The organism is Devosia crocina, assembly GCF_900116545.1.
Taxonomy (GTDB): Bacteria; Pseudomonadota; Alphaproteobacteria; order Rhizobiales; family Devosiaceae; genus Devosia; species Devosia crocina.
This window is the reverse complement of sequence record NZ_FPCK01000001.1, coordinates 798,062-855,732: the sequence shown is the minus strand read 5'-3', so window position 1 is coordinate 855,732 and position 57,671 is coordinate 798,062. Positions and strand designations below refer to the sequence as shown.

The following is a 57,671-nucleotide window of genomic DNA, read 5'->3' as shown; positions in this document are numbered from 1 at the left end:
CCTCACCGGCCCCAGCTATCTCGGTTATGCACAATGGGCCATTTCCGACGCGCTGCCGCCTGTGGCAGCCATGGCTACAAAGGTGACCACCTCCAACTTCCGCCCGGTGGTGTTCCCTTCCGGCGCCTTCCATCTCAATCTCTGGCTCTCCTGGGTCCAGGTGATCGAAGGACTTAGGAAGCGGCCGCTCGCCACTGCGGCCCGCATGTTTTCCGGAGATATCGAACGCAGAACGGACCGCGCGGCTGCCATCCTGCCGCTGATCGAAGCGGACAAGGCTGCCGTCGGTCACAAGATCCCATTCTGGCGCTACTGGTTCGAGCACTCGATCGGCAATGACGCCTTCTGGACTGATCTCGACCACAGCCATCGCCTGTCCGAAAGCACACCGCCGGTGCACTTCATCTCCGGCTGGTATGACTTCATGCTCGATCCGCTGCTCGCGGACTACAGTCGTCTCGTTGCCTTGGGCCACACGCCCTATCTGACGATCGGCACCTGGTTTCACGTCGCCGAGGAACTGCAGCGCGACAATCTTCGCGAGACCTTGATCTGGATGCGCGCCAAACTGATGGGCGATAGTTCAGGCCTGCGCCAGAGGCCAGTGCGTCTCCACATTTCTGGCCGCGATGAATGGCATGAGTTCGATCACTATCCGCCTGGCCCCCCGGCGCCGCAGATCCTGCGGATTACGGGTCCGGGAACTCTGGGACAGAGTGGCTCAAGCACGGGCAGCGATATCTACCGCTATGACCCGGCCGACCCGACGCCTAACCTGGGCGGCGCCATCTTTGCCTTCACTGGAGCCGGAGCAGTGGATCAGGCCCCGCTCGAGAGCCGCACGGACACCCTGACCTATACTGGCCCCGTGCTGACCGCGGACCTCACCATCATCGGGCAGCCAAGCGTGTCGATTGCTGCGCGAGCCGCCCTGCCCCACGCCGACTTCTTTGCCCGCCTCAGCGACGTCGGGCCGGACGGGGTGTCACGCAATATTTGCGATGGCTTCATCCGCCTTACGCCGGAGACCCCGCGTCGGACCGACGGATCCTGGCACCTGACCCTTCCACTGCACGCTACCGCACACAGCTTCCGCCCCGGCCACCGCCTGCGTCTCCTGATTGCCTCCGGTGCCCATCCTCGCTACGCGCGCAACATGGGTACTGACGAACACATCAGCATCGCGACCGTGATGCGCAGCAATGACATCGAAGTTCTTCACGAGGGGACGGCGCTCACCCTCCCCACCTTCGATCTGGACTAGTTCCGAGGCGGCACTATTTCGCGTCGCGGGCCTTGACCTTGCGGCGTGCGGCATGGAGCAGCGGCTCGGTATATCCGCTCGGCTGATCTGCACCCTTGAGCGCGAGATCGAGCGCGGCCTGAAACGCCACCGACTGGTAGTTTTCAGCCATTGGCCGATAAACGGGATCGTTCTTGTTCTGCTCATCGACGACGACGGCCATGCGCTCGAACACTGAGGTCACCTCGTCCCGGCTGACAAGGCCATGGCGGATCCAATTGGCTACCGCCTGCGCCGAAATCCGGCAGGTAGCGCGATCTTCCATCAGGCCGACATTGTTGATGTCGGGCACCTTCGAGCAGCCCACCCCTTGCTGCACCCAGCGCACCACATAGCCCAGAATGCCCTGCGCGTTGTTTTCCAGTTCGCGGGTGATTTCCTCGCGGCTGAGCGAGAAAGGCGCCTGAATGGGCATGGAAAAGAGTTCGGAAAGCGCCGGCACCGGCTGATTGTGCCGGCGCGCCTGTGCTTCGAACACGTCGACCTGATGATAGTGCAAGGCGTGCAGCACGGCCGCAGTCGGCGAAGGAACCCAGGCCGTGTTGGCCCCGGCATTGGGATGGCCGATCTTGGCTTCGAGCATGGCGGCCATATCGTCGGGACGCGCCCACATTCCCTTGCCGATCTGTGCCTTGCCCGAGAAGCCGCAGGCGAGCCCGATCAGCACGTTGCGATCCTCATAGGAGGCAATCCAGCGCTCCGCTTTGATTTCATCCTTGCGCAGCACCGCGCCGGCTTCCATCGAGGTGTGGATTTCGTCCCCAGTCCGGTCGAGAAAGCCGGTATTGATAAAGAACACCCGCTCCCGCGCTTCATAGATCGCAGCCTTGAGATTGGCCGAGGTGCGGCGCTCCTCATCCATGATGCCGATCTTGATGGTCTTGGGTGCGAGACCCAGGAAACGCTCCACCGCATCGAAAACGGTGCAGGCGAAAGCGACTTCCTCGGGTCCGTGCATCTTGGGCTTGACCACATAGATCGAGGCCCACTTCGAATTCATGCCGCGATCGTGCATGGCGCAAAGCGCTGTGACGGCGGCATCCATCAGCCCTTCGCCCACCGGCTTGCCATCGAGCATAACGGCATCGGTGGTCATCAGGTGTCCCACATTGCGCACCAGCAGCAGCGAACGCCCCTTGAGCACCAGCGGCTCGCCATTGGCATCCTTGTAGACCCGGTCTGCCTTGAGCTTGCGGGTGATCGTCTGCCCGCCCTTTTCGAACGTGTCCTCGAGCGTGCCGGTCATCAGGCCGAGCCAGTTGCGATAAACGCCGACCTTGTCCTCGGCGTCGACCGCCGCAACCGAGTCTTCACAATCCTGGATCGTGGTCAGCGCCGCTTCGACCACAACATCGGCCAGCCCGGCCTTATGCGCTGCGCCGATTGTGCTCTTGGGATCGATCACCAGAATGACATGAAGCCCGTTATGGCGCAGAACGATCTCGCCGCTCTCCTCCGTGCCGCCATAGCCGGCGAAAGCTGCGGGATCGCGGAGTCCGGTACGCCCTGCAGGCGTATCCACCTGCAGATGGCGGGTGCTTCCGTCCTTGACCACATGGTAGCCCGTCACATCGGCATGGCTGCCGCTGGCGAGCGGAAAACTGGCATCGAGAAATTCGGCAGCCCGCCGCACCACTGCAGCACCGCGGCTGGCGTTGTAGCCTTGGCCTGGCGTCAGATCGCCATCGCGCGCGATCGCATCCGTGCCATAAAGCGCATCGTAGAGGCTGCCCCAGCGCGCATTGGCGGCGTTGAGCGCGTAGCGCGCGTTGGAAACCGGCACCACCAGCTGCGGCCCGCAAAGGCTTGCAATCTCGGGGTCGAGATATTCGGTTTCGATGGTGAAATCGCCCGGCTCGGGAACGAGGTAGCCGATATCCCTGAGGAAGAACTCGTAGCCCTGCGCATTATTGGCGACGGGCCCATATTTGTGGTGCCACTCGTCGATCTGGCTTTGCAGCATGTCTCGCTTGGCGAGCAGTTTGGCATTGGTCGGTGCATGCTCTCGCACGAGCTCTGCAAAGCCATTCCAGAACTGATCGGCGCTGACACTGAGGCCGGGGAGCGCTTCCTTTTCGACGAAATCCACCAGCAGCGGATGTACGGAAAGACCGGATTTCGTCACATAGTTGCTCATACGAGGAAGCCTCAGCAGATAACACTTTCGCGACAGCATTAGGCCATCGCGCCCTGCGTCACAACCCGCCTAAAGTGGACTTCGCCCTTGCGCCAGCCACATAGACCTCGGCTATGGCGCGATCATCCCCCAGCGTTTGCAGCAGGAACAATTCCTCGACCAGTGTTTCCACGGTTGCCATCCGCATCCGCATGGTCGGGGTGGCCTGCGCATCGAGCACGATCAGATCGGCCGCCCGGCCCGGCGCAACGCTGCCGATCGTGTCGGCAAGTCCAAGCGCCTCCGCATTTCCGCGTGTTGCCAGGTGAAACGAGGCCAGCGGATTGAACCGCTGCCCGCGCAGCTGCAGGATCTTGTAACCCTCGTCCATGGTGCGCAGCATGGAAAAGCTGGTGCCGCCGCCGATATCGGTAGCAAGGCCGATGCGAACGCCGCGTTCAAGAAGCCGCTCGCGATCGAAAAGTCCCGAACCCAGAAACAGGTTGGAGGTGGGGCAGAACACCGCCACCGCACCCGATGCCGCCAGCGCTTCCGTTTCGCGGTGGTTGAGGTGGATCGAGTGGCCAAGTAGCGTCCGCGGCGTCAGCAGATCGTACATCTCGTAAATGCCGGTATAGTCCACGGCGTCCGGATAAAGCTCCATCGAAAACGAGATTTCCCGGTCGTTCTCGCTTAGATGGGTTTGGATGTGGCAGTCGTCATGCTCAAGCACCAGCGCCTGCGCCATCCCCATCTGCTCGGGGGTCGAGGTGATCGCAAAGCGCGGCGAGATCGCGTAGAGCCCCCGGCCCCGTTTATGCCAGCGGGCGATCAGTGCCTTGGTGTCATCATAGCTCGATTGAGCCGTGTCCAGCAGGCCCTCCGGCGCATTGCGGTCCATCATCACCTTGCCGCCCACCATCAGCATGTTGCGCCGCTGCGCCTCGGCAAAGAATGCATCGACCGAGCGCGGGTGGCTCGAGCAATAGGCGACTGCAGTCGTCGTGCCGTGCCGGATCAGTGCATCGTAGAAATCCACCGCTACCGCATCGGCATGCCCCTGCTGGGCAAATTTCTGCTCCTCGATGAAGGTGTAGTTGTTGAGCCATTCGAGCAGCGATCCGGCATAGGCGGCCATGATCTGGCTTTGCACGTAATGCAGGTGAAGATCGATGAAACCGGCCATGATCAGGTTTGGCCGATGATCGATGATCACGGCGCCACTGGATTCCGCCTCGGCAAACGCGCCCACCCAAACAATGGCGCCATCCTCGATCAACACGGCGGCATCCTCGATATAGAGGTAGCTGTCGCTGTCCTCGATCGAGTTCGGCGCGCGGTGGAAACTCAGCACCCGCCCCCGGAGCACCGTGCGGCTCATGAGCCCGATCCTTCGCGGAACCATTCGACGAGAAGTGCCCGTTCTTCGGCGGTCATCTCGGTGACGTTTCCGGGCGGCATGGCATGGGCATAGCCAGCTTGCATCACCACATCCCGGGCGTGATTGGCGATGGCGACATCATTGTCGAGGATGACGTTTTTCGGTGGCTGATAAACGCCGGGCCAAACCGGCTCGGCTGTGTGGCACATGGCGCAACGGGTCTGCACGGCAAGGCTCGCTGACGCAAAGTGTTCGGTCGCCATGAAGCGCTCGCCTGACGCGCTGGCGAGGAGTTCCGCGCCGTCTTGTCCCATTTTCGGTGCGGAAGAGAGCCAGGCGATCATGATGAAAATGATCACCGCCACAGCCCAGGTCCAATGCGGATTGCCTTTTCGGGCATGGCGGGTGTTGAAATAGTGCCGAATAACGACGCCCACGAGAAAGATCAGCGAGGCGATGATCCAGTTCCACTGGGTGGCAAAGGCCAGCGGATAATGGGACGAGAGCATGAAGAAGATGACGGGCAGCGTCAGGTAGTTGTTGTGCAAGGAGCGCTGCTTGGCGATCCGGCCATATTTGGCATCGGGCACCTTGCCCGCCTTGAGATCGGCCACCACGATCTTCTGGTTGGGAATGATGATCATGGCCACATTCGCCGCCATGATAGTCGCGGTGAACGCACCCATATGCAGCATGGCGGCGCGGCCGGTGAAAAGCTGGGTATAGCCCCAGCTCGCCGCTACCAGAATGGCGAATAAGACCAGCATCAGCCCCGTCGTCGATTGCCCGATTGGCGACTTGCAAAGCGTATCGTAGAGCACCCAGCCCAGCACGATAGAGCCGACGGACAAGAGGATGGCGGTCCAGCTCGGAATGTCGAGCACGTTTCGATCGACGAGGTATAGATCGGCACCGACATAATAGATCAGCGCCAGCAGCATCGCGCCGCTCATCCAGGTCCAATAGCTTTCCCATTTAAACCATGTCAGGTGCTCGGGCAGAAATTCCGGCGCCACCAAATATTTGTTGATGTGGTAAAACCCGCCCCCATGCACCTGCCATTCCTCGCCATGCGCAAGCGGTGGCAAGCTCGGCGTCTTTCTCAGGCCAAGATCGAGCGCGATGAAGTAGAAGGACGAACCGATCCAGGCGATCGCCGTGATCACGTGCAACCAGCGCACGGCAAACATCAGCCATTCGTAGAAGATCGCTAGATCGGGCATTGCAATGGTTCCTTCCCGTCAGAGGTGAGCCCCCTCACCCGTATCGCCCTTGGGGCGATCCACCCACTCCCCAAGAGGGAGAGGAACAGTCGCGCGCCCCCTTGTTCTTCTCCCCTCAGGCAGAAGGTGCGCAAAGCGCCAGATGGAGGGGAAACCGGACTATCGAAAAAGGGGCGGGCGCGAGCCCGCCCCTTCGATCTCGATCAGAGCAAGGTCATCAGGCCGGCGGAATGACGCCTTCGACATACCAGTCCATGCTGAGCAGCTCGGCATCGGTCAGCGTCACGCCGGCGGCGACGCGCTCGGTGCCGGTATGGTCGTTGATCGGTCCTGTGAAGATGTGCATGGAACCGTCGATTTGGCCGTTCTTGACCGCTTCGGCTGCCGCAATCACGTCTTCCGGCACCTTGGGACCATAAGGCCCGATCTCGACTTCGCCTTCCTTGAGGCCGGGCCACACATCCTTGCTCTCCCAGGTGCCATCGATCACGGCCTGAGCAGCCAGCACATAGTGCGGACCCCAATTGTCGATGATGGAGGTGAGCTGGGCATTGGGCGCAAAGGCCGACATGTCGGCACCCTGGCCGAAGCCGCCAACGGCACCGCGCTCCTCGACCACCTGCAGGGCAGCCGGACCATCGGTGTGCTGGGCTACGATATCGATGCCCTGGTCGATCATGGCGCGGGCAGCGTCGGCTTCGCGTGCCGGGTCGTTCCAGGTCGAGATGTAAACCGGGGTGATGGTGAAATCCGGGTTCACCTTACGCGCGGCCAGCACGAAGGCATTCACGCCCATGACGACTTCCGGGATCGGGAACGAGCCGATATAGCCCGCCTTGCCGGTCTGGCTGAGATGGCCGGCGACAGTGCCGCACACGGCGCGGCCCTCATAAAAGCGCGCATTGTAGGTGCCGACGTTCTCGGACCGCTGATAGCCGGTCGCGTGTTCGAACCGTACGTCAGGGAACTGCTGTGCAACCTTGATCACGTAGTCACCATAGCCGAAGCTGGTGGCGAAGATCAGCTTGTGGCCTGATTGGGCCAGCTCGCGCAGCACGCGTTCGCAGTCCGGACCTTCCGGCACGTTTTCAACGATGGTCGGCTCAGCAACGGCATCGCCGAGTTCGGCCTTCATGTACTTGGCGCCCTCGGAATGGCCGAAGTTCCAGCCATTGTCATTGACGGTGCCGATCAGCACGAAGCCGACTTTGAGCGGTTCTTCCTGGGCAAAAGCCTTGGAGCCAAAGAGCGGAATGGCTGCTGCGGCGGCAGCCCCGGCCTTGAGCATTGTGCGGCGGTTTAGGGTCATTGTTCTCTCCTGAGTGACTTTCGTTGCTTGAGACGGTCTTTGGTGCCGGCTCAATTGCTGGGCAGAAACGGCTTGCCGAGGCAGGCCGGTGCATTGTTGGAAGCGTCGCGCCGGATGGAAATCAGCACCAGCACGACAACGGTTGCGATATAGGGCATGGCAGCCCAGAGCTCGGCGGGAATGGCGCTCAGCGGACCGCCGCCTGCCTTGGCATAGAGCTCCATGGTCATCACGAGCCCGAACAGATATGCCCCCGCGAGCAGCCGGAAAGGCCGCCAGGATGCAAAAACCACCAGCGCCACTGCGATCCAGCCACGGCCCGCCGTCATCCGTTCGGCCCATTGCGGCGTCAGCAGCAAGGGGAAACAGGCGCCAGCAATGCCGGCCATTGCGCCACCAAAGGCGACGGCGGCATAGCGCACCCCGATCACCGAATAGCCGATTGAATGGGCTGAAAGATCGTTCTCTCCCACCGCACGCAGGATAAGCCCGGCGCGCGACTTCTTGAGAAACCACCAGACTGCAAAAACAAGCGCAAAGGAAAAGTAGACAAGCGCGGAATAACCGAACAGCACGCGCCAGATCGGGTGCAGCGCCAGTTCCGCTGGAAAGAGCGGCCCCAGCAACGTCACCGGCCGTGCGGAATAACCCTGCCCCGCCAGCGCGGACAAGCCTGTGCCAAAGATGGTGAGTGCGAGCCCCGTCGCCGTTTGATTGGCCGAAAGGCTCAGGGTTAGAAAGCCGAAGATCATCGAGGCCGCGACGCCGGCTGCCGCTGCCAGCAGAATGGCAAGGTAATGGTTGCCGGTAAGAAACACGACGAGGAACGCCGTAATCGCGCCGACCAGCATCATGCCCTCGACGCCGAGGTTGAGCACGCCCGATCGCTCGACAACGAGTTCGCCCAAGGCCGCGATCAGGATCGGGGTCGAAGCGCCGACCACGGTGACGATGATCGCGATGATCAGTTCCGGGCTCATGAGCGCGCCTCTGCGGTTTGCGGCACGACGCGCCTGATGCGATAGCGCACGAGAATATCGCCCGCGAGCAGGAAGAACAGCATCATGGCCTGGAACACGCCGGTCGCGGCATTGGACAGCCCGATCGAGGTTTGCGCGACTTCACCACCCACAAAGGTGATCGCGATCACAATGCCCCCGAAGATCACCCCAAGGGGATTCAGCCGGCCAAGGAAGGCGACGATGATGGCAGTAAAGCCGTAATTGGTCGGGAATCCTGGCACCATCCGCTGGAACGGTCCGGATACTTCGAGCGCGCCCGCGAGCCCTGCAAGGGCACCGGAGACCAGCAATGCCAGCCAGATCGTCTTGTTTTCCGAAAAGCCGCCGTAACGCGCCGCGTGCGGGGCCGCGCCCACCACCTTCATCTGATAACCGAACACCGAACGGCTCATGACGAACCAGGCGACCAGCGCCACGACGATGGCGATCGGCACCCCGGCATGAACGATGGTGCCTGGAAAGATATTGGGCAACAGCGCATCGGCGGAAAAGCGCCGTGTCTGCGGAAATCCCATCCCCATTGGGTCTTTCCAGGGCGCACGCACGAGATAGTAGATCAGCTGCACCGACACATAGGTCAGCATCAGCGAGGTCAGAATTTCGTTGACGTTCAAACGGGTTCGGAGCAGTGCCGGAATCGATGCGTAAAGCGCGCCGCCGGCAATCCCCGCCACAACCATCAGCGGCAGGATCCACCAGCCGCTCATGCCATAGGTCAGCAGAGCGATCCAGGTGGCCGCGAGCCCGCCCATCACATATTGCCCCTCGGCACCGATGTTCCAGACATTGGCACGGTAAGCGATGGAGAGGCCGACACCGATTATGATCAGCGGCGCGGCTTTCACCCCAAGGTCCTGCCATTTATAGGCATTGGTCAGGGGCGTGAAGAAGATCTCCCGCACCGCGCCGATCCCGTCGAACCCGATCAGCGAGAAGATGATCGCGCCCACAACCATGGTCAGCAACACGGCGACCACTGGCGTGGCATAGAGCATGGCTTTGGAAGGCTCACGGCGCTTTTCGAGCCTGAATTGCATCATGCGGCCTCCGTCGCCCCGTGCACGCCGCCCATCAAGAGGCCGATCTCTTCCACGCTGAAATCCTTCACCGGGCGGGCCTGGCTCAGCCGCCCCATATTGATCACCGCAAGCGTGTCGCTGAGCGCGCGCAGTTCATCGAGATCCTGGCTGATCACGACGATCGCCGATCCGGCCGAAGCAAGATCCACCAGCGCCTGGTGAATGGCCGCCGCCGCGCCCGCGTCCACGCCCCAGGTCGGCTGGCTGACCACCAGCACCGAAGGCTTTTGGAGGATTTCGCGACCCATGATGTATTTCTGGAGGTTCCCGCCCGAAAGCGACCCTGCGGTCGAGGCTGGTCCCAGCGCCTTGACGGCGAAATCGGCGATCACCTTGCCGGTATAGGTTTTTGCCGCGCCCGAATTGATCAGGCCCATCACCACCATGCCCAGCCGATCCCGCGCCGTCAGCACGGAATTGTCGCTGAGCGAAAAGTCGCCCACGGCAGCATGACCGTTGCGCTCTTCGGGCACTGCGCAGAGACCGCGCTTGCGCCGCTCGGTCGTATTCATGGTGCCGATCCCCAGCCCATCTATGGTGATGGCCTCGCGATCATCGCCCAGGATCTCGCCCGAAAGCGCATCGAGCAGTGCGTTCTGTCCATTGCCGGCAACGCCGGCAATCCCGAGGATTTCTCCGGCCCGGACCGTAAAGCTTGCCCCATCCACCGGCACATCGAAATGCCCGGTCTTTTGCGTCCGCAAGCGGTTGACCACGAGCTTTGGCGGGCCAAAGGTCCTGCCCTCCGCCTTGACGATATCCCGAAGCCCTGTGCCGATCATCTTTTCGGCCATCGAGCGGCTGGTTTCCTGCTTGGGGTCGCAGGTATCGACGAGCTTGCCGCCGCGCAGAATGGTCGCGGTGTCGCACAGCGCTTTGATCTCGTGCAACTTGTGCGAGATATAGAGGATCGAGCACCCCTCCGCGGCGAGCTTGCGGAGGACGGTGAACAACTGATCCACCTCTTGCGGCGTCAGCACCGAAGTGGGCTCGTCCATGATCAGCAATTGCGGATCGAGCAAGAGCGCGCGCACGATCTCGATACGTTGCCGCTCACCCACCGAAAGTGTCGCCACCGTCCGGTGCGGATCGAGCAACAGGCCATAGGTCTGCATCACCTCGCGGATGCGGCTCTCGAGCGCGCGCGAGGGGATCTTGGCGTCCATGCCGAGCGCGATATTTTCTAGCACAGTCAGCGCATCGAACAGCGAAAAATGCTGGAACACCATGCCGATCCCCAGCCGCCGGGCAGCCTTGGGATTGGGGACGGTGACACTCTGCCCATTCCAGCGGATCTCGCCGGCGTCGGGCTGCATGATCCCGTAGATCATCTTGACGAGGGTGGACTTGCCGGCGCCGTTTTCGCCAAGGAGCGCATGGATTTCGCCGGGCTTGACCGCGAAAGACACCCCATCGTTGGCCAGAACGCCGGGAAACTGCTTGGTGATGCCGGTGAGTTCAAGCCGATTGGGCATGTCAAAGTCCACGTGCCACCCTTTCCTGCGAAAGGATGGACTTTCGCCCGTCAGATGCTTCCCGGCTGTTAATCTGGACCATAATTTCCGCCGCCGCCAGTGCCGCGATAACGGATGGCCGTTTATCCCCAAGCCCTTGCGCCCCGATCGGCAAAACCAATCGCTCCAGCGCTGCCCTGTCCCCACCCTGCTCCAGGAACCAGCTGGCGAATTTTGCGCGCTTGGTCCGCGATCCGACCATGCCGGTATAGGCGCAGTCCGTGCGCGCCAGCGCCTCGCTGGCAATCAGGAAGTCGAGCGCATGATCATGGGTCATGATCGCGAAGGCGCTGCCGGGCGGGGCGGTGCGTACCACCGCTTCGGGCATGGCCACACGGCGATGGGAAATGCCGCCATCGAGCAGATCCAGCTCTTCCTGCCGCGTATCGATCACCTCGACGCGCACGGGCAACAAGGAAAGGATCTTGGCCAGAACGCGCCCGACATGTCCGGCACCGAACACATAGACATGCGGAGCCGCTTCCTCCTCGGCCATGGCAAGCGTCGTGACCTCGCCCCGGGCAGCCACATCGGCGTATCGCAGCCGAACCGTCACGCGACCGCCGCAGCACTGGCCGATCTCTGGTCCCAGGGGCACATCCATCGCCTCTTCCGCTCGCCCGCTAGCGATAAGGCGACGGGCATGGTCGATGACCATATATTCGAGCGCCCCGCCCCCGATCGTCCCCCAGATTTCGTCTGGTGCCACCAGCATCAACGCGCCCTCCTCCCGCGGGGAGGAGCCGCGCACCGACGTCAAAGTGCAGACGATCACGTCAGCATTGGCTGCAAGAAAGGTTTCAAGCATCTGAGAAGTCTTCACGCTGACCTCCCCTCACCCAACCCGCCCCTCAGAAGGGGCAAGGGGGCCAGGCCGGTCGCGGCCTCTGAAACAAGGCAGATGGTCAAGCTGTCCCCGCATCCCTCTACGGAGCGGATCACTGTGAGAGGCGCTGGCACAAAGACCTGCAAGATCACCCCCGCGCCTCCCGCTTCAATCGCTCGATCCCCAACAGCACCCGTTCAGGCGTCACCGGCATATCGAGCCGCGGCGCCTCGGCGTAATCCATGACGCTGGCAACGGCCATGCCGAGAGCCTCTGGCACGCTCATGGCAAGCATGAACGGCGGTTCGCCCACTGCCTTGGACCGGCCGATCACCGCCTCACGGTTGACAGACCATTCAGCCAGCTTGACGTTGAAAACCGGCGGCACATCGCTGGCGAGCGGGATCTTGTAGGTTGAGGGCGCGTGGGTGCGCAATTGTCCCTTTTCGTCCCACACCAGTTCTTCCGTCGTCAGCCAACCCATGCCCTGAATGAAAGCACCTTCCACCTGCCCCAGATCGATGGCAGGATTGAGCGACTTGCCTACATCGTGAAGGATATCGACGCGATCGACTGTATATTCACCGGTCAGCGTATCGATGGTCACTTCGCTCACCGAAGCCCCATAGGCAAAATAGTAGAACGGGTGCCCCCGCCCCGTCGCCCGATCCCAATGGATCTTCGGCGTCTTGTAAAAGCCTGCCGCCGAAAGCTGTACCCGGTTCATAAAGGCCGACATGGCAAGCTCGGCAAAAGGCACGAACTTGGCGCCGGCCTGGAGCCCGCCCGCGACCCATTCGCATTCGGCCTCGCTGACGTCGTGCAGCCTTGCCGCATGCGCGAGCATCCGCTCCTTGATCTGCCTGCATGCATCCAGCGCCGCCGCGCCGTTTAGATCGGTGCCCGAAGAGGCTGCCGTGGCCGAAGTATTGGGCACTTTCCCGGTCGAAGTCGCCATGATCTTGACGGTGTCGAGATTGACCCCGAACGCGTCCGCCACCACCTGCGCCACCTTGATATAGAGCCCCTGCCCCATCTCGGTGCCACCATGTGAGAGGTGGATCGAGCCATCCTTGTAGACATGCACGAGCGCGCCCGCCTGATTGTACCAGGTGGCCGTAAAGGAGATCCCGAACTTGACCGGAGTCAGCGCGATACCCTTCTTGAGAACAGCGCTTGTCCGATTAAAATCGAGAATGACCTTGCGCCGGGCCTGATAGTCCGACGCGCTTTCGAGTTCGTCCACCACCCGGTGGATGATATTGTCCTCGATCACCTGATGGTAGGGCGTCACATTCTCGGTGTCTGTGCCGTAGAAATTGGCCTTGCGGATCTCGAGCGGATCCTTGCCCAGCGCGTAGGCGATCTCCTCGATCCAGCGCTCCGCCGCCATCATTCCCTGCGGCCCACCGAACCCGCGGAATGCGGTATTCGATACCGTGTTGGTGTAAAGCGGCTCGGAGCGGGCCCGCACGGCAGGATACCAATAGGCGTTGTCGCAGTGAAACAGCGCGCGATCCGTCACCGGCCCGGACAGATCGGAGGAATAACCGGCCCGGGCGCCATAAACCGCATCGACCGCCTGGATCTTGCCGGTCTCGTCATAGCCGACATCGTAATCGACCACGAAATCGTGCCGTTTGCCGGTGGCGGTCATGTCGTCGTCGCGATCGGGGCGGATCTTGCAGGCCCGGTTCCACTTCTTGGCTCCGAGCGCGGCGATCACAGCAAAAAGATTGCCCTGCGTTTCCTTGCCGCCAAAGCCCCCACCCATGCGCCGCACATTGATGGTCACCGCGTTCTGGCGAATGCCGAGCGCCTGCGCCACGATCAACTGCACCTCGGTCGGATGCTGGGTCGAGGAGTGGATCACCACATCCTCGTCTTCTCCGGGGATTGCGAGCGCGATCTGGCCTTCGAGATAAAAGTGGTCCTGCCCTCCAATCGTGATCGCGCCCTTGACCCGGCGCGGAGCCGCGGAAAGTCCGGCGTCCACATCGCCGCGCTCGAGCTTAAGCGGCGGCGTCACGAGTTTGCCGCCCGCTGCCTGCGCAGAACGCACATCGGTGAAAAAAGGCAGATCCCGATATTCGATCCGGGCAAGGTGGGCGGCCCTTCGTGCCTGATCACGCGTTTCAGCAATCACCGCAAAAACCGGCTGCCCCCAAAAATGAATCACGCCATCGGCAAAGACGGGCTCGTCGTGCTTGTGCGCGGAGCTGATATCGAGCTCGCCGGGCACATCGTCATTGGTCAATACGCCGATGACCCCCGGTGCAGCCAGCACCTGCGCAAAATCCATACCCACGATCTCGGCATGCGGCCTGCTCGAAAGCCCGAGATAGGCATGCATGGTGCCGACCGGCTCGACAATATCGTCGATATATTCGGCCGTCCCGGTTACATGCTTCGGGCCGCTATCGTGGCGCGTTGGCTTGTGCATCACCGAAAGGTCGATGGGCGCTTGATGCTTGTTCATCACGCTAGCTCCCTTTTGAGCCGCTGGCCCTCTCCTGCCGTTTCAAGGAAGAACCGCTTGAGCAGATTCTGCGCTGCCAGCAGGCGATACTGGGCCGAAGCGCGCATATCGGTGATCGGCTGGTAATCCGCGGCGAAAGCGGGCAGCACGGCCTCGACCGTGTCCATCGTCCATGGCTTGCCGACCAGCGCCGTCTCGACCGCCCGTGCGCGCTTGGGCGTTGCCGCCATGCCGCCAAAAGCGATGCGCGCCATGCCGACCTTGCCCCCGTCGTTGACGAACACCCGAAACGCTCCGCAAAGGGCGGAAATATCTTCCTCGCGGCGCTTGGAGACCTTGTAGGTCGCAAACTTCTCCCCTGCAGGCAGCAGCGGGATGGTCACGCTCTCGACGAATTCGCCGGGCTGCCGGTCCTGCTGCCCATAGGCGAGGAAATAGTCTTCGAGCTTGATCTCGCGCCGGTGTTCCCCGCGCCGCAGATGCAGCTTGGCGCCGAGGGCAATAAAGGGCGGCGGCGTGTCACCGATGGGCGATCCATTGGCGATATTGCCCCCGATCGTGCCCATATTGCGGATCTGCTCACCGGCAAACCGGTTCCAGAGCTCGCCCAGCTGCGGGAAATTGGCTGCGATAACCGGCAGCGCCTCCGAATAGGTAACGCCGGCATAAAAGCGTACTTCGCTGTCGTTTTCGGCAATGCGCTTCAGCTCCTGCAGGTGGCCGGTAAAGATCACCGGCCCGATGGGGCGCATGAACTTGGTGACCCACAGCCCCACATCGGTGGAACCGGCAACGATCCGCGCCGATGGCAGTGCCTCATAAAGTTCTGCGAAATCATCGAGAGTGGCGGGAATGATGATCTGCTGGTTGCCCTCGCCGATCACCACGCGCCGGCCGTCGTTGATCGCCTTGATCTTGTCCTTGACCGCGATACGCTCGGCCCAGAGCGGATCACCCTGCGGCTGTCCGTAGCTCGAAATTGCCTGCCCTGCCCGGATGATCGGTGCATAGCCGGTGCACCGGCAGAGATTGCCCTGCAGCGCCTTTTCGATTGCCGCGCGCGACGGGTCGGGCTCCCGCATCCAGAGCCCATAAAGGCTCATCACGAAGCCGGGCGTACAAAATCCGCATTGCGAACCATGGTGATCGACCATGGCCTGCTGCACCGGATGCAACGCGCCATTCTCGCCACGCAGATGCTCGATGGTCACCACGTGTGTTCCGTGAAGGCTGCCCACGAACCGGATGCAGGCCGTCACCGAGTCATAGATGATCTCCTCGCCCGATACCCGCCCGACCAGCACGGTACAGGCCCCGCAATCGCCCTCCGCGCACCCTTCCTTGGAGCCGCGCAACCGCCGCTCGAGCCGCAGCCAGTCCAACAGCGTCAGGTCCGGCGCCACATCGGTGAGGGTGATCTCCTCGCCGTTGAGGAGAAAGCGGATGGCATTCGAAACGTCAACCATCCTCAGCTCCCCCGATAGGTCGAATAGGAGAACGGGCTCACCAGCAAGGGCACATGGTAGTGCTTGTCTTCCGAGATGGTGAAACGGATCGGCACGACGTCGAGAAACGGCGTTTCGATCTCGACCCCGATCCGCTCGAAATACTGCCCCACATGGAAGCGGATTTCGAACTCACCCTGCTGAAACTGATCGTCCGCCAGAAGCGGCTGGTCCACGCGTCCGTCGGCATTGGTATAGCTGTCGAGCAGGTGGTGGGTGTGGTCGCCATGCACGAAGTGGAGCTCGAGCCGCATGCCGCGCGCCGGCTTGCCCGCCATCGTGTCCAGAACGTGTGTCGTCAGGCGGCCTTCTGCCATTGTGCTGCTCCAGTCATACTCCCCGACAGGAGAGTCTATCCCAACCCGCGCCCGGCGCAATGCTCAATTTTTACCAACTGGTCCATTTTTGTGCATCTTGTTTCCGATCCCGGCCCCGCTAAACTTTGCCGCGAACCGAAGAGTGAGATGCTGATGAACCGCTACCCCCGCGATATGCACGGCTATGGCCGCAGAGTGCCCGATGCAAACTGGCCCGGCGGCGCTCATGTCGCGGTGCAATTCGTGCTCAACTACGAAGAGGGTGGGGAAAACAACATCCTTCATGGCGATGCCGCGTCCGAAGCCTTCCTGGTCGACGTGCTCGGCGCCGCCCCCTGGCCCGGCCAGCGTCACGCCAATGTGGAGTCGATGTACGAATACGGTGCGCGCGCCGGGTTCTGGCGCCTCCATCGCCTCTTCACCGAGACCAATCTGCCGGTCACCGTCTACGGCGTCGCCACCGCCTTGATGCGCGCACCCGAGCAGCTCGCCGCCATGCAGGAGGCGGGCTGGGAGATTGCGTCTCACGGGTTGAAATGGGTTCAGCACAAGGACATGCCGCCCGAAGAAGAGCGCCGGCAGATCGCCGAAGCGATTCGCCTTCATACGCTCGCCACCGGCTCCCGGCCGGAAGGATGGTATACAGGCCGCTCCTCGCTCAACACCGTCGAGCTCGTGGCTGACTTCGGCGGCTTCGCTTATATCTCGGACACCTATGACGATGACCTGCCCTATTGGAAGCTGATCCACGGCAAGCCGCAGCTGATCATCCCGTACTCGCTTTCGACCAATGACATGCGCTTCGTCACCGGGCCCGGCTTCGACAATGGCGAGGAATACTTCCAGTTTCTCAAGGACACCTTCGATTGCCTCTATGCCGAGGGCGTGGCGGGACGTGCCAAGATGATGTCCCTTGGGCTTCATTGCCGCCTCGTGGGCCAGCCTGGCCGCTTCCAAGGCCTCAAGAAGTTCGTGGATTACATCAACAAATTCGACAAGGTCTGGGTGCCGACCCGCCTTGAGATCGCCCGCCATTGGGCCGAGCACCATCCCTATGCCGCTCCAACCCTTGTGCCGAGCCAGATGGAGAAAGCTCAATTCGTCGAGCGGTTCGGTTCGATTTTCGAGCATTCCCATTGGATTGCCGAGCGCGCCTGGGAAAGCGAGCTCGGGCCGGCCAGCGACACGGCAATCGGCCTTCACTTCGCCTTGCGCACCCAGTTCCGCGCCGCCACCCCTGAAGAGCGCCTCGCGGTTTTGCGCGCCCACCCTGACCTGGCCGGAAGGCTGGCTGCCGCAAAGCGCCTGACGGCGGATTCCACCGCCGAACAGGCCTCTGCCGGGCTGGACGCGTTGACTGATGAGGAGCGCGAAAAGTTCTCCGCCCTCAACACGCTCTATATGCAGAAATTCGGCTTCCCCTTCATCATCGCGGTTCGCGACAATACCAAGGCCAGCATCCTCGAAGCGTTCGAAAAGCGGGTTGCCAATTCGGCGGCCGAAGAGTTCGCAACTGCCGCAGCCCAGGTCGAGCGGATAGCCCTCCTCCGCCTCGAGGCTCTATTGGGATAAGGCTCTAGCCGTCGAGCTCGATCGTGCCTTCGCCCGCCTCGCCCATCCGGTCGAGGCCGAACAGCACGATCAGCACCGCCAGCCAGGGCAGGTGATGCTGCAGCCAGTGGGGACTTGCCCCTTCGAAACTGAGGAACAGCTTGCTCATGGCATCCAGTATCTCGCTTCAATGGTTGAAAATCGGTAACCCTAATCAAATCTAACCGGATCAACCCCGCACCGGTTGCGACCTTTTGCGCGGAAACCCAGGCGCGGCACACGCGTTCGCCCTCGACACCCCAAGCAAAAGGATCTGTGCAGCATGCTCTATGTCGATATTCCGACCCACAAGGACCTGACCGCCCTTCGTGCCGTGCGCGATGAAGCCAGTGTTTCGATCTATCTCGAGACCACGCCCCTCACCCAGGAAATCGAAAAGAGCCGCATCAGTTTCGGCAATCTCGGCAAGGAAGCCATCGCCCAGCTCGAAGAAGCCGGCATCGACAAGCGCCGTCTGGCGAGCCTGCGTGAAGCCTTGGACGACCTCGCTGACGACGAAGATTTCTGGCGCCATCAGGCCCATAGCCTTGCGATCTTTGCTACGCCCGACAGCATCCGCACCTTCCGCCTCGCCAACCGCCTGACCGAAATGGTGGAGGTCGCGGACCGTTTTCACCTCAAGCCGCTCCTGCGCGCGGTCACCTTCCGCAATGCCGCCCATGTACTCGCGATCTCGGAAAACGCCGTGCGTCTCGTCGAAGTGGCAGCTGACCTTCCTCCGACCGAGGTCAAGGTGCAGGACTTCCCAGATAGCGCGGCTGACGCGGTGGGCAAATCCACCATCAATGACCGTTCGCACGCGCGTCGTATCCACGGCTCGGAGGGCGAGAAGGTGCAACTTGCCAAATATATCCGCCGTGTCGATGCGGCCCTCCGGCCGGTGCTCAATGGCAGCGACCTGCCCATCATCCTGGCTGCAACGGAACCGGTCGCTTCGCTGGTCCGCTCGATCAGCGGCTTCGACTATGAGCCCGAGATCATCGCCGGCAGCCCCGACCGCCTCACCGAGAGCGAACTGGCGGAAGCCGCGCGACCTGTGCTCGACACCCGCTATGCGCGCAAGATCGATAGCTTCCGCCAGCTTTTCGAAACCCGCTCTGGCCAAAACCGCGCCATTACCGATCTCTCCGATGCCGCCCGCGCCGCCACGTTTGGCGCTATCGAGACCCTTCTCGTCGATATGGACAATGTCGTGACAGGCACGGTCGACGAGGAAACCGGGGCGGTCCAATTCTCCGAAGGCGCCGACGCCGCTCACTATGGCATCGTCGACGAGATCGCCGGCCGGGCGCTCGATAGCGGCGCAACTGTTCTCGCAGTGCGCCGGCAGGATCTGCCGCGCGATGCGGATATGGCGGCGGTCCTGCGTTACGCTATCTAGCCAAACGCCACGAGTTCTCGCTAAGCATGGGTGGCAGCGCGTTGCTGCCGCCCATCGACACGAATGCGAGACATGGCCCCTCACTACGCTTCCCCAATAGCCGGCCTACCGGGCCAAATGGCGCTCCATACCGGACGCGCCACCTTCAACGAGGCCTATGCCCTCATTCCGCGCGGCGTCATGCGCGATATCGTCACCTCATATCTGCCGCATTGGCGCGAAACTCGGCTTTGGGTCATTGCCCGTCCCATGTCCGGCTTCGCAGAGACCTTCTCCCAATACATCGTCGAAGTCGCCCCCGGTGGTGGCAGCGAGCGGCCTGAACCCAATCCCGCCGCCGAAGGCGTCATCTTCGTCGTCGAGGGGCAGGTTGATCTGACAATCGAGGGTCAAGCTCATGTCCTGGAACGGGGCGGTTACGCGTTCCTGCCGCCCGGCACCGCCTGGACCCTCGCCAATGCCGGCAATGCCCCTGCCCGCTTCCATTGGGTACGCAAGCGCTACGAGGCCGCCGAAGGCATCGACCAGCCGCCTGCTTTCGTCACCAACGAGCAGAACGAGCCCATCCGGTGGATGCCGGGCACCAACGACACCTGGGGCACGACGCGCTTTGTTGAGCCGAGTGACCTCCGCCACGACATGCATGTCAACATCGTCACTCTCGAACCCGGCGCCGTCATTCCGTTCGAAGAAACCCACGTCATGGAGCATGGGCTTTATGTTCTCGAGGGCAAGGCCGTTTATCGTCTCAACCGCGATTGGGTCGAAGTGGAAGCGGGCGACTTCATGTGGCTGCGCGCCTTCTGCCCTCAGGCGTGCTATGCCGGGCCCGAGCGGTTCCGTTACCTGCTCTACAAGGACGTCAACCGCCACGCCAAACTCCCGTTCTGAACCATGCCTCAGCGCCCTGTCTTCATCGAGCCGCTCACCCCTAATGCCTTTGCCCCCTTCGGCCAGGTGATCCAGACCGTGGGGTCCCATCACTACCCCATCAATGCCGACATGACCGAGCGCTTCCACGATCTCGCCCGGATTGAACTGGAAGGCGATGCCGCGCGCCCGATGATCTCGATCTTCCGCGGCCAACCCTACGCCCTTCCGCTCATTCTCGGCCTTGTCGAGCGCCACCCGCTTGGCAGCCAGGCTTTTTTTCCGCTCACCCCGGATGCGCATTGGCTGGTGATCGTGGCCGAAGACGAGAACGGCACGCCTGCCCGCCTCCGGGCGTTCCTCCCGGGCCCTGGTCAGGGTGTCAATATCGCCCGAAACACCTGGCATGGCGTGCTCACCGTGCTTGAGCGCGAAACCGAATTTCTGGTTATCGACCGGGGCGGAGAGGGCAACAATCTCGAGGAATATCTCTTCGATCCGCCACAGCTTGTAACGCATCGGGAACGTGGCGCTTAACCGCTTCGTCCCATTCGCCTCGCAACTTCCCGCGCCCTTTGCTAGGCTAGCTCGCATGAGGGAGGGACTGCCATGCTCAAGCCTGTCCTTGCATTGGCTTTGCTGCTGCTTGTCATGATCGCACCGGCTCAGGCTGCGCATCTGACGGTCACCGGCGAGGTCTTCTATCGCGAGCGCATCGCCTTGCCGCAGGGCGCCACACTCTATGTCGGCCTCGTCACGATGCCTTCGGGCAATCCCGTCGTCGGCGCGGGCGCCGCCATCCCTATCAGGGGTCAGGTGCCGCTGCAGTTTTCACTCAACATCAGAAGCGACACGGCAACAGAAGCCGGCCCCCTCGGCGTCGTTGCCGAAATACGCTCCGGGCAGACCGTTCTTTTCCGCAGTTCGGCCGCCGTGCCGGTCGACCTTCTCGCCCCAGGCCCGGTCTCCATCCTCGTCACTCGTCAAAAGCTGCAAGAGCCTGTTCCTGAGCCGCCCACCCTTGACCCGCGCCTCATCGGCACCGTCTGGACCGTCACCAGCATCGCCGGCAGCCCAGCCCAGAGCGACACCCCGATGACCCTCGAGATCGCGCCCGATCTGCGCGCTGATGGATCTGCCGGCTGCAACAGCTATTTCACGCAAGCAAGCCTTGACGACACCGCCTTGCGCTTCGGTCTTGCAGCCGCGACCCGCAAAGCCTGCACGCCGCGTCTCATGGCCCAAGAAACCGCGTTCTTTGCTGCCCTTGCCGCTACCGCCGGCTACGAGATCAGCGGCAACAGCCTGCGCCTGCTCGATGCGGCGGGGATCCCGCTGATCGGCCTCGTTGCATCCGGAGAGTAACCCAGGTGGATAAAGCCGACTTCGTTTCGCGCCTCCTCGATGTCATAGAGCACGACATCATACCCATCACCGCTCGCGGCGTCGCTGCAGGCAACAAGCTGTTCGGCGCGGCCATTCTGCGCAAGTCCGACCTTTCGGTTGTAGTCGCCGAAACCAACAACGAAACCGAAAACCCGCTCTGGCACGGCGAGATGCACGCCATAAAGCGCTTCTTCGAACTGCCGGCCGATCAGCGCCCCCTTTCGAAGGACTGCGTCTTTGTCACCTCGCACGAGCCATGTTCGCTCTGCCTGTCCGGCATCACATGGTCGGGCTTCGACAATTTCTATTATCTCTTCAGCTATGAGGACAGCCGCGACAGTTTCGGCATCCCTTACGACATCCAGATTCTGCAACAGGTCTACGCCGTTCCGGACCCCGATCGCGCCGCGGTGTCGCCGGAAAGGCCGCTCTATAATCGCGACAACGCTTTCTTCAGAAGTCGCAGCGTCGATGAACTGATCGCCGGTCTAGACCGGGCGCACCGGGAAACGCTTCTGGCGCGGGTCGATGATCTGCGCGCCGCCTATGCCGATCTTTCGGCCATCTATCAGCGCGACAAGGGCAGAAAAGGCATCCCGCTCGCCTGAACCTTGCGCAACGAGCGCAACGGACGCCGCGCTGTCGGGTTCTGCGCCGGTGGTACTGCCTGGACCCTGGGCACAGGCTGAGCCATCCTCCAGAGATCGGCACCCAACCCGCTCACGCGGTCTTCGCCCTTATTCATTGCTCAGAACCACTGACGAAGAGTCCGCCACAGGCATCTCCGCAAAAGATGCGGCAAGCGTGATGAAGCTCAGCGCAGCAACGAAAAGAGCGCTGAGCATGATTTGCGACTGGGCTGGCTTGGACAGGATCGGACGCATTTTATTCTTGTATTCCCTCAGTTTATTCGTCCCGACGCCTCAGATCGGGGTCCATTGTGCAACGCAGAAAATCGCGGATGGCTCCCGCTTTTGTGCCTTCACGAACGTGTGATGATCTGATCTCCCACATTCCAGCCACGTGCATGGCAGGCATGTGGCGCGAACCTTTTGCTCTTGCTGGCGTTAGAGCACCTGACCCCCTGAGCGCATTGGGTAAATGTGGCCACCACATTTCCGTCCAGAAAGCGCAAGCATTTCGAATTCTGCCGGTCGCCATTGGAGCGATCAGGGTAAACAGATGGAGCTGCCATGACACAAACGCTTCTTGAAAGCGGGGCAGAGCTGCCTTTGCTGGCCATTTTCACCGATTTCGACGGCACGCTCGTCGATATCGCGGAAACGCCTGACGCTGTGCATGTCTCGACCGAACTCACCGATCAGATCAACCGCGCCACCCGCGATTTCGATCACGCCTTTGCCGTGATCACAGGCCGCGAGATTTCCGATATTGACCGTTTCCTCTCGCCCTTGCAGCTCCCGATCGCCGGCGCCCATGGCTCGCAACGCCGCCGCGCCGACGGCTCCATGGAAATGCTCGATGACGCATTGGTCTCGGGTGCCGAGGATATCGTCCGCGCCATCGAGCCTCTTGCCATGGCCCATCCCGAGCTGCTGATCGAACCCAAGACCGGCGCCGTCGCTCTTCATTATCGCCAGGCGCCCGAACTGGCCGACCCGTGCCTGCGCGCCATGGAAGAAGCGCTGCACGATCATCCCGAATTCGCCCTGGTCAAAGGCAAGATGGTGCTCGAAGCCCGCCCCACCGGCTTCGACAAAGGCGCAGCCCTGCGCGCCTTTATGCAGGAAGAGCCCTTTGCTGGCCGCACCCCCATCTTCATTGGCGATGATCGCACCGATGAGGATGCCTTCCGTGCCGCTCAGGAACTCGGCGGGGTCGGTATCAAACTCGGACCCGGCGAAACTGCCGCCCGCTTGCGCATTGCAGATGTGGCTTCCGTCCATGCCCTTCTGCGTGGCCTCGGAGACATCACCCACCGCGACGAGCCGCTCCTGGCCGAAACGACTGCTCACTGACCCCCTGGGGTCCGGACGACACGCTTATGGCCAGGACGCTTCCCGCGCCCCGGCGTACTGAAAACTACTTTGGGGGAACGAGCATGAGCCGCATTGTCATTGTATCGAACAGAACGCCAGGCAAGGGCCCAGCCGCTGGCGGTTTGGCCGTCGCCCTGCGCAAGGTACTGGGCAATCGGGAAGGTTTCTGGTTTGGCTGGTCGGGCAAGTTGACCGAACAGCCCCAAGCCGAAGCGCGCATCGAGGACATCGATGGCCTCACCGTGGCTCAGGTGGATCTGACGCGCGAAGACCACCACGCCTATTATGCCGGCTTTTCCAATTCCATCCTCTGGCCCAGCTTCCACCTGCGGCTCGATCTCGCCACCATCGAAAGCTACTGGTACGAAGGCTATCGTCGCGTCAACGCGCAGTTCGCCAAGGCTCTGATGCCGCTCCTGCGCCCCGACGACATCATCTGGGTGCATGATTATCACCTGATCCCGCTCGCCAGCGAATTGCGAAATCTGGGCGCCCGCAACCGCATCGGGTTTTACCTTCACATTCCCTTCCCCACAGCCGATGCGCTTTATGCCATCCCCCACCATGCCGAACTGATGCGCGATGTCTCGCGCTACGATCTCGTCGGCTTCCAGGCGCAGCGCGACGTGGCTGCCTTCACCGACTTTGCCCAGCACCAGGCTCCGTCCACCTTCGGCGCCCGCGCTATCGAGGCGATCGACTTCAGCCGCACCGATGTTGCAGCCTTCCCCATCGGTTCGGACCCCGAGGCCTTTTCCCGTCTCGCGGCAAGCCCTGCCGCCAAGAAGATGATCCACCGCATGCGCCGCAGCCTGGGCGATCAGGCCCTTATCCTGGGTGTCGACCGGCTCGATTATTCCAAGGGCCTGCCCCAGCGCGTCGAAGCCTACGAAAAGCTCCTCGCCAACAATCCCCGTCTGCGCCGCAACGTTCATCTCCTCCAGGTCGCCCCGCCCTCGCGCGACACGATCAAGGAATACCAGGAAACCAGCGACACGCTCGACGCCATCTGCGGCCGCGTTATGGGGCATTTTTCCGAACCCGACTGGTCACCCTTGACCTATGTGAAGCGCGCCTACGGCCAGCCGAGCCTTGCCGGCCTTTACCGCATGGCCCGCGTCGGGCTCGTAACGCCGCTCCGAGATGGCATGAATCTCGTGGCACACGAATATGTCGCCTCACAGGATCCCGCCGACCCCGGCGTTCTTGTGCTGTCCCGTTTCGCCGGTGCCGCCGAGATCTTCCCCGAAGCCTTGCTGGTCAACCCCTTCGATACCGACGAAACCTCGGAAGCGCTGCGCATGGCGCTCGATATGCCGCTGGAGGAACGCAAGGAGCGTTGGCAGGGCCTGATGGCCGCCGCCCGGACCCACAATGTCGACGATTGGGCACTCCGCTTCTTGGATCGCCTCGCCCCCGGCACGGCCGACGCCGGCTCCCACAGCCGCGACATCATCTATCTGGATTCAGTGGCTTAAGCGGACAGCGACCCGCCTGATGATGCGGCCTGCCACACTTCGCAGGAGCCACCGGCAGATACTTCCCCTGCAGAGCCTAAGGTTGAGTGAGTCTCCGGCCGCGAGCTTTGCCTGAAGAGTGTAGGCGTCTGGCGCACCGAGACGTCTCAGCTCGCGGCACCCCACCCCAAATAAAAAGGGCGGCCCCTTGGGACCGCCCTTTGTTCTGATCAGCTTTCGCCACGGCGGTTGCGTGCAGCGGACTTTTTCGCCGCCGTCGTCCAGCGCGGCTTGGCCTTTAGACCATCCGCGCGCGGGGGTTTTACAGACCGCGCCGGCGCCAACGGATTGCGGGGATCGCGTGCCGGACCAGCAGCAACTTCCCGCGGCGAGTTGGCCTCGCGGGGCCCACCGCCCTTTGTGCGCTCGCCACCTGGACGCGGCGTATTGAACTTGCGCGGATCCTTCTTCGGGTTGCGCGCGGTTCGTGCGCCACCGGGCGCGCCTGCGGTGTGCCGCGGTGGGCGCGGTGCCGAAGCCGTCGCTTCCTCGACCATGTTGAGATCACCCGAAAGCGGCAGCGTGCGGCGGATCAGCTTTTCCACGTCGCGCAGCTTAGGGCGTTCCGTGCCATCGCACAGCGTGATGGCGACGCCCGAAGCACCATTGCGGCCCGTACGGCCGATCCGGTGCACGTAATTCTCGGGATCGTCCGGCAGGTCATAGTTGACCACATGGGTGATCCCGGCAACGTCGATGCCGCGTGCCGCGATATCGGTCGCCACGAGGATGCGCACCTGTCCACTGGCAAAGCCCTTGAGCGCAGCCTGCCGCGCATTCTGGCTCTTGTTGCCGTGGATCGCGGCCGCTTCATGCCCATCGATGGCTAGGTTCTTTGCGACCCGGTCCGCCCCATGCTTGGTTCGCGCGAACACGATCACGCGCTCCATGCCTTCCTTTTCGTCGGCAAGCAAACCATTGAGCACGCCGCGCTTGGCCTTGGACCCCGAAAGGATCACCCGCTGGTCAATCTTGACTACGGTTGAGCCCTGAACGGCAGCTTCGACCTTCACCGGCTCCTTAAGAAGACCTTTGGCCAGGTCTTCGACTTCCGGCGCCATAGTGGCTGAAAAAAGCATGGTCTGGCGCCTGAGGCCAATGGCCTTAGCGATGGCCTTGACCGGCGCGATGAAGCCCATGTCGAGCATGCGGTCGGCTTCATCGAGCACCAGCCAGCGCGTCTCGTTGAGACGGATCTTGTTGTCGTCCAGCAGGTCCTTGAGACGGCCAGGCGTTGCGACAACGACGTCGACACCCTTGGCGATCTTCTGCACCTGATGATAGCGCGACACGCCGCCCAGAACGAGCACGGTATCGAGCTTCATCTTGGAGCCGGCGAATTTGCGCATGTTTTCTTCGATCTGCACGGCCAGTTCGCGCGTCGGCGCCAGGATCAGCGCACGCGTCGTCATCGGCCGCGGACGCCCGGTCAGCTGGGCGATGCCGGCGAGGATCGGAAGGCCAAAGGCAGCCGTCTTGCCCGAGCCGGTCTGGGCAATACCCATCATGTCCCGGCCTTCGAGCAGCTTGGGAATAGCCTGGGTCTGAATTTTGGTTGGGGTCTCAAAGCCCCCAGTCTTGAGGCTATCGGTCAGGGTTTCGGGCAATCCGAGACTGGAAAAATCGGTCAAATCCGGTTCTTTCTTGATGCGCGAATGCGCGCGTGGCGCCCAGCCAAAAGGGCGGACGCCGAAACAAAAGGGGCAATCGGGCGATGCAATATCGCGCGGGTGCTGGCTCAAACCCGGAGCACATCGGCTATCCGGGGTGACTTCGCCGCTCACCGCAAAAGTAAGAAGAGAAGCCCGTTAGCGGCACAGTTCGCCGCAACGCTAGGGCTCATATGGGCGAGATTGCCGGGAAACGCAAGTGTGGCAGGTGCATGGCTCATAAGCACGCGTCAACAGCCACCCACCTCCCTCCCCATTCTTAAGGGTGGAGGTTCGGTGGGGGTGCACGTAGCCTGCGGCCACATTAGATGCCCCCATACCAGTCATACCCGTTATCCGGCCAATATCCGCCCCTGCCTCGCCCAAACGGCGTCAGGTCATCCACCAGCTCGATGGTGTGGAGATATTTCGGCTGCTTGTAGCCGAGCGCCCGCTCGATCCGCAGCCGCACCGGCGCGCCATTGCTGACCGGCAGCACCTGGTCGTTGAGCCCGTAAGCCAGAAGGGTTTGCGGATGGTAGGCATCCACCAGATCCGAGCTCTCATAATAGAAAATGTCGCCCGAAAGCGTGCGCTGTATGTTGTCGAAGCAGTGATAGACGCAATAGCGCGCTTCCGGCTTCACGCCTGCCGCATCGAGCACCGGCCCCAGCGGTGTGCCGGTCCACTTGGCAATGCAGCTCCAGCCCTCCACGCAATCGTGCCGGGTAATCTGCGTGCGCGCAGGCATGTTGCGCAACTCTTCGAGCGAAAACGAGACTTCCCGCTCCACCATGCCTTTGATGGTGAGCCGGTAAGGAGCAAAATCCTGCATCCGGAGAAAGCTGTATTCGGCCGTAGTCGGCTCAGTCGATCCATTGGGCTTCATGCCCTGCCGGATCTCGCTTTCCGAATATTCCCGCGCCAGTACCTGATCCCCGATCAGTGCCCTTTGGGCATGATAGGTCAGAACATTGGCTTGTTCCATCGCCTGCCGGACGGGGTTGCCGCGCTGGCCCAAGAAGTCGAACTGGTTGCAGCCAGAAAGCGCAACGCTCGAGCCCAGAGCCGCCGAGCCGAGAAGCAGCCGCCGCCGATTGAGTATGATCTGGCTCATGGCCGGTCCCCCTGCTCTGCCGCGGTGCCCGGGCTAGTCCGATACCAGCCGGTGATCATCGAGCGCAGCTCGTTAAGCGGTCCGGCCAGCACCACCATGATCACATGAACAATGAAAAACAGCACCAGAAGCACCATGACGGCAAAGTGGATCGTCCGCGCCGTCTGCCGCCCGCCGAACAGGTCCAGCAGCCACGGCGCAGTTGCGTTCATCCCCGGGCTCATGGTCAGTCCGGTTAGTACGATGAGCGGAAACAGGACGAAAAACACAGTGAAATAGCTCAGCTTCTGCAGCGGAGAGTAGCGCCGCCGGTGCTGAAACCGAAACCGCGCATGGTCAGCCATATCGGCTGGCAAACCGGCAATATCCTGCCCCTTCGGTATGATATCCCGCCGCAAATGCCCGTTGATGACGCTTGCTAGGAACCAGATGAACAATGCGGCAACAAAGATCCATCCAAAAAAGAAGTGGACCACGCGCCCGGTCGCCAGATCGCGAAACGACGGAATGGTCACTGCTCCCGGAAAACCCGTATATTGCGGCGCCTCGGCCGAGCCGCTCATCCCCAGAACCCCGGTCGTATCGAAGGTCTGCCCGAAGACCGTTGTCTGTCCCCGTGGCCCCTCAGGGGTATTGACTGCCCCGATCCGCAGCACCGCGTTATCGAACTCGAAGCCGGATTGTTGCCCGATATAAAGCGCGGGATGCGCGTTGAAAATCTGCAATCCCGAAAGCAACAGGAAGAACAGGCAGATCGCCCAGGTCCAGTGCGTCAGCCGTGTCCAGATGGATTGTCGGTAGACGAGCGGTCCTTTGCTTTTCTGTTCCAAACCTTCACCATTGTGCGTCATGGTCGTACCTCTGGCTCAGATACGATCCTATCGCGCCTCCGGTTTCAACTCACCTCGCTGTCATGTCGCGGCAACAAAAAGTGCCGCAGCGAGCAGCTGCGGCGCTTGTCGTTCAGTTCGCCCGGTCAGTTGGCGAGGGCTGCCTGATAACGGCTCGAGACCTCGTCCCAGTTCACCACATCCCACCAGCTGCTCAGATACTCGGCGCGGCGGTTGTTGTAGGTCAGGTAATAGGCATGCTCCCAAACGTCGTTGCCGATCACCGGCGTCCCCTGCACCTCGGCGAGGTCCATCAGCGGGTTATCCTGGTTTGGCGTCGTAGTGATTTCGAGCTCGCCGGCATCGTTGACGATCAGCCAGACCCAACCCGAACCGAACTGAGCCGCACCGGCCGCTTCGAACTCGGCCTTGAATTCGTCCATGGAGCCGTAAACGGCATCGATCGCGGCAACCAGATCTTCGCTCGGTTCACCCGCCTGATCCTGAGGGCCGATGATTTCCCAGAAGAAAGTATGATTCCAGTGTCCGCCCGCGCTGTTGCGCACGGTGGTGGTCTGCGTGCTGGCCGAAGCAACGATCTCTTCTACCGACAGGTCGGTGTCGAGCGTGCCGTCTTCTACCGCCTTGTTGAGATTGTCGATGAAGGTCTGGTGGTGCTTGGTGTGATGGAGTTCCATCGTCTGGGCGTCGATCACCGGCTCGAGCGCGTCATAGGCGTAGCCCAGCTCGGGCAGCTCGAACGGCATGTCCTGCGCGATGGCGGGCATGGAGAAAGCGGCGACGGCCATGGCAGCGAGGCTGGGCGCAAAGATCTTCATTGGGTTGCTCCTTGAAAGGTCAAGGCACAACCCGGCCCGCAGGAACCAGTTCCGAAATCGAGCCCCCTCCCCGATGACGTTTTCGTATGGGTGAGAGCCTCTTGAACGCCGCAACAGCGGCGCTTACTCGCCCCTCGCCGCCCAGTTCATGCCGCGGCGCATGATGGTGGCCATGTTTGGGTTCTCGAATTCCTTGGCCTGATGGCCGAGGGTCATATGAAACACCTTGCCCTGCCCGTGGCGCCGCTTCCAGACGACGGGCATCACCACGCCCTCGATCCAGTCCGCATGTTCCCCGCTGAAGGTCGTGGTCGCAAGGACCTCGTTGGAAGGGTCGACATGCATGTAATACTGCTCGGACGTATAGGGGAACGAGGCAGGAATACCGGCCATGATCGGGTCCTCGCCCTTCGTCACCTCGACCGTGTAGTCGATGATATTGCCCGGATGCGCCACCCATTGGCCGCCCACCATGAACTGGTAGTCCACCGCCTCGCGGAATGCATCGCTCATGCCGCCATGGTGCCCGGCCAAGCCAACGCCCCCCTGCACCGCCTTGGTCAGGTTTTCTGCCTCTTCCTTGGCGATCTTGCTCATGGTGTAGACCGGCACGATCAGCGACAGGTCGTGAATGGATGGATCCGCGAAGACGCTGGTCTCGGTCGCGGTTCGCACCGAGAAGCCATCCTCGTGCAGCCAGCGACGATAGATCGTCGCGCATTCTTCCGGATCATGGCCTTCCCATCCGCCATAAACGATCAAAGCACTGCGCATTTGGGATCCCCCGCAAATCAAACGGCGGCGAGAATACCTGACTCATCCGGTATTGAAACCCCGAAAGGCAAGATCGTTACCCCTCGGCCCGAGGTCGCTCTCCCGAAGAGAAAGTCGAGCAAATGAGCCACTTTCCACTGTCACAATTAGCTGATTAACTCCCTTGCAATGCCTCGGCGAAGCGATAGCGGTTCCGGGAGAACCGGCTTCGAGGCAGGCTTTTGCTGCAAGCCAGAAGGGACAACAGGGATGAAGAAACTTTTGCTGGGCGCCACCGCGCTCACGCTCTGCGCCGGTTTTTCGACCGCCGCCCAGGCCGAGTTCACGCTCAACATCCTTCACATCAACGATTTCCATTCCCGTTTCGGCCCGATCACCGGTTCCGATTCCAATTGCGATCCGGAGACCGACGCAGCCGGGGAATGTTTTGGCGGCATTGCGCGCCTTGCAACCGCCATCGAAAGCAAGCGCGCCGAGCTCGAGGGTCAGAACGTCGTTCTCGTCGATGCCGGTGACCAGTTCCAGGGCTCCTTGTTCTACACCCAGTATCGCAGCGAGATCATTTCCGAGTTCGCCAACAAGCTCGGCATCGACGTGATGGCCGTGGGCAATCACGAATTCGACGATGGCCCGGAAGAGCTTGCCAAGTTCATCGACGCCATCGAGTTCCCCATCATCTCGGGCAACACCAATATCACCAACGAGCCCCTGCTCGCCGGCAAGTTCGAGGGCACCCATGTGCTCGAGATCGGCGGCGAAAAAATCGGTTTCGTTTCCGCTTTGGCCGAAGACACCGACGAAACCTCCTCCCCCGGTGAAAACGTAGAGTTCGAAGACACGATCACGAGCCTGCGCACGCAGGTCAATGCCTTGACTGCCGCTGGTGTCAACAAGATCATCGCCCTCACCCATGTCGGCTACACGGTCGATCTCGAGATCGCAGCCAACGTGCCGGGGATCGACGTGATCGTGGGCGGCCATTCGCACACGCTTCTCTCCAACACCGATGAAGCTGCTGCCGGGCCCTACCCTACGCTGGTCAACAATCCCGATGGCGTGGAAGTCCCGGTTGTCACCGCCGGTGCTTATGCCAAATATCTGGGTGATCTGGTTGTCACCTGGGACGACGAAGGCAATGTGATCTCGGCCGAGGGCGCCCCGATCCTGATCGATGCATCCGTCGAACCCGACGCCGAATATGCCGAGCGCCTGGCCGAGCTCGAAGCCCCGCTCCAGGATCTGATGGCCGAAGTCATCGGCACCACCACCGAACCGCTCGAAGGCAGCCGCGAAGTCTGCCGCGTCGAGGAATGCACCATGGGCAACCTGCTTGCCGACGCAATTCTTGATCGCGTGGCCGATCAGGGCGCCGATATCGCCTTCCAGAACGGCGGCGGCATCCGCGCCTCGATCGACGCCGGCGACATCACCATGGGCGAAATCCTCACCGTCCTCCCCTTCTCCAACACACTCGCCACCGTCGATATTTCAGGCGCCGACGTGATCGAGGCGCTTGAAAACGGCGTCAGCGATATCGAGAACGGCGCAGGCCGCTTTGCTCAGGTCGCCGGCCTCAAATACGCCTATACCCTTGCCAACCCCGCCGGCCAGCGCGTCAGCGACGTCATGGTGCGTGGTGAGGGCGATGAATGGGTGCCGATCGACGAGGAAGCCACCTATACCATCGTCACCAACAATTACGTCCGCGGCGGCGGCGACGGTTACGGCACCTTTGCCGAAGGCGACAATCCCTATGATTTCGGCCCGCCGCTCGAGCAGGTCGTTGCCGACTACATCGCCAAGCTTGGCGGTGAATATACCCCCTATCTCGATGGCCGCATCACCATCAAGTAAGGCTGCAAAACGAGGAGGGCGCCCCGCGGGGCGCCCTTTTTCAAGCCCGCCGCCGAGCGAGCTGACCCCAGATCAAGAGGATGATCACCGCTCCAACGATCGAGGCGATGAAGCCGGCGCCGTCGCCCGGCCCATACCAGCCGATCTGCTGGCCCAGCCAGGTCGCCAGCACCGAGCCGACGATGCCCAATATGGTGGTTAGGATGAAGCCCGACGGCTTGTTGTCGCCCGGCGTGACCCATTTGGCGATAAGACCGGCGAAAAAGCCGATGATGATGGCCCACAAAATACCCATTTGACGCTCCAAGGTTTACCGGACTCAATAAGTCCGAGGCCCGCCCGGGGGTTGCATGACCCTGGCTTTGCGGGTCCGACATCGCCGCGATCGGCCGAGGAGAAACGCTCATGTGCCGGAACATCAAGCCCCTGTTCAATTTTGAGCCGCCTGCTAGCAAAAACGAAATGCACGATGCAGCCCTGCAATTCGTCCGCAAGATTTCGGGCTTCAACAAGCCGTCCCAGGCCAATGAAAGCGCCTTCTACGACGCAGTCGAGGAGATCGAACGCGCCGTGCGCAAGCTGCTGACGACGCTCGATACCAAGGCCCCGCCGCGCGACCGCGACGCTGTCGCGGCAAAAGCCCGCGAGCGCTCGCGCGAACGCTTCGGCTAAGAAAAAGGCCCGCCGAAGCGGGCCTTGGATCACACTTTATGCTCGTACTTGTCGCGATCGGTCACGGTCGCAATGTCGAGCACCTTCTGGATATTGGTCGCGTGGCGGAAGCTCGGCTCCAGATTGCGCCCTGTCCGCACCGCTTCGACGAAGCGCATGTAATTTGTCGGCACTGGATCCACTGCGACCTCGGTCCACACGCCGGTTTCAATGTCATCGCCAAGACAGGTGAAGAGCTTGGACCAGTCATGCCGGTGCTGCACTTCCACCGATCCATGATCGCCGTAAACGCGCAGGCGCAGCTCGTTGAAATGGCCGGTCGCCCAGCGCGTCGCGTGGATCACGCCCAGCGCGCCGTTTTCCAGCTGCGCCGTCATGGCGAAGCTGTCATTGGCGTCGAGGTCATATTCGCCGATCTTGTTGCCTTCCGCCTTATCGAAGGTTTCCAGCCGGCAGAACACCTTCGAAAAATCGCTCCCCGCGCCATAGGCGGCAAAATCGAGGATATGCACGCCGATATCGCCGAGCACTCCATTGGAGCCGTGCTTCTTGCTCAGGCGCCACAGCCACTGGCTTTCGGTGCGCCAGTCGCCCCAGGCCTTGGACACCAGCCAGCTCTGGAGATAGCTGGCTTCGAAATGCTTGACCTTGCCGATCTGGCCCGACTGCACGATGTCACGCGCCTTCTGCAGCTGCGCCACGTTGCGATAAGTCAGGTTCACCATGTTGACGAGGCCGAGCCGCTCGGCGGTCTCGGTCATCTCCATGGCCTTGGTATGGTCGGTCGCCAGCGGCTTTTCGCAGAACACGTGCTTGCCCGCATTCAGCGCCGCCATGGTGGTGGGATGGTGGATGCTGTCGGGCGTCACATTTGCGATCGCATCGAACTCGCCCCAGGCAAGGGCGGCATCGAGCGAGCCGAAGCCTCGTTGAATCCCATGCGTGCTGTTGAACGCCTCGACGCGCGCCGGATCGACATCGACGCCCCCGACCAGCTCCACGCCTTCGATCTCGGCGAAATTCTTGGCATGCGTATTGGCCATGCCGCCGGTACCCAGTATGAGGATACGCATATTTTATTCCTTGAACTGTCCCTGCGGACCATTCGAACTGAGGCTCGCTCCTGCAGTAGACCTCGTCCTGAGCCTGTCGAAGGATGGGGTCGTGCCACGTCGCTGGCACCACGCCCCTTGGCCTCGCACCGAGCAAGAACCAAGGGGCGGTGCGGGAGAGTATCTTACTTCTTCACTTCGCCTGCGTGATCGGCAGCGCTCAACTTGGCGCCCCGCTCCTCGATCTTTTCGATCGCTTCGCTGACGGGGGTGTTCGGGGCCTTCATCAGATGCGCATGACGCGTGCCGTCATAGGCCCAGTTCACGGCATTGCGCAGCACCTTGCCCACGTTCTCGTCGTGATAGGTGGGGTAGGTTTCGTGGCCGGGACGGAAGTAGAAGATATTGCCGGCGCCGCGCCGATAGGTCAGCCCCGAGCGGAACACTTCGCCGCCCTGGAACCAGGAAACGAACACCGTTTCGAGTGGTTCGGGCACGGTGAAGGGCTCGCCATACATTTCTTCGTATTCGAGTTCGAAATAGGCTGGCAGGCCCTTGGCGATTGGATGCCCCGGGTTAACGACCCAAAGGCGCTCACGTTCGCCCGCTTCACGCCAATGCAGGTTCGCCGGCGCGCCCATCAGACCCTTGAAGACCTTGGAATGGTGTCCCGAATGGAGCACGATCAGGCCCATGCCCTGCCAGACATGTTCCATGACGCGCTTGACCACGGCGTCGTCCACCTTGTCGTGGGCGGCATGGCCCCACCAGAGAAGCACGTCCGTCTCGGCCAGCACCGCATCGGTCAGCCCATGCTCGGGCTCCTGCAGCGTCGTCGTCTTGATTTCGAGATTGCTGTCTTGGCTCAAGAGCTTGGCAATCTGGTTGTGCATGCCATTGGGATAGTTGTCCGCAACGACCTTGTTCTTCTGCTCGTGGACGTTCTCGCCCCAGACGAGGGTACGGATAGCCATGAATAGTCTCCTAGCTTGATGGCGATGCGGGGAGGCGCTCGTCATCCGGTTTTATCCGTGTCATTCCCGCGCAAGCGGTGGACCGACCCTTTGCTCGAGGGAAGATCCCCGCCCCGCGGGAATGAAACTGTGAATCCCAAAGGTGACGATGCTTTGGCCGCCACCCGATTTTGTCAGCGGATCGGTTTGCCCGCCTCGTTGAACCGATGAATGCGGTCTTCCTGCGGCGAAACCCGCACCAGAGAACCGCTTTGATAATTGGTCGTGCCATCGTGACGCACCACCACCGGCTCTTCCTGCCCCATGTCGAGATAGACATAGGAGTCGGCACCGAGGTTTTCGGTGTGAATCACCTTGCCCTCCCAGATGCCGTCGGGCTTGATGTCCATGTGCTCGCCGCGTATGCCCACCGTCGAACAGCTGAAGGCGCTTGCCTTCTCGCCGGCAACGAAGTTCATCTTCGGGCTGCCGATGAAGCCGGCAACGAAAATGCTGTCCGGCCGCTCGTAGAGTTCCATGGGCGTGCCGACCTGTTCGACCAGCCCATCGCGCAGAACGCAGATCCGGTCGGCCAGCGTCATGGCCTCGACCTGGTCATGCGTCACATAGATCATGGTGACGTCGTTCATCTCCTCGTGCAGCTTGGCGATCTCGATACGGGTCGCAACGCGCAGGGCGGCGTCCAGGTTCGACAGGGGTTCGTCAAACAGGAAAACCTTGGGATCCCTTGTGATCGCGCGGCCGATGGCGACGCGCTGGCGCTGCCCGCCCGAAAGCTGCTTGGGCAGACGGTCGAGATATTGCCGGATCTGGAGCATGTCCGCCGCCTTTTCGACGCGCTGGCGGATCGCCTCCTTGGAGTGGCCCTTTTCGAGCTTGAGCCCGAATGCCATGTTTTCATAGACCGTCATATGCGGATAAAGCGCATAGGACTGGAACACCATGGCAATGCCGCGTTTGGATGGGGTCAGCGCATTGACCACCTTGCCGTCGAACAGCATCTCGCCCGAGGTGATGTCTTCGAGACCCGAGATCAGGCGCAAAAGGGTGGATTTGCCGCAGCCCGAAGGCCCGACAAACACCATGAACTCACCCTTCTTGACCTCGAGATCGACGCCTTTGATCACATTGACGACGCCGAAGGATTTCTTGACGTTGCGAAGTTCGATTGCTGCCATTTGAAAACTCCTTCAGACCGCCGGGACAGTCAGGATGAGACGGGAATTGCCACTCGCGAGAACCGGACCTGAGCCCACAAGGACCGGAAACGCAGCGGATTGTGTTTTGCAGGCCATCTTCGGATGATTACGCATCGGTCTAGCCCTTGACCCCGCCGGCGGTCAGCCCGCTGACGATCTTGCGTTGGAAGATGAGAACCAGTGCCACGAGCGGCACGGTGACGATGACCGAGGCAGCCATGATGATGCCCCAGGGGATTTCATATTGCGATCCGCCCGAAAGCAGCGCGATGGCCACCGGCACGGTGCGGGTTTGGTTGGAAACGGTGAAGGTCAGCGCAAACAGGAACTCGTTCCACGCCGCGATAAAGGCGAGCAGCCCCGTCGTCACCAGCGCCGGCCACATCAGCGGCATGAACACCTGAGTGATGATCACCCATGGGGTCGCGCCGTCAACGATCGCGGCCTCCTCGATCTCGACCGGCAGGTCGCGCATGAAGGTCGTCAGCACCCAGACGGTAAAGGGCAGCGTGAAGATCGTATAGGCAAAGATCAGCGCCCAGGGCGTGTTGTAGATGCCGAGGAACCGGATGACCTCGAAGAGCCCTGCCAGCACCGCGATCTGCGGAAACATCGATACGGCGAGGATCGTCATCAGCAACAGTCCCCTGCCCCGGAACCGCACGCGGCTCAGGGCAAACGAGGCGGTCACCGCCAGAAACAGCGCCAGCGCCACAGTGACACTGGCCACGAACACCGAATTGAGCAGATTGCGCGGGAAGGCGCCCTGCGAGAAAACCGACTGGTAATTGGCAAGGCTGAACGAGGTCGGCCAATAGTTGATGCGGAAGAGATCGGTCCCCGCTTTGAAGCTCGTCAGGATCGCATAGTAGAACGGAAACACCGCGATGACGACGATGGCAATGACGAGGGCGTAAAACAGCACGCCCTTGGTGAGTTTCCAAAGATCGAAGCTGCCGGTCATCAGCGGTCTCCCCCATCGAAATTGACCTTGCCCAGCCAGATATAGAGGATGGTGAAGATCGCGATCAAAAGGAACAGCAGCGTCGACTGCGCCGACCCTTCGGCGAAATTGTTGAACTGGAAGAGATTCTCCTGGCTGATCACCGACATCGTCTTGGTCGCGGCCGAATTGGGCGTCAGCACATAGATCAGGTCGAAGATGCGCAGGGCATCGAGCACGCGGAAGATGATCGCCACCATCAGCGCCGGCCGCACCAGCGGCAGCGTGATACGGAAGAATTGCTTGACCGGATGCACCCCGTCGATCTCGGCCGCTTCATAGATATCCTTGGGGATCATCTGCAGCCCCGCCAGGATCAGCAGCGCCATGAACGGCGTCGTTTTCCAGATATCGACCACCAGCACGGCGAGCATCGCGGTGTCGGGCGAAGCCGTCCAGGCCACGGGCGCGTTGAGCAGCCCAAGGCGCATGCCGAGATCGTTGAGAATGCCGAACTGGTCGTTCAGCATCCAGCTCCACATGCGGGCCGAAACGATGGTGGGAATGGCCCAGGGAATGAGAATGGCAGCGCGCACGATGCCGCGGCCCTTGAATTCCGCGTTCAGCACCAGTGCCACGATCATGCCCAGGATCGTTTCCCAGAGCACCGACCAAAAGGCAAACCGCACCGTGTTCCACACCGCGTTCCACCAGGCCGGATCCGCCAGCACGCCGCGATAGATCGTGCGCCCGCTTTCGAGCACGCGGATCTGCAGGTAATTGCCGAAGCCGATCCACTCGGCGCCGTAAAGGTCGTTGAGCGTGGCATCGGTGAAGGAGAAATAGATCGAACGGGCCAGCGGCCACCCGGCCACCACCGCCAGCGCGATCATCATCGGCAGGAGAAACAATCGCGCCGCGCGCACGCGCTGCTGCATCAGTTCCGATTTTTGCCGCGGCTGCGCTGCGGCTGTTGGCGCACCGATCGCTTCGCTTGTCATGCGCTACCCCCCTTCAAAGCAAAAGATGCGGGCCCTTGGGGCCCGCATCGCGATGTGGTGCTTACTGCAGCAGGTCGTCGAGATCGATCTCGAGCACTTCCAGGTTTTCTGCAGCCGAGCCATTGCCCGAAAGCGTGTTATGCACGGCGCTCCAGAACAGCGAGGAAACCTCGTTGTAGTTCTCCTGCGTCGGGGCAGAAGGACGCGGCACCGCATTCTGGAAAATCTCTTCCCACGCGGCCATGAACGGGGAAGCGGCGAGCACTTCTTCGTCCTGGTAGAGCGACTGCACGGTAGGCAGGTTGGCCTGCTCGATGGCGCGGCGCTTCTGCGATTCAGCTGAGCTGAGGAAGAGCGCGAGTTCGATGGCCGCTTCCTGGTTCTGCGAATATTGCGACACGGCAAAGTTCCAGCCGCCGAGCGTTGCCGAAGACTTGGCGCCTTCGCCTTCACCGGCCGGCAGCGGAGCAACGTCGAAATTGCCCTTGACGGCAGCATCGTCGCCATTGCTCAGCGCATAGGCATAGGGCCAGTTGCGCATGAACACGGCATTGCCGAGCTGCCACACGCCGCGCGCTTCTTCTTCGCCATAGGCCAGCACACCCTGCGGAGCGATCGTGCCGACCCAGCTGGCAGCTTCTTCCAGCGCAGCAACGGCCTGCTCATTGTTGATCGAGATCGTGCCATCGGCTTCGATGATCTGGCCGCCGCCAAAGGAATTGACCCATTCCAGGGCGTTGCAGGTCAGGCCTTCATAGGCATTGCCCTGGAACACATAGCCCCAGATCTCGGTATTGCCCTCGGCGCGCTCGGCTTCCATGATTTCCTGCGCGGTCTGGCGCAGCTCGGTCCAGGTTGTGGGAACTTCCTTGCCGTGCTTTTCCAGCAGGTCCTTGCGGTAGTAGAGCGCCGGCGCATCGGTGAAGGCCGGCACGGCCACGAGCTTGTCGCCCACGGTCTGGGACTCGATCACCGATGGGAAGTGCTGGTCCGCCACTTCGGCGAAGGCTTCCTTGAGATCGACGAATTGGTCGGCCAGCTGCGGCGCCCAGATCACGTCGGTCTGGTAGACGTCGATATCGGCATTCCCGGCCGCCAGCCACAAGCGATACTGGCCGAACTGGTCACTGGTGGACGACGGCATCGGCACGATGGTGACGACGTGTCCGGTCTCTTCCTGGAAGATATCGAGCTCGGACTGCAGGAACTGCAGGCCCGTACCAGTATCGCCCGAAACGATCGACAGCTCGGCTGCCTGAGCAGCGCCGGCGACCAGGGTTACGCTCGCCATCATCGCGACGAGCATCTTGTTCAGTGTCATTGGAAATCCTCCCGATGGAACCCATGATCAGGAAGGCATGAAGACGCACCGGAGCGACAAAGCGCCCAGCCCGCAAGGCCTCCCTCAAAACGCTGCATTGGCGATCCATGCCGCCGAATTTCAAAGCGCTTTGGCAGAAAAGGAAACAGAGCGGCGAAAAACTGTCAAGCAGCGCTATTGCCCGATTTTCACCATTTTTGCCGGAACCAAAATTTAGTTGGGCAGTTTCAGGAGGTTAAATCATGAGCTCGTACGTCGAAGCAGCAGAATGCTCAGCTAACCCTGATGTACGCACCTCAAACTTTGCCGTGCTTTGAAGCCCTCTTGCATCGAAAATTGAAATCGCTTTCAATAAGCTTTGGAGGAGTTGGTGCAAGCCACTGGTCGATGGTCCGCACCTGCCCTGTTGGCGAAACGAGACGGCGGCCGGTATAGGCCCCATTCCCTCCATAGAAGGGGTGTTGCAGCCATCCGGGCCACGAGTCGGCATGAAACTGAAAGAACTCGCCGAGCATCTCGGCTTGTCACAAACCACCGTCAGCCGCGCGCTGAACGGCTATCCTGAAGTCAAGGAAGCAACGCGCCTGCGCGTAGCACAGGCGGCGGATGAACTCGGCTATCGCCCCAATGCCAGCGCCCTGCGCCTGGCGACCGGCCGTGCAGGCGCCGTTGGTCTCGTCCTTCGGGGTGCTGACGAGCTTGGTCCGCACATGTCCGAATTTCTGTCGGGCCTGGGGGGTCGCATGGCGACGCAGGATATCGACATCGTGGTGACGACCGTCGCCAGCCAGCAGGAGGAACTGGCCGCCTATCGTCGTCTGGCCGCCAGCCGCCGCGTTGACGCCATGATCCTCCATTCCCCCTCGCTTCATGACGAGCGGGCCGAATTGCTGATGGACCTGCGCATCCCTTTCGTGCTGCATGGCCGCACCAACAGTGCCCGGCCCTTTGCCTGGCTCGATATCGACAATACCGGTGCCGTCGAGCGCGCTACGAGCCACCTGCTCGATCTCGGTCACCGCCGCATCGCCCTGCTTAATGGCGCCAAGGGCCGCACCTTTGCCGAGCATCGCGAGCTTGGCTATATGGCTGCGCTTTCTGCCCGCGGCGTACCTTTTGATCCCGCTCTTATCGGCAATTCCGTCTTCACCGACGAAGTCGCCTTCCGGCTGGCCCAATCCATGCTCGAACTGCGGCCCCGGCCCACCGCATTCCTTGCCGGCTCGATGATGACCGCACTCGGCGTTTTCCGCGCCATTCGCCAGGCTGGCATGACTCTGGGCGTCGATGTCTCCATGATCGCGCACGACGACGTCTTCCCCTATCTCAACGCCGACAACATGTACCCCACTATGTCCACCACCCGCTCCTCTATTCGCCAGGCGGGCTCCCGCATGGCCGAATTATTGATGCAGGTGCTGGGCGGCAAGCCGGCCGCCGATGTGCATGAGCTATGGCCCGTCGAGCTTGTGCTGCGCGAAAGTTCGGGCCCGGCCCCGCTTTTCTGAAACAGCAAAAACCAGAGTTTGACCATCTGGACGAGACTGTCACAATTGGGCAATCTCCACCTGCGGCTGGGAGGACGCAGAGGGTTGGGCAACAGGGTGCGACAGGCTGTGAGACCGCGGTAAAGTGCCCTCATCCGGGCGACTTGGCCGCATCACGCAACCGTCATTGCACTGTCATCTCACCGCTCTACTCCCTCGCCCGGTTCGCGGCGGCTTCCCATTGGGCAGCCCGCGACTGCTCATTCAGGGAGACCACAATGACGTTCAAGTCTGCGCTCACCGCCTCTGTTTCGCTTCTCACCGTGCTCAGCCTCACCGCGCCCTCTTTTGCTCAGGCCGACCTCGACGCGCTTTACGAAGCCGCCAAGGCTGAAGGCCAGCTCACCACCATTGCCCTGCCCCATAATTGGTGCGGCTATGGCGAAGTGATCGCCGGCTTCAAGGCCAAGTATCCGGGTATCACGGTCAATGAACTCAACCCTGATGCCGGCTCGGCCGACGAGCTCGAAGCCGTCCGCGCCAATCAGGGCAATACCGGCCCCCAGGCTCCTGACGTTCTCGATATCGGCCTGGCTTTCGGTCCCCAGGCCAAGGAAGAAGGCCTGCTTCAGCCCTATAAAGTCTCTACTTGGGACGAAATTCCCGACGATGCCAAGGATGCCGAAGGCTATTGGTATGGCGACTACTATGGCGTGATAGCCTTCCTTGTGAACAAGGATCTCGTCTCCACCATGCCGGCCGACTGGTCGGATCTGACCGACAGCGAATACGCCAATGGCGTCGCTCTTGCCGGTGACCCGCGCGCCTCCGCCCAGGCCATCCAGTCCGTTTATGCCGCAGGCCTTGCCCAGACCGGCACCGACGAAGGCGCAGCCCAGGCCGGTCTCGACTTCTTCAAGGCCGTCAACGATGCCGGCAATTTCGTTCCGGTGATCGGCAAGGCCGCTTCCGTCGCCCAGGGCACCACCCCCATTCTTGTTGCCTGGGACTACAATCTGCTCGCCTGGCGCGACAGCTTCGAGGGCAATCCTGAAGCCGAGATCGTCGTCCCCAATAGCGGCGTCGTCGCCGGCGTTTACGTTCAGGCCATCTCGGCCTATGCGCCCCACCCGAACGCGGCCAAGCTGTGGATGGAATATCTCTATTCCGACGAAGGGCAGCTCGGCTGGCTCAAGGGTTATTGCCATCCGATCCGCTTCAACGCCATGTCAGAAGCCGGTCTGATCCCGCAGGACATGCTCGACGCGCTTCCGCCCGCCGAAGCCTATGCCAACGCCGTGTTCCCCACCATCGAACAGCAGAACGCCGCCAAGGAAGTCATCACCGCCGGATGGGATTCCACCGTCGGCGCCAACGTTCAGTAGGTATCGGCACCAACCTCCGCCGCCCTGTGTGGCGGAGGTTACTTCATCTATCCCGCCGACCGTGCCCGGCTTTGCGGGCAATCCATGCGGCGCGCACTGGACCACCGGCACAAGCTTGGTGGTGACGATTGTTGAGCGATCGGGATTCTGACGCGACGATGACCAACGCACTAGCCACCGCCCTAAAACCCAGCCGGCGCCTGTCGCTCGAATGGCTCGGCGTCGCGCCTTTCGTCATCTTCGCGGTGATGTTTCTGATCCTGCCCACGCTCTATCTCATCGGCACCGCCTTTATCGGCCGCGACGGGCAATTGACGCTCGAAAATATCGGCGGCCTCTTCACCGGCCAGATCCTGGCCGCCTACTGGATCTCGATCCGGATCTCCGGGGCTTCAGCCATTCTGGGCGCACTGATCGGCCTCGCCATCGCCCTTGCCATCATCCGCGGCCGTCTGCCTGCCCCGCTGCGCTCCGCCGTCATGACCTTTTCTGGCGTCGCGTCCAATTTTGCAGGCGTGCCGCTCGCCTTTGCCTTCATCTCGACCCTTGGGCGTCTCGGCCTCGTCACCATCATCCTCAAGACCCTCTTCGACATCGATATTTATCGCGCCGGCTTCAATATCCTCTCCTTCTGGGGCCTGACGCTGACCTACCTCTATTTCCAGATCCCGCTCATGGTGCTGCTGATCGCCCCTGCGGTCGACGGGCTCAAGAAAGAGTGGAGCGAAGCCGCCCAGACGCTTGGCGCCTCCACCTGGCAGTTCTGGCGCTATGTCGGCCTGCCGATCATCTGGCCCAGTTTCCTCGGCACGCTGAGCCTGCTCTTTGCCAATGCCTTCGGTGCCATCGCCACGGCCTATGCGCTGACCGGCTCCTCGCTCAACATCGTTCCGATCCTGCTCTATGCCCAGATCCGCGGCGATGCCCTGCAAAATCCCGGCCTCGGCGCCGCCCTCGCCTTGGGCATGATCGCCATCACCGCCTTTGCCAACATCGTCTATCTCGTCATTTCCGCCCGCGCCGAAAGGTGGATGCGATGAAACAGTCCAAGTTCTGGGCCTGGGTGATCTTCGGCCTGGGGGCCGCCTATTTCATCGTCCCGCTCGTCGCCACCTTCGAGTTCTCGCTCAAGATGCGGCGCGGCCATTATAGCTTCGACAGCTATGCCTCGGTATTCTCCGACCCCGCCTTTCAGGCGACCTTCGGCTATTCCACCCTTGTGGGTCTCTTCGCCATTCTCGTGGGCGTGCTGATTGTCGTGCCGGCCGTCTATTTCGTCCGCCTGCGCCTGCCGCATCTGCGACCGCTGATGGAATTCGTCACGCTGCTGCCGCTCATCATCCCGGCCATCGTGCTCGTTTATGGCTATATCCGGCTCTACAATTCCTCCTCGCTGCTGCCCTTCACCGGCTCGGCCCTGGGCACCGATATCCTTCTTGTCTTCGGCTATGTGACCCTGGCCCTGCCCTATATGTATCGCGCCGTCGACACCGGCATGCGCACCATCGATATCAAGACCCTTACCGAGGCGGCCCAGATCATGGGCGCTTCGACCGCAACGATCATCGCGCGCATCATCCTGCCCAATATCCTCGTCGCCGTGCTGTCGGGCGCCTTTCTCACCTTCGCCATCGTCATCGGCGAATTCACCATTGCCAGCCTGCTCAACCGGCCGGCCTTCGGCCCCTACCTGCAAAATGTCGGGGCCAACCGGGCCTACGAGCCTTCGGCACTCGCCATCATTTCCTTCATCATCACCTGGGGCGCCATGGGCATGATCAATGTGCTCGGCCGCTTCGCCCCCCGTACCTCCGCCCGCACAGATTGACCATGACCGAAGACCAATTCCTCCGCGTCGATGCCCTGACCAAGTCCTTCGGCACCAATCAGGTCGTCAAGGGCGTCAGCTTCGGCTTCGGCAAGGGCGAGTTCATCTCGCTTCTGGGTCCCTCCGGCTGCGGCAAGACCACCATCCTGCGCATGATTGCCGGCTTCGAAACGCCTACAACCGGCACCATCCGCGTCGCCGGGGAGGACATCACCCACTTGCGCCCCAATCAGCGCAAGCTCGGCATGGTTTTCCAGGCCTATGCCCTTTTCCCCAATCTCACGGTGGGCGACAATATCGGCTTCGGCCTTAAGGTCGCCGGCATGGGACGCGAAGAGCGCCGCGCCCGCGTCGAGGAAATGCTGCGGCTCATCGGCCTTCCCGGCTTCGAAAAGCGCTACCCTTACGAAATGTCCGGCGGCCAGCAGCAACGCGTCGCCCTGGCTCGCGCCATCGCACCCAAGCCGCGCCTTCTTCTGCTCGACGAACCCCTTTCCGCGCTTGATGCCAAGATCCGCGTTTCCCTGCGCGGGGAAATCCGGGCCATCCAGCAGGATCTGGGCATCACCACCGTCTTCGTCACGCACGATCAGGAAGAGGCCATGTCCATTTCCGATCGCATCGTCGTCATGAATGCGGGCCATATCGAGCAGATGGGCTCGGCCCACGAGATCTACAATCGTCCGCAAACCCGCTTTGTCGCGACCTTCGTGGGTCAGCTCAACACCCTGCCTGCAGCAACCTTCGGCCCTGACCGCGCCATTCGCCCTGAACTCGTTTCGCTCGCTCCGCGCCCGGAAACCGACATGACCCTGACCGGCACCGTTGCAGATGTGGGCTTTTTGGGCTCCGTGCTCCGCCTCCGGGTCGATGTCGAAGGCGCCCCGATCAGCATCGACACGTTCAACGGCCACGCCCCCCCGCCCCAGCGCGGCGACACCGTCACGCTGCACCTCGCCCGCAAGGACGTGCTGGCGCTCGGCGCCTGACCAGAGCCGCCGCTCCGTCACAATTTTACCCTTTGACCCCTGCCGCCCCGCGGCTCATTCTCCCCGCACCGCACCAAAGGGAGTCGCACCATGGAAAGTCCATTCGTTCCCACCGATTGGCTTGCTGCCCGTCTCGGCGACCCCGATCTGGTTGTGGTCGATGCCAGCTGGCACATGCCCAATGCCGCCCGCAACGCCCAGGCCGAATATCTGGCGGGCCACATTCCCGGCGCGGTATTCTTCGACATCGACGGGGTGGCCGACACCAGCTCCGATCTGCCGCACATGCTGCCCAGCACGACCGATTTCGCCCGCATGGTCGGCGCGCTCGGCATCAGCGAAAGTCAGACCATCGTCATCTATGACGAACTGGGTCTTTTCAGCGCCCCGCGCGTCTGGTGGACGTTTAAGACCTTCGGAGCCGAGGACGTCCGGATCCTTGAGGGCGGCGGTCCCAAATGGCGCAGCGAACGCCGCCCGCTCGAAGCTGGTCTCGTGAGCCGTCCCCGCGCCCGTTTCGAGGCGACATACCGGCCCGAAACAATCGTCGATTTCAACGCCGTCAGCGCCCGCAGCAAGGACGAAACAAGCCAGATCCTAGATGCCCGCCCCGCGCCGCGTTTTCATGCCGAAGCGCCAGAGCCCCGAAAGGGCCTCCGCTCCGGCCATATCCCCAATTCGCGCAACGTGCCGGTGAGCCTGCTCACCGAAAACGGCCAACTCAAGTCTGCCGAAACGCTCAAGGCCTTGTTCGCCGAGCGCGGAGTGGACCTCGATCGGCCCATCGTCACCTCCTGTGGCTCGGGCGTCACCGCCTCGACCCTGGCTCTTGCGCTCAAGCAGGCCGGCGCCCGCGATGTCGCGGTATATGACGGCTCCTGGGCTGAATGGGGCGCCCGTCCCGACGCCGAAGTGGAAAGCTGAGGCCCCTTCCACACTCACTTTCGCGCCATCTTACGGGAATGTAACGTGAAGCCGGAGCCGAAGCTGTTAGGTTCCCTCCGATTTCAAATGAAGATATCGGGATTGACCATTGATCCGGCAGATCATCGCCTCCTTCGTCGTGCTCCTGGCCGCAGGCTTTGCCTGGCTATATTTTGCGCCCGGCGCACCGCAGGTTCTGACCGATGCCGGCATCGTTCTTCCCTTTGGCCCTCAGGCTGAGACTCAAGCCGCGGGCAGCGAGCAAGTCAGAGGCAATCAGCCGGGCGGCCCGCGTCCCGGCGGTCCCGGCGCCCGCACCACCAATGTGATCACGACGGGCGTCACCACCGCCCGCATCAACGACGCACTCTCCGCCATCGGTGAAGGCACGCCGGTGCGTTCGGTCACTGTAGCGGCGACCTCCGGCGGCGAACTTGCCGAGGTGCTGGTGCGTCCCGGCGACGTCGTTGATCGCGGCGCCGTCATTGCCCGCTTCGATGGTGAAAGCGAGCAGATTGCCTATGACCGTGCCGTTCTCGCTGTTGAAGATGCGCGCGCCGCTCTCGCCCGCACCCAGGGGCTGGCGAGCACCAATGTCGTGGCCGGAACTGCCCTTACCGCCGCCGAACTTGCCGCCGCCAATGCCGAGCTCGAACTTCGCAATGCCGAGGTCGCCCTCACCCGTCGCACCATCACGAGCCCGATCGATGGCACGATCGGCCTGATCCGCGTCACCCCCGGCAACTATGTTGCGGCCCAAACCACCGTCACCTCGATCGATGACACATCCTCCATCCTGATCGATTTCTGGGTTCCCGAGCGCTATGCCGGCCAGCTCGTGCCGGGCATGCCGGTCTCGGTCGATGCCGTCGCTCTTCCCGGGCGCACCTTTAGCGGCGACATTTCGGCCATCGACACGCGCATAGATCCCGCCAGCCGCACGCTCCAAGTCCAGGCCGAAATTCCTAATCCCGACCGCCTCCTCCGCGCTGGCATGAGCTTCACTGTCTCGGTTGATTTCCCTGGCGAAGAATATCCCGCCGTCAATCCCCTCGCCATTCTCTGGTCGGCAGAAGGGTCCTATGTCTGGAAGTATCTCGACGGCAAGGCCACACGCGTCATGGCCCAGATCGTCCAGCGCAACAGCGACGGCGTTCTCGTTCGCGCCGACCTTGCACCCGGCGACGCCATCATCACCGAAGGCATCCTGCAACTGAGCGAAGGCGCCGCCGTCACCCTGCTTGAGGGCCCCGATGGCGGAACGCCAACTGAAACCGTTGCGAAAAACCCATGACAGGTCCGGGCATGACCCTCGCTCGTCCAGTTCTCCCCTATCCCGATGCGTATGAAAGATCCGCGATCAGCGCGCTATTGCCGAGGCAAGAACAGTTCGGTCCCTCCCCCTGCTCAAGGGGGAGTCTAGGTGGGGGTCTTCCCCGTTACGCCAACACCACTGAGGGGCACCGCCCATGTCCATAGCCAGCAAGAACGAACGTGGCGGCGCCCTCGCCACTCTCTTCGTCAAACGCCCTGTCATGGCTGTGGTGGTCAATGCCTTGATCATGGTGGCAGGCCTTGCCGCCCTCCTCGGCATCGAGGTTCGCGAGCTGCCGCGTGTCGAAAGCCCGGTGCTTTCCGTCTCCACCAGCTTCCCTGGCGCCGCCGCCGAAACGGTTGACCGCGAAGTCACCGCTGCCGTTGAAAGCGCAGTGGCTCGCGTTCAGGGTGTCACCGGCATTTCCTCCAGTTCCTCGGTCGGGCGCAGCCGCGTCACCCTCGAATTTTCCGAAAGCACCAATCTCGACATCGCCACCTCCGATGTGCGCGACGCTCTAAGCCGCATTGACCGGCAATTGCCCGATGACGCGGAAACGCCGACCATTTTCAAAGCCGACAGCGATGCCCAGCCAATCATGCAGCTCGCCGTCACCTCCGACACGCTCTCGATCGCCGAGGTCAGCGATCTTGTCGATGGCACCATCAGCGAGCGTCTTGCAGCGGCCGAAGGCGTTGCCGAGGTCCAGATCTATGGCACGCGCACCTCCTCATTCGAGGTCGATATCGATCCGGTCAAGCTGGCAAGCCGCGGCTTGACCGTTGCCGATATCCGCACCGCGCTCTCCACCGTCGCCTTCGATTCTCCGGCCGGCTCGATCAACGGCCCCAATCAGAACATCTCGGTCAGAGCCATGTCCGAGATTACCGACCCCGCCGATTTCGAAGACATCATCATCAATGGCCGCACCCGGCTCGGCGATGTCGCCAATGTCGTGTTCGACGCTGCCGCCAGCACCTCCGCCATACGCTCCGATGGCAAGCCCGGCATCGGCATCGGCATCGTGCGTCAGGCCCAGTCCAATAGCGTCTCGATCTCTCACGCCATCCAGGATGCGGTCGACAGTCTGAATCAGACATTGCCCGAAGGCGTCGACATTAAGATCTCGAGCGATGAAGCCGTTTTCATCGAAGGTGCGCTGCACGAGGTGCAGCTGGCGCTTCTTGTTGCGCTCGTCGTTGTGGTCGCCATCATCTACCTGTTCCTGCTCGATCTTCGTGCAGTGCTCGTGCCCGCGATCGCCATGCCCATCGCCCTTCTCGGCGCAGTGGCGGGCATGTATATCGCCGGCTTCTCGCTCAATATCATCACGCTTCTGGCTCTGGTGCTCGCCACGGGGCTCGTGGTCGACGACGCCATCGTGGTTCTTGAAAACATCATGCGCCGCAAGCATCTGGGCGCCGGGCCACGCGCCGCTGCCGTGCTCGGCACGCAGGAAGTTTTCTTTGCCGTCATCGCCACCACCCTGACGCTCGCAGCCGTCTTCGTGCCCCTCTCGTTCCTCTCGGGCCATACGGGGCGCCTTTTCCGCGAATTTGGCTTTACCCTCGCCATCGCGGTTCTCCTCTCTTCGGTCGTGGCGCTCAGCATGGGTCCGATGATCGCCTCCCGCCTTCTCAAGGCCGGACACAAGGAACATACCGGCGGCATCTTTAGCGCCTTCGGACGCGCGGTCGGCGGCTTCTACCGGGCAACGCTACGCGTCGCGCTCAGGAATTCCGTGGTCGTCATCCTGATCGCCGCCCTCTTTGCCGGCTCTGCCTATTACGTTTATGGCAGCCTGCGCCAGGAGATCACCCCGCCCGAGGATCGCTCCGCCATCAACCTGCGCATCAGCGCTCCCAACACGGTCAGCCTCGATTTCGTCCGCACCCGCCTCAGCCAGGTCGAAACCATGCTTCAGCCCTATGTTGAAAGCGGTGAAGTGCGCTCCATGTTCGTTCTGTCCGGCTGGGGCAATGGCGGCATGATCGCCATGTCGCTGGCGCCCTGGGGCGAGCGCGAGCGCAGCCAGCAGGTTATCGCGGCCGAGATCAACGCCTTGATGACCCAGGTGCCCGGCGTCCGCGCCTTTGTCAGCCAGGGCAACAGCCTCGGCATTCGTGGTGGCGGCTCGGGGCTGCAATTCGCCATTGCCGGTTCAGACTATGCCGTCCTCGCCGACACCGCCGAAACCATTGCCGATTCCCTCGAAGCCGATGGCCGCTTTGGCCGCGTCACCGTCGATTTCGACACCACCCAGCCGCAACTGACCCTCACGGTCGATCGCGCCCGCGCCGATGCGCTGGGCATCGACATCAACGGCCTTGCCACCACCATGCAGGCCATGATCGACGGCGCCGATGTCGGCAGCATCTTCATCAACGATACCAGCTATTCCATCCGCATGGTTTCGACCGCCCATCCGGTCAACGATCCGCGCGATCTCGAAACCCTTTTCATCCGCGCTGGGGATGGCCGCTACGTGCCCATGTCCACCATCGCTTCCATCGAGGAAGCACCGGTTCCACCCTCGCTTCGCCGCGAGCAGCAGCGCCGCGCCGTTGCGGTTACCGCCACGCTCGAAGGGGGCCTTGCACTTGGCGACGCCTATAACCAGGTCCTCGAGATTGCCGCGCCCATTCTGCCCCAGGGCACCAGCATCGTCCCGCTCGCCGAGGCCAAGACCATCGGCGAAGCAAACAACGCGCTCTTTGCCACCTTCGGCTTCGCGCTCGTCATCATCCTCCTCGTCCTCGCCGCCCAGTTCGAGAGCTTCTGGAGCGCCATCATCGTCATGGCCACCGTGCCCTTCGGTGTCGCCGCCGGGCTTTGGGCCATCCTCGTCACCGGCGGCAGCCTCAACATCTTCTCCCAGATCGGGCTTGTCCTCGTCGTCGGCATCATGGCCAAGAACGGCATTCTGATCGTCGAATTCGCCAATCAGTTGCGCGACCGCGGCTATTCCGTTGCCGAGGCCATCGAGGAGGCCTCCAACATCCGCTTGCGTCCGGTGATGATGACCATGCTCGCCACCATCTTGGGCGGCGTGCCGCTGGTGCTCGCCTCTGGTGCTGGCGCCGAGGCCCGCTCCGCACTCGGCTGGGTCATGGTCGGCGGCCTCGGCTTCGCCGCCATCGCCACGCTTTATCTCACGCCCGTTGCCTATCTGCTGCTCGCCCGCTTCAGCAAACCCAAGGCCGAAGAAGAGGCCCGCCTCGAGCGCGAGCTCGACGACGCCAACGCCCGGCCCGAGCCTGCCGAATAGCGGAACGACCCATCCCCCTCCGCGTTTTCCAGCAGACGCGGAGGTTACTCATGATCGACCACACCGGTGTCGTCGTTTCCGACCTCGCCCGGGCGCGCCGCTTCTACGATGCCATCGCCGCTGCCCTGGGGCTCCAAACCGCTGACAATGGCCCCGAGGCCTTTCTGTTCGGCAAAAGCGCGGTCGAACCCATCCCCTATCTCTGGATCGGCACCACCCGCCCCTCATACTGGGTCGAAGGGTCACGGGCTGGCCTCAACCAGATGCACGTCGCCTTGCAGGCGAGGGACAAGGCCATGGTCGACGCCTTCCACCGGGCCGCTCTTGAAAACGGCGGCACCGACAACGGGCCCCCCGGCCCCCGCCAGGGCGCCGGCGCCTATTACGGCGCCTTCGTCCTCGACCCCGACGGCAACAACATCGAAGCCTGCGCCCGCGGCAAAGCGACCAAATAGGAAATCGCTGCTTGCTTCGAGGGCCGGTGGAGCGCTTTCAAACGAACACCCCATCCCACCACCGTCATTGCCCGGCTTGTCCGGGCAATCCATCTCCGACGTCGGAAGGCCTCTGAGGGAAAAATCAAAGCAAAAAGGCCGCCAGGTTTCCCCAGCGGCCCCTTTTCCGTCAGTGCAAAACCATCAGGCCGAGCGGTTCTTGTTGTAAAGATCGAAGAACACGGCGGCCAGCAGCACCACGCCCTTGATCATCTGCTGCCAGTCGATGTTGACGCCCATGATCGACATGCCATTGTTCATCACGCCCATGATGAACGCGCCGATCACGGCTCCGGCCACCTGCCCCACGCCACCGAGCGCCGAGGCGCCGCCGATGAACACGGCCGCGATCACGTCGAGCTCAAGCCCCTGTCCGGCTTTCGGCGTCGCCGAATTGAGGCGCGCCGCATAGATCATGCCGGCAAGCGCTGCCAGCGCACCCATGATGGCGAAGATGTAGAACGTCGTCCGTTCGGTCTTGATGCCCGAAAGCGAAGCTGCCTTGAGGTTGCCGCCGAGCGCATAGATACGCCGGCCAAACGTCATCTTCTTGGTCAGGAACACGAAGCCGGCGATCAGGATGCCCATGACTACGAGCACATTGGGCAGGCCGCGATAGGAAGCCAGCATATAGGCAAAGAACATCACGAGCGCCGCAATGACGACGTTCTTGACCACAAACAGGCTGAACGGCTCGACATCGTAGCCGCGCAACTTGCGGCGGGCGCGGCCGCGAATGGCGGAAAACACCATGCCGACGACAGCGAGAATGGCGATCACCATGGTTGTCGAGTGCAACACCACGTTCTGCCCGTTCTCGGCCAGCCACGGCATGGTGATTGGGCCGACGAAATCAGGGATGAAACCGGCAGAAAGCAGCTGGAATTCGGCCGGGAACGGCCCGACCGACTTGCCGGCCAGGACAGCAAGCGACAGGCCCTTGAAGATCAGCATTCCGGCCAGCGTCACGATAAAGGCGGGGACGCGGTGATAAGCAATGATATAGCCCTGCGCCGCGCCGATCGCCGCCCCTGCCGCAAGGCAGATTGCGCCTGCCACAAGCGGATGGGCAAGGAAAGCGAGTTCGGGCGGAAACCGCCACCCCACCATGAGCATGGCGGCAAGAGCGCCGATAAAGCCCGAAACCGAACCGACCGAAAGGTCGATATGGCCGGCCACGATCACCAGCAGCATGCCCAGCGCCATCACGATGATATAGCTGTTCTGCAGGATGATATTGGTCAGGTTCACCGGCTTGAAGAGCACGCCATTGGTGAAATACTGGAAAAACAGCATGATCAGGATCAGTGCGAGCAGCAGGCCATAATCGCGCATATTGGCCTGAAGAGCTCCCAGAAAGCTCAGTTCGCTGGGTTTCGCCTTGGCGGCTGCGGTGCCGCCGGGTGCGGTTTGAACGGTCATGATGCCTTTCCTTCTGCGCGCACGATAGCGCGCATGATCTTTTCCTGGCTCGCCTCGCTGGTGGGCATCTCGCCCACGATGCGGCCTTCGTTCATTACGTAAAGTCGGTCGGTGATGCCGAGCAGTTCCGGCATTTCCGAAGAGATCACCAGGATCGCCTTACCCTGGGCGGCGAGCTGGTTGATGATGGTGTAGATTTCATATTTCGCGCCCACATCGATCCCGCGGGTCGGCTCGTCGAGGATCAACACGTCCGGATTGGCATAGAGCCACTTGGACAGAACGACCTTTTGCTGGTTGCCGCCCGAAAGGTTGCCCACGGTCTGGTAGACGCTCGAAGAGCGGATATTGGTCTTCTTTCGATAGTCGTTTGCGACATCGAGCTCGGTCAAATCGTCGATCACGCCCCAGCGGGAAATGCCTGGCAGGTTGGCGATGGTGACATTGTGCTTGATGTGGTCGATCAGATTGAGCCCGAAGGTCTTGCGGTCTTCGGTGCCATAGGCGATGCCGTTGCGGATCGCCCGCTCGACGGTTGAAACATCGATGCGCTGGCCGTCCTTGATCACTTCGCCGGTAATCTTCTGGCCATAGGAGCGGCCGAAAAGGCTCATGGCAAATTCGGTGCGACCCGAACCCATCAGGCCCGCAATACCGACGACCTCGCCCTTGCGCAAGGTGATGTTGACGTCCTTGGTCACCTGCCGCTCGCGATGCTGCGGGTGATAGACCGACCAGTTCTTCACCTCGATGATCACGTCGCCGATTTTCGGCTCGCGCGTGGGATAGCGGTCATCGAGCGAGCGGCCCACCATCGAGGTGATGATCCGGTCTTCGGTGATCTGGTCGGTGTCCATCGTTTCAATGGTGCGCCCGTCCCGGATCACGGTCACGCGGTCGGCAATGCGCGAGATCTCGTTGAGCTTGTGGCTGATGATGATCGAGGTGATGCCCTGCTTTTTGAATTCGAGCAGCAGGTCGAGCAGCGCCTGGCTGTCTTTTTCAGAAAGCGAGGCGGTCGGCTCGTCAAGGATCAGCAGTTGCACCTGCTTGGACAGCGCCTTGGCGATTTCCACCAGCTGCTGCTTGCCCACACCGATATTGGTCACGAGCGTGTCGGGATCTTCGCTCAGCCCCACCATGGAGAGCAGTTTGCGGGCACCATCGCGGGTTTCGTCCCAATCGATCACCCCGCCCTTGGCCTGTTCGTTGCCAAGAAAGATGTTTTCCGCGATCGACAGAAGCGGCACCAGCGCCAGCTCCTGATGAATAATGACGATGCCCTTGTGTTCGCTGTCGCGAATGGAGCGGAAATGCTGCTCCTCGCCCTTGTAGACGATCTGGCCCTCATAGGAACCGTGCGGATAAACCCCGCTCAGCACCTTCATCAGGGTCGATTTGCCGGCGCCGTTCTCGCCGCAAATGGCATGGATTTCGCCCTCGACGACGTCCAGATTGACGTCGGAGAGCGCCTTCACGCCGGGAAATGTCTTGGTGATGCTGCGCATCTCCAGAATGGTCTTGGACATACTGGGCCCTGCATTTGAAGTGCGGGCACTCTATTGCCCTCACACTCTCGATTGTGACCCCGGCGAAGCCCGGGGCCCATCTTGAGATCTCGGGATGGGCCCGGCCTTCGCCGGGGTGACATCCAGTGGTTGGCGAATTCCGCGCTAGGCGAATACCTTCATCGAACCTGATCACCCAAAATTCTGAAAGGGCCCCGCGTTTCCGCGGAGCCCCGATCGCGTTCAGCCCAAAGGCTTACTGGAGTTCTTCCGCGCTGATGTAGCCCGAGTCGACGACCAGTTCCTGGTAGTTGGTCAGGTCGACCGAGTACGGGGTGAGGAGCACAGACGGCACGACCTTGACGCCATTGTCATAGGTCTCGGTGTCGAGACCTTCCGGCGTGCCGCCCGAAACCACGGTGTCGACGAGGTCGGCAGTGACGCGTGCCAGTTCACGGGTGTCCTTGTAGACGGTCGAATACTGTTCGCCCGAAATGATCGCCTTCACCGACGGAGCTTCTGCGTCCTGACCGGTGATCACAGGCCATTCGAGATCGCCCGAGCCATAGCCCACGCCACGGAGCGAGGAGATGATGCCGCGCGAGAGACCATCATAAGGAGCCAGCACGCCATCGACACGGCTGCCGTCCGAGTAGTTGGCCGACAGGATATTGTCCATGCGTGCCTGGGCTACGGCACCGTCCCAACGCAGCGTACCAACGGTTTCCATGCCCTGCTGACCGGACTTGATGACGATGTCGCCAGCGTCGATCATCGGCTGCAGCACGCTCATTGCGCCGTCATAGAAGAAGAAGGCGTTGTTGTCGTCCGGCGAGCCGCCAAAGAGCTCGACATTCCATGGCTTGGTGTCGGCAAAGCGCTCTTCGAGCCCCTGGACCAGCGAATTGGCCTGCAGCACGCCGACCTGGAAGTTGTCGAAGGTGGTATAGTAGTCGACATTGCCCGATTCACGGATCAGACGGTCATAGGCGATGACCTTGATGTCCTGGTCGGCGGCCTGCTGCAGCACGGCGCTTAGCGTGGTGCCATCGATCGAGGCGATCACGAGGGCCTTGACGCCCTTGGTCACCATATTTTCGATCTGTGCGAGCTGGTTCGGGATGTCGTCTTCTGCATATTGCAGGTCGACGGTGTAGCCCTTTTCTTCCAGGGCGGCCTTGAGCTCGTTGCCGTCCGAGATCCAGCGGAGCGAAGACTGCGTAGGCATGGCGATGCCGATCTGGCCCTTGTCCTGGGCGAACACGCTGGTGGCCGCGGAAGCCATCAGGGCACCGACGGCAACCAGCGTCGCAATTGATTTCAGAACCTTCACGTCTCGACTCCCTAAGTTTTTTCGAGGTGATTGATATGTTCGTCGTTACCCTGGGCGGCCAGGCCACTCGTCCCTCGCGCACCGGCGGAGCCGTCCACCAGACGCACTGCGCCTGCCTGCCGGCCTTGCGCCTGCAAGCTGCACTGGAACTGCGTGAAGTCCTCCTGCGTAGCGGCTTGATCGCCGCCCGTTGACCCTCCCCGGATAACCCGCCGAAATTAGGATAATCAGATATGAGTGTAAAGCATGGCTGTGTGGATCACGCATATTTTTTCGATTGTCGAAGATAAGGTAATAGGCGTACAAACCCCAATTTCCCGCACTTATGACCGAGGCGTCGATCAAGGCTCCCGGCCGGACGGGGAGTAATCTTGCGCCATCAAGGCACCAAAAAACGGTCCGGCGGCGCCAAAGGTATCTGATACCTTGGAGGAGACGTGACTGGTCTTGCGGGAGAAGGGCGCAGCGATAGTGGCAGCGCCGCGAGCGCTGTCGCCGACGACCTGGCGAAACTGATTCTGGGCGAGCTGGTGCCCGGCCAGACCCTTCCCAGCGAAGCTGAACTGGCCGAACGCTATGCGGTCAGCCGCCTCACCATCCGTGAAGCGGTGAAGCTCCTGGCCGGCCGCGGCCTGCTCGAACTCTCGCGCGGCCGCAAGGCGGTGGTGCGCGAGCCGGACGGATCCGCTTTCACCGATTTCCTGACCTCCATCATCCGCACAGACCCCAAGGGCCTGTTCGATCTCGTGGAGGTCCGCCTCTCGCTCGAAGTTCAGTCTGCCACCCTTGCTGCCAAGCGTGCCAACCGCGCCGGCATCGTTGCGATCGAAAACGCGCTCCACGGCATGCTCGACTGCACCCCCGCCGGTGCCGACTTCGCCGACGAAGCCGCCGAAGCGCGCTTCCACCAATTCGATTTCGGCTTTCACGAAGCTGTTGCCCTTGCCAGCGGCAATCGCGTTCTTGGCTATCTGTTCGAGGCCATGGCCTCGCCGATGCGGGATAGTCTCTTCATCAGCCAGCGCGGTCACGCCTTCCGCGGCAACACGCCTAGGGACACCATCATCGCGCACCAGCGCATCCTCGATTGCATTCGCGACGGCAATGGACGCGCCGCGGCCGATGCCATGCGAATGCATCTGCGCGATACCGAGCGCGATATCCGCATGGCTGTCAGCAAAATGTCGTTTGGAGCCGCCAAAGGCTAACCAGATGCTAGCACTTCAGCATCTGTTCAAGCGTTTCGAACGCCGATAAGCTGCAAATGGGAAGCTGAAGACTGTGGCCATGGAACGAGCGACGCCGCCGAATGTCGATCAAAGCCGCAATATATCACCTGACGCATTATCAGTATGACCGCCCCGTCATTCTGGCTCCGCAAATCATTCGGCTCCAGCCCGCTCCGCACTCCAAGACAAAAGTCATCAGCCACTCGCTCCGGGTCACGCCACAACTGCATTTTGTCAATACGCAGCAGGACCCTTACGGCAACTTCTTGACTCGCTTCGTCTTTCCCGAGCCCGTAACCGAGCTCAAGATCGAAGTTGACCTGGTTGCCGACATGACCGTTTACAACCCCTTCGACTTCTTTGTCGAGGAGAGCGCCGAAACCTGGCCATTCCAATATCCCGATGAAATCGTCGCCGATCTTGCGGTCTATCGCCAGCCAGAAGCGCTCGGACCTGTCCTCAAGACTTTCCTTTCAGGCGTTGACCAGCGACCCCGCAACACCGTCAACTTCGTAACCAAGCTGAATACGCTGGTTCAACAAAGGATAGACTACATCGTCCGCATGGAGCCCGGTGTCTATTCGCCCGAAGAAACCCTCACCCACGGCAAGGGCTCCTGCCGCGATTCCAGCTGGCTCCTTGTTAACGCCTTGCGCCACCTCGGTTTTGCCGCCCGCTTCGTGTCCGGCTACCTGATCCAGCTCAAGCCCGACCTCGTCTCCCTCGACGGCCCAACCGGCACCAGCCACGACTTCACCGACCTTCACGCCTGGTGCGAAGTTTATCTCCCCGGCGCCGGCTGGATCGGGCTCGACCCAACCTCCGGATTGCTCACCGGAGAGAGCCACATTCCCCTCGCTGCCACCCCGCATTACCGCAATGCGGCCCCGATTTCCGGCACTGCTACTTTCGCCGAAGTCGACTTCGCCTTCGACATGAAGGTGACAAGGGTGGCCGAACATCCACGCATCACCAAGCCCTTCTCAGACGAAAGCTGGAGCCGGCTCAACGACTTAGGCCGTAAGGTAGATTCTAAGCTGAAGGCTGAGGACGTTCGTCTGACCATGGGTGGCGAGCCCACGTTCGTCTCCATCGACGACTTCGAAGCCGACGAATGGAACGCCGGAGCCGTCGGCCCCACCAAGCGCCGCCTCGCCGACGACCTGATCCGGCGCCTGAGAAGCCGCTTCGCACCCAAGGGCATGCTGCACCACGGACAGGGCAAGTGGTACCCCGGAGAAAGCCTGCCCCGCTGGACGTTTTCACTCTTCTGGCGGGTAGATGGCCGTCCGGTCTGGAGCGACGAGCGCCTCATCGCACGCGAAGGCACCCACTACGACGTCTCCCCCGCCGATGCCGAGGCACTGACACGCGCCATCGCCCAAAACATTGGCGTAACAGCGGACACCGTCGCCGCAGCTTATG

At 61.8% G+C, this 57,671-nt stretch carries 52 protein-coding genes (2 of these 52 running past the window's edge); 24 read left to right on the top strand and 28 right to left on the bottom strand.

Features of this window, described 5'->3' with window-relative positions; genetic code table 11:
* Positions 1-1,264 carry the 3' portion of a CocE/NonD family hydrolase gene (locus BM364_RS03895; RefSeq protein WP_092421165.1) on the top strand. The gene continues 362 nt to the left of window position 1, outside the view, so only the last 1,264 of its 1,626 coding nucleotides appear in the window; its start codon lies beyond the left edge, outside the window; it ends in the stop codon at positions 1,262-1,264.
* 13 nt (positions 1,265-1,277) lie between these two features.
* Here BM364_RS03895 and BM364_RS03890 read toward each other — a convergent pair whose 3' ends face one another.
* The 11 genes from BM364_RS03890 to uraH all read right to left on the bottom strand — a co-directional run bounded on the left by BM364_RS03890 (position 1,278) and on the right by uraH (position 16,074).
* Positions 1,278-3,440, bottom strand: coding sequence for a malate synthase G (locus tag BM364_RS03890; protein WP_092421163.1), 2,163 nt, complete (start codon positions 3,438-3,440; stop codon positions 1,278-1,280).
* A gap of 58 nt (positions 3,441-3,498) precedes the next feature.
* The gene (gene guaD / locus BM364_RS03885; protein WP_092421161.1) at positions 3,499-4,800 is read right to left on the bottom strand and encodes a guanine deaminase; all 1,302 of its coding nucleotides are present in this window, start codon (positions 4,798-4,800) and stop codon (positions 3,499-3,501) included.
* Positions 4,797-6,023 (bottom strand): urate hydroxylase PuuD, encoded by a 1,227-nt coding sequence (locus BM364_RS03880; RefSeq protein WP_092421159.1) that lies wholly within the window; start codon positions 6,021-6,023, stop codon positions 4,797-4,799. Before BM364_RS03880 ends, guaD begins: the two co-directional genes overlap by 4 nt.
* Positions 6,024-6,240: 217 nt before the next feature.
* Positions 6,241-7,332, bottom strand: a complete 1,092-nt coding sequence (locus tag BM364_RS03875; RefSeq protein ID WP_092421156.1) for a BMP family ABC transporter substrate-binding protein — start codon at positions 7,330-7,332, stop codon at positions 6,241-6,243.
* Between the two features lie 50 nt (positions 7,333-7,382).
* On the bottom strand, positions 7,383-8,312 hold the full coding sequence (locus BM364_RS03870) for an ABC transporter permease (RefSeq protein ID WP_092421154.1): 930 nt from the start codon (positions 8,310-8,312) through the stop codon (positions 7,383-7,385).
* Complete coding sequence (locus tag BM364_RS03865; protein WP_244542760.1) at positions 8,309-9,394, bottom strand: ABC transporter permease; 1,086 nt, start codon at positions 9,392-9,394, stop codon at positions 8,309-8,311. Before BM364_RS03865 ends, BM364_RS03870 begins: the two co-directional genes overlap by 4 nt.
* Entirely contained in the window at positions 9,391-10,908 is a 1,518-nt protein-coding gene (locus BM364_RS03860; RefSeq protein ID WP_092421151.1) for an ABC transporter ATP-binding protein, read from the bottom strand. Before BM364_RS03860 ends, BM364_RS03865 begins: the two co-directional genes overlap by 4 nt.
* A 1-nt stretch (position 10,909) precedes the next feature.
* A complete protein-coding gene (gene xdhC, locus BM364_RS03855; RefSeq protein WP_244542759.1) occupies positions 10,910-11,770 on the bottom strand; it encodes a xanthine dehydrogenase accessory protein XdhC in 861 nt (286 codons plus the stop codon).
* Positions 11,771-11,921: 151 nt separating this feature from the next.
* A complete protein-coding gene (gene xdhB / locus BM364_RS03850) occupies positions 11,922-14,252 on the bottom strand; it encodes a xanthine dehydrogenase molybdopterin binding subunit (protein ID WP_092421146.1) in 2,331 nt (776 codons plus the stop codon).
* Entirely contained in the window at positions 14,252-15,718 is a 1,467-nt protein-coding gene (gene xdhA / locus BM364_RS03845) for a xanthine dehydrogenase small subunit (protein WP_092421143.1), read from the bottom strand. Before xdhA ends, xdhB begins: the two co-directional genes overlap by 1 nt.
* A gap of 2 nt (positions 15,719-15,720) precedes the next feature.
* Positions 15,721-16,074: a hydroxyisourate hydrolase gene (gene uraH / locus BM364_RS03840; RefSeq protein ID WP_092421141.1), complete on the bottom strand. Its 354-nt coding sequence runs from the start codon at positions 16,072-16,074 to the stop codon at positions 15,721-15,723.
* Between the two features lie 153 nt (positions 16,075-16,227).
* Between uraH and puuE the strand changes: the two genes are divergently transcribed.
* Positions 16,228-17,646: an allantoinase PuuE gene (puuE, locus tag BM364_RS03835; RefSeq protein WP_092423847.1), complete on the top strand. Its 1,419-nt coding sequence runs from the start codon at positions 16,228-16,230 to the stop codon at positions 17,644-17,646.
* A 4-nt stretch (positions 17,647-17,650) separates the two neighbouring features.
* Here the strand turns inward: puuE and BM364_RS18330 are convergent, their stop codons facing one another.
* A complete protein-coding gene (locus BM364_RS18330) occupies positions 17,651-17,794 on the bottom strand; it encodes a hypothetical protein (protein ID WP_175528449.1) in 144 nt (47 codons plus the stop codon).
* Between the two features lie 153 nt (positions 17,795-17,947).
* Between BM364_RS18330 and BM364_RS03830 the strand changes: the two genes are divergently transcribed.
* From BM364_RS03830 to BM364_RS03810, 5 genes are all read left to right on the top strand, one after another.
* Positions 17,948-19,066: a baeRF8 domain-containing protein gene (locus tag BM364_RS03830; protein ID WP_092421139.1), complete on the top strand. Its 1,119-nt coding sequence runs from the start codon at positions 17,948-17,950 to the stop codon at positions 19,064-19,066.
* 72 nt (positions 19,067-19,138) lie between these two features.
* Positions 19,139-19,957: a bifunctional allantoicase/(S)-ureidoglycine aminohydrolase gene (locus BM364_RS03825; protein WP_092421136.1), complete on the top strand. Its 819-nt coding sequence runs from the start codon at positions 19,139-19,141 to the stop codon at positions 19,955-19,957.
* 3 nt (positions 19,958-19,960) lie between these two features.
* Positions 19,961-20,473, top strand: a complete 513-nt coding sequence (locus BM364_RS03820; RefSeq protein ID WP_092421131.1) for an ureidoglycolate lyase — start codon at positions 19,961-19,963, stop codon at positions 20,471-20,473.
* 72 nt (positions 20,474-20,545) lie between these two features.
* Complete coding sequence (locus tag BM364_RS03815) at positions 20,546-21,301, top strand: META domain-containing protein (protein WP_092421130.1); 756 nt, start codon at positions 20,546-20,548, stop codon at positions 21,299-21,301.
* Between the two features lie 5 nt (positions 21,302-21,306).
* A complete protein-coding gene (locus BM364_RS03810; protein WP_244542758.1) occupies positions 21,307-21,930 on the top strand; it encodes a nucleoside deaminase in 624 nt (207 codons plus the stop codon).
* A 129-nt stretch (positions 21,931-22,059) separates the two neighbouring features.
* On the opposite strand, the gene BM364_RS18325 is transcribed toward BM364_RS03810, so the two are convergent.
* Positions 22,060-22,206 carry a hypothetical protein gene (locus tag BM364_RS18325; RefSeq protein ID WP_175528448.1) on the bottom strand — a complete coding sequence of 49 codons (147 nt, stop codon included), beginning with the start codon at positions 22,204-22,206 and terminating at the stop codon, positions 22,060-22,062.
* 309 nt (positions 22,207-22,515) lie between these two features.
* Here BM364_RS18325 and otsB point away from each other — a divergent pair, with 309 nt between their 5' ends.
* On the top strand, positions 22,516-23,301 hold the full coding sequence (gene otsB / locus BM364_RS03805; RefSeq protein ID WP_092421126.1) for a trehalose-phosphatase: 786 nt from the start codon (positions 22,516-22,518) through the stop codon (positions 23,299-23,301).
* A gap of 83 nt (positions 23,302-23,384) precedes the next feature.
* Positions 23,385-24,800 carry an alpha,alpha-trehalose-phosphate synthase (UDP-forming) gene (locus tag BM364_RS03800; RefSeq protein ID WP_092421125.1) on the top strand — a complete coding sequence of 472 codons (1,416 nt, stop codon included), beginning with the start codon at positions 23,385-23,387 and terminating at the stop codon, positions 24,798-24,800.
* Between the two features lie 209 nt (positions 24,801-25,009).
* Here BM364_RS03800 and BM364_RS03795 read toward each other — a convergent pair whose 3' ends face one another.
* The 5 genes from BM364_RS03795 to BM364_RS03775 all read right to left on the bottom strand — a co-directional run bounded on the left by BM364_RS03795 (position 25,010) and on the right by BM364_RS03775 (position 30,048).
* Positions 25,010-26,470 (bottom strand): DEAD/DEAH box helicase, encoded by a 1,461-nt coding sequence (locus tag BM364_RS03795; protein WP_425284869.1) that lies wholly within the window; start codon positions 26,468-26,470, stop codon positions 25,010-25,012.
* 343 nt (positions 26,471-26,813) lie between these two features.
* Positions 26,814-27,605: a molybdopterin-dependent oxidoreductase gene (locus BM364_RS03790; protein WP_092421123.1), complete on the bottom strand. Its 792-nt coding sequence runs from the start codon at positions 27,603-27,605 to the stop codon at positions 26,814-26,816.
* Positions 27,602-28,456, bottom strand: a complete 855-nt coding sequence (locus tag BM364_RS03785) for a cytochrome b/b6 domain-containing protein (RefSeq protein ID WP_092421121.1) — start codon at positions 28,454-28,456, stop codon at positions 27,602-27,604. Before BM364_RS03785 ends, BM364_RS03790 begins: the two co-directional genes overlap by 4 nt.
* A 125-nt stretch (positions 28,457-28,581) precedes the next feature.
* A complete protein-coding gene (locus BM364_RS03780; RefSeq protein ID WP_280140617.1) occupies positions 28,582-29,274 on the bottom strand; it encodes a superoxide dismutase in 693 nt (230 codons plus the stop codon).
* Between the two features lie 123 nt (positions 29,275-29,397).
* The gene (locus BM364_RS03775) at positions 29,398-30,048 is read right to left on the bottom strand and encodes a ThuA domain-containing protein (protein WP_092421119.1); all 651 of its coding nucleotides are present in this window, start codon (positions 30,046-30,048) and stop codon (positions 29,398-29,400) included.
* Between the two features lie 249 nt (positions 30,049-30,297).
* Here BM364_RS03775 and BM364_RS03770 point away from each other — a divergent pair, with 249 nt between their 5' ends.
* Positions 30,298-31,902, top strand: coding sequence for a bifunctional metallophosphatase/5'-nucleotidase (locus BM364_RS03770; protein ID WP_092421117.1), 1,605 nt, complete (start codon positions 30,298-30,300; stop codon positions 31,900-31,902).
* A gap of 40 nt (positions 31,903-31,942) precedes the next feature.
* Here the strand turns inward: BM364_RS03770 and BM364_RS03765 are convergent, their stop codons facing one another.
* Complete coding sequence (locus tag BM364_RS03765) at positions 31,943-32,197, bottom strand: GlsB/YeaQ/YmgE family stress response membrane protein (protein ID WP_092421115.1); 255 nt, start codon at positions 32,195-32,197, stop codon at positions 31,943-31,945.
* 110 nt (positions 32,198-32,307) lie between these two features.
* Between BM364_RS03765 and BM364_RS03760 the strand changes: the two genes are divergently transcribed.
* Positions 32,308-32,574, top strand: coding sequence for a DUF2277 domain-containing protein (locus BM364_RS03760; protein WP_092421113.1), 267 nt, complete (start codon positions 32,308-32,310; stop codon positions 32,572-32,574).
* A 29-nt stretch (positions 32,575-32,603) separates the two neighbouring features.
* Here BM364_RS03760 and BM364_RS03755 read toward each other — a convergent pair whose 3' ends face one another.
* The 6 genes from BM364_RS03755 to BM364_RS03730 form a co-directional block, all read right to left on the bottom strand.
* Positions 32,604-33,647, bottom strand: a complete 1,044-nt coding sequence (locus tag BM364_RS03755) for a Gfo/Idh/MocA family protein (protein ID WP_092421111.1) — start codon at positions 33,645-33,647, stop codon at positions 32,604-32,606.
* A gap of 164 nt (positions 33,648-33,811) precedes the next feature.
* Complete coding sequence (locus tag BM364_RS03750) at positions 33,812-34,600, bottom strand: ThuA domain-containing protein (RefSeq protein WP_092421109.1); 789 nt, start codon at positions 34,598-34,600, stop codon at positions 33,812-33,814.
* A gap of 173 nt (positions 34,601-34,773) precedes the next feature.
* Positions 34,774-35,778, bottom strand: a complete 1,005-nt coding sequence (locus BM364_RS03745) for an ABC transporter ATP-binding protein (RefSeq protein ID WP_092421108.1) — start codon at positions 35,776-35,778, stop codon at positions 34,774-34,776.
* 139 nt (positions 35,779-35,917) lie between these two features.
* Positions 35,918-36,763 (bottom strand): carbohydrate ABC transporter permease, encoded by an 846-nt coding sequence (locus tag BM364_RS03740; RefSeq protein ID WP_092421106.1) that lies wholly within the window; start codon positions 36,761-36,763, stop codon positions 35,918-35,920.
* Positions 36,763-37,743, bottom strand: coding sequence for a carbohydrate ABC transporter permease (locus BM364_RS03735; RefSeq protein ID WP_092421104.1), 981 nt, complete (start codon positions 37,741-37,743; stop codon positions 36,763-36,765). Before BM364_RS03735 ends, BM364_RS03740 begins: the two co-directional genes overlap by 1 nt.
* Before the next feature lie 61 nt (positions 37,744-37,804).
* Positions 37,805-39,064: an ABC transporter substrate-binding protein gene (locus BM364_RS03730; RefSeq protein ID WP_175528447.1), complete on the bottom strand. Its 1,260-nt coding sequence runs from the start codon at positions 39,062-39,064 to the stop codon at positions 37,805-37,807.
* Here BM364_RS03730 and BM364_RS03725 point away from each other — a divergent pair.
* The 10 genes from BM364_RS03725 to BM364_RS03680 all read left to right on the top strand — a co-directional run bounded on the left by BM364_RS03725 (position 39,051) and on the right by BM364_RS03680 (position 50,715).
* Positions 39,051-39,281 carry a hypothetical protein gene (locus tag BM364_RS03725; protein WP_210186385.1) on the top strand — a complete coding sequence of 77 codons (231 nt, stop codon included), beginning with the start codon at positions 39,051-39,053 and terminating at the stop codon, positions 39,279-39,281. The genes BM364_RS03730 and BM364_RS03725 overlap by 14 nt on opposite strands.
* 271 nt (positions 39,282-39,552) lie before the next feature.
* Positions 39,553-40,572: a substrate-binding domain-containing protein gene (locus tag BM364_RS03720; RefSeq protein ID WP_092421084.1), complete on the top strand. Its 1,020-nt coding sequence runs from the start codon at positions 39,553-39,555 to the stop codon at positions 40,570-40,572.
* A 257-nt stretch (positions 40,573-40,829) separates the two neighbouring features.
* On the top strand, positions 40,830-41,936 hold the full coding sequence (locus tag BM364_RS03715; protein WP_092421081.1) for an ABC transporter substrate-binding protein: 1,107 nt from the start codon (positions 40,830-40,832) through the stop codon (positions 41,934-41,936).
* Positions 41,937-42,094: 158 nt separating this feature from the next.
* Positions 42,095-42,976: an ABC transporter permease gene (locus tag BM364_RS03710; RefSeq protein WP_092421078.1), complete on the top strand. Its 882-nt coding sequence runs from the start codon at positions 42,095-42,097 to the stop codon at positions 42,974-42,976.
* Positions 42,973-43,764, top strand: a complete 792-nt coding sequence (locus tag BM364_RS03705) for an ABC transporter permease (protein WP_092421076.1) — start codon at positions 42,973-42,975, stop codon at positions 43,762-43,764. The genes BM364_RS03710 and BM364_RS03705 overlap by 4 nt, the downstream gene beginning before the upstream one ends.
* Positions 43,765-43,766: 2 nt before the next feature.
* Complete coding sequence (locus tag BM364_RS03700) at positions 43,767-44,753, top strand: ABC transporter ATP-binding protein (protein ID WP_092421073.1); 987 nt, start codon at positions 43,767-43,769, stop codon at positions 44,751-44,753.
* Between the two features lie 90 nt (positions 44,754-44,843).
* Positions 44,844-45,677, top strand: a complete 834-nt coding sequence (gene sseA / locus BM364_RS03695; protein WP_092421071.1) for a 3-mercaptopyruvate sulfurtransferase — start codon at positions 44,844-44,846, stop codon at positions 45,675-45,677.
* A gap of 109 nt (positions 45,678-45,786) precedes the next feature.
* Complete coding sequence (locus BM364_RS03690) at positions 45,787-46,971, top strand: efflux RND transporter periplasmic adaptor subunit (protein WP_092421068.1); 1,185 nt, start codon at positions 45,787-45,789, stop codon at positions 46,969-46,971.
* A 175-nt stretch (positions 46,972-47,146) separates the two neighbouring features.
* A complete protein-coding gene (locus tag BM364_RS03685; RefSeq protein ID WP_092421065.1) occupies positions 47,147-50,260 on the top strand; it encodes an efflux RND transporter permease subunit in 3,114 nt (1,037 codons plus the stop codon).
* A gap of 50 nt (positions 50,261-50,310) precedes the next feature.
* Complete coding sequence (locus BM364_RS03680) at positions 50,311-50,715, top strand: VOC family protein (protein WP_092421062.1); 405 nt, start codon at positions 50,311-50,313, stop codon at positions 50,713-50,715.
* A gap of 183 nt (positions 50,716-50,898) precedes the next feature.
* Here BM364_RS03680 and mmsB read toward each other — a convergent pair whose 3' ends face one another.
* The 3 genes from mmsB to chvE all read right to left on the bottom strand — a co-directional run bounded on the left by mmsB (position 50,899) and on the right by chvE (position 55,008).
* Complete coding sequence (mmsB, locus tag BM364_RS03675) at positions 50,899-52,176, bottom strand: multiple monosaccharide ABC transporter permease (protein WP_092421059.1); 1,278 nt, start codon at positions 52,174-52,176, stop codon at positions 50,899-50,901.
* Positions 52,173-53,705 (bottom strand): multiple monosaccharide ABC transporter ATP-binding protein, encoded by a 1,533-nt coding sequence (mmsA, locus tag BM364_RS03670; protein WP_092421056.1) that lies wholly within the window; start codon positions 53,703-53,705, stop codon positions 52,173-52,175. The genes mmsB and mmsA overlap by 4 nt, the downstream gene beginning before the upstream one ends.
* Positions 53,706-53,940: 235 nt before the next feature.
* Positions 53,941-55,008: a multiple monosaccharide ABC transporter substrate-binding protein gene (chvE, locus tag BM364_RS03665; RefSeq protein WP_092423839.1), complete on the bottom strand. Its 1,068-nt coding sequence runs from the start codon at positions 55,006-55,008 to the stop codon at positions 53,941-53,943.
* 44 nt (positions 55,009-55,052) lie between these two features.
* Between chvE and BM364_RS18320 the strand changes: the two genes are divergently transcribed.
* The 3 genes from BM364_RS18320 to BM364_RS03655 form a co-directional block, all read left to right on the top strand.
* A complete protein-coding gene (locus BM364_RS18320) occupies positions 55,053-55,211 on the top strand; it encodes a hypothetical protein (RefSeq protein WP_175528446.1) in 159 nt (52 codons plus the stop codon).
* 243 nt (positions 55,212-55,454) lie between these two features.
* Positions 55,455-56,225, top strand: a complete 771-nt coding sequence (locus BM364_RS03660) for a FadR/GntR family transcriptional regulator (RefSeq protein WP_092421053.1) — start codon at positions 55,455-55,457, stop codon at positions 56,223-56,225.
* A gap of 101 nt (positions 56,226-56,326) precedes the next feature.
* Positions 56,327-57,671: the 5' portion of a transglutaminase family protein gene (locus BM364_RS03655; RefSeq protein ID WP_092421050.1), read on the top strand. It continues 1,982 nt past the right edge of the window; only the first 1,345 of its 3,327 coding nucleotides appear in the window; the start codon lies at positions 56,327-56,329; its stop codon lies off the right edge, out of view.

What these genes read in the sequence shown, in the direction of transcription:
- BM364_RS03890 (WP_092421163.1), bottom strand. Translation starts at nt 3,440, where the DNA reads ATGAGCAACTATGTGACGAAATCCGGTCTTTCCGTACATCCGCTGCTG.
- guaD (WP_092421161.1), bottom strand. Translation starts at nt 4,800, where the DNA reads ATGAGCCGCACGGTGCTCCGGGGGCGGGTGCTGAGTTTCCACCGCGCG.
- BM364_RS03880 (WP_092421159.1), bottom strand. Translation starts at nt 6,023, where the DNA reads ATGCCCGATCTAGCGATCTTCTACGAATGGCTGATGTTTGCCGTGCGC.
- BM364_RS03875 (WP_092421156.1), bottom strand. Translation starts at nt 7,332, where the DNA reads ATGACCCTAAACCGCCGCACAATGCTCAAGGCCGGGGCTGCCGCCGCA.
- BM364_RS03870 (WP_092421154.1), bottom strand. Translation starts at nt 8,312, where the DNA reads ATGAGCCCGGAACTGATCATCGCGATCATCGTCACCGTGGTCGGCGCT.
- BM364_RS03865 (WP_244542760.1), bottom strand. Translation starts at nt 9,394, where the DNA reads ATGATGCAATTCAGGCTCGAAAAGCGCCGTGAGCCTTCCAAAGCCATG.
- BM364_RS03860 (WP_092421151.1), bottom strand. Translation starts at nt 10,908, where the DNA reads ATGCCCAATCGGCTTGAACTCACCGGCATCACCAAGCAGTTTCCCGGC.
- xdhB (WP_092421146.1), bottom strand. Translation starts at nt 14,252, where the DNA reads ATGAACAAGCATCAAGCGCCCATCGACCTTTCGGTGATGCACAAGCCA.
- xdhA (WP_092421143.1), bottom strand. Translation starts at nt 15,718, where the DNA reads ATGGTTGACGTTTCGAATGCCATCCGCTTTCTCCTCAACGGCGAGGAG.
- uraH (WP_092421141.1), bottom strand. Translation starts at nt 16,074, where the DNA reads ATGGCAGAAGGCCGCCTGACGACACACGTTCTGGACACGATGGCGGGC.
- puuE (WP_092423847.1), top strand. Translation starts at nt 16,228, where the DNA reads ATGAACCGCTACCCCCGCGATATGCACGGCTATGGCCGCAGAGTGCCC.
- BM364_RS18330 (WP_175528449.1), bottom strand. Translation starts at nt 17,794, where the DNA reads ATGAGCAAGCTGTTCCTCAGTTTCGAAGGGGCAAGTCCCCACTGGCTG.
- BM364_RS03830 (WP_092421139.1), top strand. Translation starts at nt 17,948, where the DNA reads ATGCTCTATGTCGATATTCCGACCCACAAGGACCTGACCGCCCTTCGT.
- BM364_RS03825 (WP_092421136.1), top strand. Translation starts at nt 19,139, where the DNA reads ATGGCCCCTCACTACGCTTCCCCAATAGCCGGCCTACCGGGCCAAATG.
- BM364_RS03820 (WP_092421131.1), top strand. Translation starts at nt 19,961, where the DNA reads ATGCCTCAGCGCCCTGTCTTCATCGAGCCGCTCACCCCTAATGCCTTT.
- BM364_RS03815 (WP_092421130.1), top strand. Translation starts at nt 20,546, where the DNA reads ATGCTCAAGCCTGTCCTTGCATTGGCTTTGCTGCTGCTTGTCATGATC.
- BM364_RS18325 (WP_175528448.1), bottom strand. Translation starts at nt 22,206, where the DNA reads ATGCGTCCGATCCTGTCCAAGCCAGCCCAGTCGCAAATCATGCTCAGC.
- otsB (WP_092421126.1), top strand. Translation starts at nt 22,516, where the DNA reads ATGACACAAACGCTTCTTGAAAGCGGGGCAGAGCTGCCTTTGCTGGCC.
- BM364_RS03800 (WP_092421125.1), top strand. Translation starts at nt 23,385, where the DNA reads ATGAGCCGCATTGTCATTGTATCGAACAGAACGCCAGGCAAGGGCCCA.
- BM364_RS03790 (WP_092421123.1), bottom strand. Translation starts at nt 27,605, where the DNA reads ATGAGCCAGATCATACTCAATCGGCGGCGGCTGCTTCTCGGCTCGGCG.
- BM364_RS03785 (WP_092421121.1), bottom strand. Translation starts at nt 28,456, where the DNA reads ATGACGCACAATGGTGAAGGTTTGGAACAGAAAAGCAAAGGACCGCTC.
- BM364_RS03780 (WP_280140617.1), bottom strand. Translation starts at nt 29,274, where the DNA reads ATGAAGATCTTTGCGCCCAGCCTCGCTGCCATGGCCGTCGCCGCTTTC.
- BM364_RS03775 (WP_092421119.1), bottom strand. Translation starts at nt 30,048, where the DNA reads ATGCGCAGTGCTTTGATCGTTTATGGCGGATGGGAAGGCCATGATCCG.
- BM364_RS03770 (WP_092421117.1), top strand. Translation starts at nt 30,298, where the DNA reads ATGAAGAAACTTTTGCTGGGCGCCACCGCGCTCACGCTCTGCGCCGGT.
- BM364_RS03765 (WP_092421115.1), bottom strand. Translation starts at nt 32,197, where the DNA reads ATGGGTATTTTGTGGGCCATCATCATCGGCTTTTTCGCCGGTCTTATC.
- BM364_RS03760 (WP_092421113.1), top strand. Translation starts at nt 32,308, where the DNA reads ATGTGCCGGAACATCAAGCCCCTGTTCAATTTTGAGCCGCCTGCTAGC.
- BM364_RS03755 (WP_092421111.1), bottom strand. Translation starts at nt 33,647, where the DNA reads ATGCGTATCCTCATACTGGGTACCGGCGGCATGGCCAATACGCATGCC.
- BM364_RS03750 (WP_092421109.1), bottom strand. Translation starts at nt 34,600, where the DNA reads ATGGCTATCCGTACCCTCGTCTGGGGCGAGAACGTCCACGAGCAGAAG.
- BM364_RS03745 (WP_092421108.1), bottom strand. Translation starts at nt 35,778, where the DNA reads ATGGCAGCAATCGAACTTCGCAACGTCAAGAAATCCTTCGGCGTCGTC.
- BM364_RS03740 (WP_092421106.1), bottom strand. Translation starts at nt 36,763, where the DNA reads ATGACCGGCAGCTTCGATCTTTGGAAACTCACCAAGGGCGTGCTGTTT.
- BM364_RS03735 (WP_092421104.1), bottom strand. Translation starts at nt 37,743, where the DNA reads ATGACAAGCGAAGCGATCGGTGCGCCAACAGCCGCAGCGCAGCCGCGG.
- BM364_RS03730 (WP_175528447.1), bottom strand. Translation starts at nt 39,064, where the DNA reads ATGACACTGAACAAGATGCTCGTCGCGATGATGGCGAGCGTAACCCTG.
- BM364_RS03720 (WP_092421084.1), top strand. Translation starts at nt 39,553, where the DNA reads ATGAAACTGAAAGAACTCGCCGAGCATCTCGGCTTGTCACAAACCACC.
- BM364_RS03715 (WP_092421081.1), top strand. Translation starts at nt 40,830, where the DNA reads ATGACGTTCAAGTCTGCGCTCACCGCCTCTGTTTCGCTTCTCACCGTG.
- BM364_RS03710 (WP_092421078.1), top strand. Translation starts at nt 42,095, where the DNA reads ATGACCAACGCACTAGCCACCGCCCTAAAACCCAGCCGGCGCCTGTCG.
- BM364_RS03705 (WP_092421076.1), top strand. Translation starts at nt 42,973, where the DNA reads ATGAAACAGTCCAAGTTCTGGGCCTGGGTGATCTTCGGCCTGGGGGCC.
- BM364_RS03700 (WP_092421073.1), top strand. Translation starts at nt 43,767, where the DNA reads ATGACCGAAGACCAATTCCTCCGCGTCGATGCCCTGACCAAGTCCTTC.
- sseA (WP_092421071.1), top strand. Translation starts at nt 44,844, where the DNA reads ATGGAAAGTCCATTCGTTCCCACCGATTGGCTTGCTGCCCGTCTCGGC.
- BM364_RS03685 (WP_092421065.1), top strand. Translation starts at nt 47,147, where the DNA reads ATGTCCATAGCCAGCAAGAACGAACGTGGCGGCGCCCTCGCCACTCTC.
- BM364_RS03680 (WP_092421062.1), top strand. Translation starts at nt 50,311, where the DNA reads ATGATCGACCACACCGGTGTCGTCGTTTCCGACCTCGCCCGGGCGCGC.
- mmsB (WP_092421059.1), bottom strand. Translation starts at nt 52,176, where the DNA reads ATGACCGTTCAAACCGCACCCGGCGGCACCGCAGCCGCCAAGGCGAAA.
- mmsA (WP_092421056.1), bottom strand. Translation starts at nt 53,705, where the DNA reads ATGTCCAAGACCATTCTGGAGATGCGCAGCATCACCAAGACATTTCCC.
- BM364_RS18320 (WP_175528446.1), top strand. Translation starts at nt 55,053, where the DNA reads ATGTTCGTCGTTACCCTGGGCGGCCAGGCCACTCGTCCCTCGCGCACC.